Origin of the sequence: Streptomyces sp. NPDC046900, assembly GCF_040644975.1 — a bacterium.
In the GTDB taxonomy this organism is placed as follows: domain Bacteria; phylum Actinomycetota; class Actinomycetes; order Streptomycetales; family Streptomycetaceae; genus Streptomyces.
Genome location: NZ_JBEYXD010000017.1, coordinates 111,837 through 164,056 on the forward strand (window position 1 = coordinate 111,837; position 52,220 = coordinate 164,056).

41 protein-coding genes and 3 pseudogenes (1 of these 44 only partly in view) are annotated in these 52,220 nt (G+C 68.7%); 27 read left to right on the forward strand and 17 right to left on the reverse strand.

Going from position 1 to position 52,220, the window contains the following annotated elements; translation table 11 throughout:
* Nucleotides 1-256, forward strand: partial view of an oxidoreductase gene (locus ABZ904_RS19525; RefSeq protein WP_359392998.1) — the 3' portion only. 602 nt of this gene lie to the left of the window's left edge; only the last 256 of its 858 coding nucleotides appear in the window; its start codon lies beyond the left edge, outside the window; the stop codon is at nt 254-256.
* Nucleotides 257-586: 330 nt separating this feature from the next.
* Nucleotides 587-1,060, forward strand: a complete 474-nt coding sequence (locus tag ABZ904_RS19530; protein WP_361824649.1) for a nuclear transport factor 2 family protein — start codon at nt 587-589, stop codon at nt 1,058-1,060.
* 222 nt (nt 1,061-1,282) lie between these two features.
* On the opposite strand, the gene ABZ904_RS19535 is transcribed toward ABZ904_RS19530, so the two are convergent.
* Nucleotides 1,283-2,725, reverse strand: coding sequence for an aldehyde dehydrogenase (locus ABZ904_RS19535; protein ID WP_361824652.1), 1,443 nt, complete (start codon nt 2,723-2,725; stop codon nt 1,283-1,285).
* Nucleotides 2,726-2,924: 199 nt separating this feature from the next.
* Here ABZ904_RS19535 and ABZ904_RS19540 point away from each other — a divergent pair, with 199 nt between their 5' ends.
* The 4 genes from ABZ904_RS19540 (at nt 2,925) to ABZ904_RS19555 (ending at nt 6,449) form a co-directional block, all read left to right on the forward strand.
* Nucleotides 2,925-3,482 carry a TetR/AcrR family transcriptional regulator gene (locus ABZ904_RS19540; protein ID WP_361824706.1) on the forward strand — a complete coding sequence of 186 codons (558 nt, stop codon included), beginning with the start codon at nt 2,925-2,927 and terminating at the stop codon, nt 3,480-3,482.
* Between the two features lie 472 nt (nt 3,483-3,954).
* Entirely contained in the window at nt 3,955-5,019 is a 1,065-nt protein-coding gene (locus ABZ904_RS19545) for an alpha/beta hydrolase (RefSeq protein ID WP_361824655.1), read from the forward strand.
* Nucleotides 5,020-5,079: 60 nt separating this feature from the next.
* Nucleotides 5,080-5,469: an alpha/beta fold hydrolase gene (locus ABZ904_RS19550; RefSeq protein WP_361824657.1), complete on the forward strand. Its 390-nt coding sequence runs from the start codon at nt 5,080-5,082 to the stop codon at nt 5,467-5,469.
* 104 nt (nt 5,470-5,573) lie between these two features.
* Nucleotides 5,574-6,449, forward strand: a complete 876-nt coding sequence (locus ABZ904_RS19555) for a helix-turn-helix transcriptional regulator (protein WP_361824660.1) — start codon at nt 5,574-5,576, stop codon at nt 6,447-6,449.
* A gap of 462 nt (nt 6,450-6,911) precedes the next feature.
* Here ABZ904_RS19555 and ABZ904_RS19560 read toward each other — a convergent pair whose 3' ends face one another.
* The gene (locus tag ABZ904_RS19560) at nt 6,912-8,447 is read right to left on the reverse strand and encodes an MDR family MFS transporter (RefSeq protein ID WP_361824663.1); all 1,536 of its coding nucleotides are present in this window, start codon (nt 8,445-8,447) and stop codon (nt 6,912-6,914) included.
* Nucleotides 8,448-8,688: 241 nt separating this feature from the next.
* Between ABZ904_RS19560 and ABZ904_RS19565 the strand changes: the two genes are divergently transcribed.
* Both ABZ904_RS19565 and ABZ904_RS19570 read left to right on the forward strand, forming a co-directional pair.
* Nucleotides 8,689-9,177, forward strand: coding sequence for a TetR/AcrR family transcriptional regulator (locus tag ABZ904_RS19565; protein ID WP_361824709.1), 489 nt, complete (start codon nt 8,689-8,691; stop codon nt 9,175-9,177).
* A gap of 1,444 nt (nt 9,178-10,621) precedes the next feature.
* Entirely contained in the window at nt 10,622-13,363 is a 2,742-nt protein-coding gene (locus ABZ904_RS19570) for an AAA family ATPase (protein ID WP_361824711.1), read from the forward strand.
* A 69-nt stretch (nt 13,364-13,432) separates the two neighbouring features.
* On the opposite strand, the gene ABZ904_RS19575 is transcribed toward ABZ904_RS19570, so the two are convergent.
* Entirely contained in the window at nt 13,433-14,236 is an 804-nt protein-coding gene (locus ABZ904_RS19575; protein WP_359393008.1) for an alpha/beta fold hydrolase, read from the reverse strand.
* Between the two features lie 566 nt (nt 14,237-14,802).
* Between ABZ904_RS19575 and ABZ904_RS19580 the strand changes: the two genes are divergently transcribed.
* The 3 genes from ABZ904_RS19580 (at nt 14,803) to ABZ904_RS19590 (ending at nt 22,169) form a co-directional block, all read left to right on the forward strand.
* Nucleotides 14,803-15,282: an SsgA family sporulation/cell division regulator gene (locus ABZ904_RS19580; RefSeq protein WP_361824667.1), complete on the forward strand. Its 480-nt coding sequence runs from the start codon at nt 14,803-14,805 to the stop codon at nt 15,280-15,282.
* A gap of 1,060 nt (nt 15,283-16,342) precedes the next feature.
* Nucleotides 16,343-21,877: a GH92 family glycosyl hydrolase gene (locus ABZ904_RS19585; protein ID WP_361824670.1), complete on the forward strand. Its 5,535-nt coding sequence runs from the start codon at nt 16,343-16,345 to the stop codon at nt 21,875-21,877.
* A 130-nt stretch (nt 21,878-22,007) separates the two neighbouring features.
* Nucleotides 22,008-22,169 (forward strand): hypothetical protein, encoded by a 162-nt coding sequence (locus tag ABZ904_RS19590; protein ID WP_360998598.1) that lies wholly within the window; start codon nt 22,008-22,010, stop codon nt 22,167-22,169.
* Nucleotides 22,170-22,196: 27 nt separating this feature from the next.
* Here ABZ904_RS19590 and ABZ904_RS19595 read toward each other — a convergent pair whose 3' ends face one another.
* Both ABZ904_RS19595 and ABZ904_RS19600 read right to left on the reverse strand, forming a co-directional pair.
* Nucleotides 22,197-23,363 carry a hypothetical protein gene (locus ABZ904_RS19595; protein ID WP_360998668.1) on the reverse strand — a complete coding sequence of 389 codons (1,167 nt, stop codon included), beginning with the start codon at nt 23,361-23,363 and terminating at the stop codon, nt 22,197-22,199.
* Nucleotides 23,364-23,808: 445 nt separating this feature from the next.
* Nucleotides 23,809-24,135 (reverse strand): putative quinol monooxygenase, encoded by a 327-nt coding sequence (locus tag ABZ904_RS19600; protein WP_359393016.1) that lies wholly within the window; start codon nt 24,133-24,135, stop codon nt 23,809-23,811.
* Nucleotides 24,136-24,818: 683 nt separating this feature from the next.
* Here ABZ904_RS19600 and ABZ904_RS19605 point away from each other — a divergent pair.
* From ABZ904_RS19605 to ABZ904_RS19635, 7 genes and pseudogenes are all read left to right on the forward strand, one after another.
* A complete protein-coding gene (locus ABZ904_RS19605; RefSeq protein ID WP_360998600.1) occupies nt 24,819-26,201 on the forward strand; it encodes a S53 family peptidase in 1,383 nt (460 codons plus the stop codon).
* A gap of 106 nt (nt 26,202-26,307) precedes the next feature.
* The gene (locus ABZ904_RS19610) at nt 26,308-26,826 is read left to right on the forward strand and encodes a TetR/AcrR family transcriptional regulator (protein ID WP_360998602.1); all 519 of its coding nucleotides are present in this window, start codon (nt 26,308-26,310) and stop codon (nt 26,824-26,826) included.
* A gap of 299 nt (nt 26,827-27,125) precedes the next feature.
* A pseudogene (locus tag ABZ904_RS19615) lies at nt 27,126-27,468 on the forward strand (cupin domain-containing protein); the annotation flags it as partial.
* 131 nt (nt 27,469-27,599) lie between these two features.
* Nucleotides 27,600-27,926, forward strand: coding sequence for a hypothetical protein (locus ABZ904_RS19620; protein WP_361824674.1), 327 nt, complete (start codon nt 27,600-27,602; stop codon nt 27,924-27,926).
* 1 nt (nt 27,927) lies between these two features.
* Nucleotides 27,928-29,127, forward strand: a complete 1,200-nt coding sequence (locus ABZ904_RS19625) for an acyl-CoA dehydrogenase family protein (RefSeq protein WP_361824677.1) — start codon at nt 27,928-27,930, stop codon at nt 29,125-29,127.
* 553 nt (nt 29,128-29,680) lie between these two features.
* Entirely contained in the window at nt 29,681-30,703 is a 1,023-nt protein-coding gene (locus tag ABZ904_RS19630; protein WP_360998604.1) for an LLM class flavin-dependent oxidoreductase, read from the forward strand.
* Between the two features lie 241 nt (nt 30,704-30,944).
* On the forward strand, nt 30,945-32,270 hold the full coding sequence (locus ABZ904_RS19635; protein WP_361824714.1) for a long-chain fatty acid--CoA ligase: 1,326 nt from the start codon (nt 30,945-30,947) through the stop codon (nt 32,268-32,270).
* A 92-nt stretch (nt 32,271-32,362) separates the two neighbouring features.
* On the opposite strand, the gene ABZ904_RS19640 is transcribed toward ABZ904_RS19635, so the two are convergent.
* A complete protein-coding gene (locus tag ABZ904_RS19640) occupies nt 32,363-33,079 on the reverse strand; it encodes a hypothetical protein (protein WP_360998630.1) in 717 nt (238 codons plus the stop codon).
* Between the two features lie 429 nt (nt 33,080-33,508).
* Here ABZ904_RS19640 and ABZ904_RS19645 point away from each other — a divergent pair, with 429 nt between their 5' ends.
* Nucleotides 33,509-34,198, forward strand: a complete 690-nt coding sequence (locus tag ABZ904_RS19645) for a CPBP family intramembrane glutamic endopeptidase (protein ID WP_361824681.1) — start codon at nt 33,509-33,511, stop codon at nt 34,196-34,198.
* Nucleotides 34,199-34,471: 273 nt separating this feature from the next.
* Here the strand turns inward: ABZ904_RS19645 and ABZ904_RS19650 are convergent, their stop codons facing one another.
* The gene (locus tag ABZ904_RS19650; protein WP_359393034.1) at nt 34,472-35,710 is read right to left on the reverse strand and encodes a ThuA domain-containing protein; all 1,239 of its coding nucleotides are present in this window, start codon (nt 35,708-35,710) and stop codon (nt 34,472-34,474) included.
* 434 nt (nt 35,711-36,144) lie between these two features.
* Between ABZ904_RS19650 and ABZ904_RS19655 the strand changes: the two genes are divergently transcribed.
* Nucleotides 36,145-37,851, forward strand: coding sequence for an MFS transporter (locus tag ABZ904_RS19655; protein ID WP_361824684.1), 1,707 nt, complete (start codon nt 36,145-36,147; stop codon nt 37,849-37,851).
* 472 nt (nt 37,852-38,323) lie between these two features.
* Here the strand turns inward: ABZ904_RS19655 and ABZ904_RS19660 are convergent, their stop codons facing one another.
* Nucleotides 38,324-38,596, reverse strand: coding sequence for a hypothetical protein (locus tag ABZ904_RS19660; protein WP_360998637.1), 273 nt, complete (start codon nt 38,594-38,596; stop codon nt 38,324-38,326).
* Between the two features lie 154 nt (nt 38,597-38,750).
* Between ABZ904_RS19660 and ABZ904_RS19665 the strand changes: the two genes are divergently transcribed.
* On the forward strand, nt 38,751-39,020 hold the full coding sequence (locus tag ABZ904_RS19665) for a GntR family transcriptional regulator (RefSeq protein WP_360998639.1): 270 nt from the start codon (nt 38,751-38,753) through the stop codon (nt 39,018-39,020).
* Between the two features lie 242 nt (nt 39,021-39,262).
* Here ABZ904_RS19665 and ABZ904_RS19670 read toward each other — a convergent pair whose 3' ends face one another.
* Entirely contained in the window at nt 39,263-39,982 is a 720-nt protein-coding gene (locus ABZ904_RS19670) for a CBS domain-containing protein (RefSeq protein WP_359393042.1), read from the reverse strand.
* 355 nt (nt 39,983-40,337) lie between these two features.
* A complete protein-coding gene (locus ABZ904_RS19675; RefSeq protein WP_360998641.1) occupies nt 40,338-40,685 on the reverse strand; it encodes a hypothetical protein in 348 nt (115 codons plus the stop codon).
* Nucleotides 40,686-41,003: 318 nt separating this feature from the next.
* Here ABZ904_RS19675 and ABZ904_RS19680 point away from each other — a divergent pair, with 318 nt between their 5' ends.
* The 3 genes and pseudogenes from ABZ904_RS19680 to ABZ904_RS19690 all read left to right on the forward strand — a co-directional run.
* Complete coding sequence (locus ABZ904_RS19680; protein WP_359393046.1) at nt 41,004-41,153, forward strand: Hsp20/alpha crystallin family protein; 150 nt, start codon at nt 41,004-41,006, stop codon at nt 41,151-41,153.
* A 336-nt stretch (nt 41,154-41,489) separates the two neighbouring features.
* A complete protein-coding gene (locus ABZ904_RS19685; protein WP_359393048.1) occupies nt 41,490-42,626 on the forward strand; it encodes a hypothetical protein in 1,137 nt (378 codons plus the stop codon).
* Nucleotides 42,627-42,830: 204 nt separating this feature from the next.
* A pseudogene (locus ABZ904_RS19690) lies at nt 42,831-43,082 on the forward strand (transposase); the annotation flags it as partial.
* Nucleotides 43,083-43,386: 304 nt separating this feature from the next.
* On the opposite strand, the gene ABZ904_RS19695 reads toward ABZ904_RS19690, so the two are convergent.
* From ABZ904_RS19695 to ABZ904_RS19710, 4 genes are all read right to left on the reverse strand, one after another.
* Nucleotides 43,387-43,743 (reverse strand): ArsC/Spx/MgsR family protein, encoded by a 357-nt coding sequence (locus ABZ904_RS19695; protein WP_361824690.1) that lies wholly within the window; start codon nt 43,741-43,743, stop codon nt 43,387-43,389.
* A gap of 48 nt (nt 43,744-43,791) precedes the next feature.
* Nucleotides 43,792-44,415: a GTP cyclohydrolase I FolE gene (folE, locus tag ABZ904_RS19700; RefSeq protein WP_359393135.1), complete on the reverse strand. Its 624-nt coding sequence runs from the start codon at nt 44,413-44,415 to the stop codon at nt 43,792-43,794.
* Between the two features lie 34 nt (nt 44,416-44,449).
* Nucleotides 44,450-44,899, reverse strand: coding sequence for a hypothetical protein (locus ABZ904_RS19705; protein WP_361824693.1), 450 nt, complete (start codon nt 44,897-44,899; stop codon nt 44,450-44,452).
* 75 nt (nt 44,900-44,974) lie between these two features.
* Nucleotides 44,975-45,520 carry a DUF2231 domain-containing protein gene (locus ABZ904_RS19710; RefSeq protein ID WP_359393054.1) on the reverse strand — a complete coding sequence of 182 codons (546 nt, stop codon included), beginning with the start codon at nt 45,518-45,520 and terminating at the stop codon, nt 44,975-44,977.
* Between the two features lie 120 nt (nt 45,521-45,640).
* Between ABZ904_RS19710 and ABZ904_RS19715 the strand changes: the two genes are divergently transcribed.
* Nucleotides 45,641-46,393 carry a transcriptional regulator gene (locus tag ABZ904_RS19715; protein WP_359393056.1) on the forward strand — a complete coding sequence of 251 codons (753 nt, stop codon included), beginning with the start codon at nt 45,641-45,643 and terminating at the stop codon, nt 46,391-46,393.
* 380 nt (nt 46,394-46,773) lie between these two features.
* Here the strand turns inward: ABZ904_RS19715 and ABZ904_RS19720 are convergent.
* The 3 genes and pseudogenes from ABZ904_RS19720 to ABZ904_RS19730 all read right to left on the reverse strand — a co-directional run.
* A pseudogene (locus tag ABZ904_RS19720) lies at nt 46,774-46,932 on the reverse strand (DNA-directed RNA polymerase subunit alpha); the annotation flags it as partial.
* Between the two features lie 75 nt (nt 46,933-47,007).
* Nucleotides 47,008-48,363 (reverse strand): MFS transporter, encoded by a 1,356-nt coding sequence (locus tag ABZ904_RS19725; protein ID WP_359393057.1) that lies wholly within the window; start codon nt 48,361-48,363, stop codon nt 47,008-47,010.
* A 663-nt stretch (nt 48,364-49,026) separates the two neighbouring features.
* Nucleotides 49,027-49,734, reverse strand: coding sequence for a FadR/GntR family transcriptional regulator (locus ABZ904_RS19730; RefSeq protein WP_359393059.1), 708 nt, complete (start codon nt 49,732-49,734; stop codon nt 49,027-49,029).
* A gap of 166 nt (nt 49,735-49,900) precedes the next feature.
* On the opposite strand from ABZ904_RS19730, the gene ABZ904_RS19735 reads away from it, so the two are divergent.
* Nucleotides 49,901-51,166: a CaiB/BaiF CoA-transferase family protein gene (locus ABZ904_RS19735; protein WP_361824698.1), complete on the forward strand. Its 1,266-nt coding sequence runs from the start codon at nt 49,901-49,903 to the stop codon at nt 51,164-51,166.
* Complete coding sequence (locus ABZ904_RS19740; protein WP_361824700.1) at nt 51,163-51,918, forward strand: enoyl-CoA hydratase/isomerase family protein; 756 nt, start codon at nt 51,163-51,165, stop codon at nt 51,916-51,918. The genes ABZ904_RS19735 and ABZ904_RS19740 overlap by 4 nt, the downstream gene beginning before the upstream one ends.
* Nucleotides 51,919-52,220 lie beyond the last annotated feature (302 nt).

Below are 52,220 nucleotides of genomic sequence, written 5' to 3' on the forward strand. Positions count from 1 at the left end.
CGCCACGGCCGGCGCATTCCGCGCCATGATGAGCAACCTCACGCCGGAGATGTTCCCTGGCGACCCGGAGCGGGCCGCCGAGGCGATCTACCAGGCCGTCAGCGGCTCGGAGTTGCCCCATTGGGTCGTCCTGGGCAGCGACGCCCAGCGGCGCATCGGCGTCAAGTTGGACCAGCTGAGGACCGAGTTCGAAGCCGGTAAGGAGCTGGCGTTCAGCACGGACTTCCCGGGGGCCGCCGACAACGCGGTGCTCTGAGCCTCACAGGTCGGCACGGCCTCCCGTCCGTGAGGTGCGCGAGTCCGTGTCACCCGGCCCACCGGGCCCGGGGCACGGAATCAGCCGTACAACCGGGCCCGGGCGCAAGGAATCGGCGCAAGGCGCACACCGAAGTGATCTTCTCGACCTTGGTGTGCGCCTTGGCCTTGAGCCTCTTTCTGCATCGCGGCTTCCGCAGCGGTCGCCGGCCCTAAGCACCATGCAGACGACACCGATCATGGCAATCTACGTGTCACAACCGGCCCATTGCAGCCTTGTTGTCGTCGGCGGCAGCGCGCTGAAGATCGCCCCTCTCGCTTGGAGGACACCATGTCCACATCCACTCCCATGCCCGCCGATCCCGCGTCGAGCTACCGGGCTGTCGAGAACCTGATTGCACGTTATGCCGAGCTCGTGGACGACGGCGACTTCGCAGGACTCGGCATCCTTCTCGCTGACGCCACCTTCACAGGCAGTGGCGAGCCGGTGAGCGGCCGGGACGCGATCGAGAAGATGTTCCAGGACACTCTGATCGTCTACGCCGACGGCACGCCGCGGACCCAGCATGTCACCACCAATGTGGCCATCGAGGTCGACGAACAAGCGAGCACGGCGGTATCGCGTGCGTACGTCACCGTGTTGCAGGCGCTGCCCGACCTGCCGCTGCAACCCATCGCCGGCGGTCGCTACCACGACCGCTTCGAGCGCCGTGATGGGCAGTGGCGCTTCGTGGAGCGCCGGGTCCGCATCAACCTGGTCGGCGATGTGAGTCGCCATCTGCGCCAGGCAGCCGCACAGCGGTAGCCCTTCCCCCGGGACGGACGCTTCGAAGCTCCCCAGCCAGTGAGCCTTGCCAGACGCCCGGTTGGAAAAGGCTCCCTGTCTCGATGGCCGGCGTGAAACGGACCGCTCGGAACCGTCAGTCGACAGCCGGAAACGCCGCGCCGGTGGCAGGGGGTCGGGCCACCTGCCACCGTCGGCGGTAATGCAATGTCGTGCGATCGGCCGGGGTTCGTCCCGCCGGGGTCAGACGGTGATGGTCTTGTACTCGGTGTAGGTGCCGAGGCCGACCGCGCCGTATTCGCGGCCGATACCGCTCGCCTTGAAGCCGCCGAACGGCCCGTCGAAGGCGACGGAGGCGCCGTTGATCGTGATGGTGCCGGTACGGACGCGGCGGGCGACCGCCAGGGCGTGCTCCTCGTCGGAGGACCAGACACCGCCGGAGAGGCCGTACTCGGAGTCGTTGGCAATACGGACCGCGTCGTCCTCGTCGTCGTAGGCGATGACCACCAGGACCGGGCCGAAGATCTCCTCCTGCGCGATCCGCATGGAGTTGTCGACGTCGGCGAAGACGGTGGGAGTGACGTAGTTGCCCTTCTCCAGACCCTCCGGGATCTGCGGACCGCCGGTGACCAGACGGGCGCCCTCCTCGATGCCGAGCTGAATGTAGCTCCGCACCCGATCCTGCTGGTCGGGGCGGATCACCGGGCCGATGAAGGTGTCGGGGTCGCTGGGGTCGCCGACCTTCAGCGACTCCACCAATTCCTTCAGCGCGGCCACGACCTCCTCGTACCGGCTGCGCGGAGCCAGGATCCTGGTCTGGGCGATGCACGACTCGCCGTTGTTGAGCAGGGAGCCGAACTTCACGCCCGCTACGGCCTTCTCGATGTCCGCGTCGGGGAGGATGAGGGCGGCGGACTTGCCGCCCAGCTCCAGGCTGACCCGCTTGAGCTGCTCGCCGGCGATCGAGGCGATGCGGCGGCCGGCCCCCGTCGAGCCGGTGAAGGCGATCTTGTCGATCTCCTTGTGCGACACCAGGTACTCACTGGTCTCCCGGTCCGCGGGCAGGACGCTGATCACGCCCTCGGGCAGGCCCACCTGCTCCAGCAGTTCGGCCAGGAAGCCCATGCTCAGCGAGTTCTCCGGAGACACCTTGAGGACCACGGAGTTACCGGCGACCAGGGCGGGGATGATCTTCGAGGTGGCCGAGGAGAAGGGCGAGTTCCACGGGATCACCGCGGCAACGACGCCGACCGCCTCGCGGCGCACCACGCTGCGCACAGGGGACGCGGGGTCAGAAGGGACGAGCGTCTCCTCCCAGCCGAACTCCTCCGCCGCCTTCAGGTAGGCGTTCGCCTGCCGGGTCAGGCCGGGCTGTCCGGCACGGGTGAACCAGCCGGCTGAACCGTTCTCCAGCGAGATCAAGCGTGCGATCTTCTCCGCGTTCTCCTCACGCAGCGCGTTGAACCGCCGCAGGACCGCGATCCGGTCCGCCGGCGGGGTCAGACGCCAAACGCCCGCCTCGAACGAGGCACGTGCCGCGGCAATCGCTCGGTCGATGTCCGCCGGCCGTGCCTGCGCGGCGCGGCCGACCACCGACTGGTCGTGCGGCGAGGCGATGTCGAGCAGCTCCCGGTTGCTCGGCTCGGCCCAGGAACCTCCGATGAAAAGCCGGTCGTAGGTGATCATGTGCTTTCTCTCTTCCGGTGCTTTCGTTTCAGTTCGTTCGGACGCATCAGTCAACTGCCACTGAACTGTAGCACTTATTTGCGCTAGATACACATAAGCGTGTCTGCAAGGCGCTGTTCTTGCACGTCATAGGTACTCTTAAGGGGTGAGAGCCGACGCAGCACGCAACCTGGAAGCCGTTCTGACCACCGGAGCACGCATGCTCGCCACCGATCCCGGCGCGAGCATCGCGAGCATCGCCGCCGAGGCAGGAGTCGACCGGCGCACCGTCTACCGCCGCTTCGCCTCCCGCGAGGAACTCCTCGCCGCCATCTACGAATCCCGCCTCACAGCCATCGAGCACGCCATCGACGACGCACGACTGCGCGAAGCACCCGTCGCCGTCGCCCTGCACCGCTACGTCGAAAACATCATCACCGTCAACCGCACCTGGCCCGTCGACCTCACCCGCATGCTCGCCGACGCCACCATCCAAGCCCGCCGCGACACATCCGTCCGCGAAGTCGACACCTTCCTCCAACGCGCCACCGACGAAGGCCTCCTACGCCCCCACCTCCCCCAGGGATGGGCCAGCGCACTACTCCCCCAACTGGTGCACCTGGCGTCGCACCAGCAGGCACACCTGAGCCCAGGGCAGGCGGCCGACGTGGTGGTCGACACGTATCTGCACGGCATCAGCACCCCGCAACCCGCACCCCGGCCCCAGGGTCCGGCGAAGGCCGGACGGCGGCCAGATGTGCGGGACCAGTTTGCTTGAGGGCCGCAGAGCCCGCTCCGCGCCGATTGCCATGCATCGAGCCCTTCTTGGGGCGTCGAGGAGCGTTCCCTCAGTCGAATGACTTGGGGCGTCACACCCCGGACCGAGAGACGCAAGGCCCCCTTCGCCACTCCGAGTGTGTCGCCCAGCGTCCTCACCTGTGCTTCCGGGTGGCACAGGGAGTGTGCGGCACGCCTGACGTCGCTGCCCGCGTCTCACCGTCACATGACTGATGTGTCCGGTCGCCTTGCGGACGAGAGTGTGTGTCGCCGGTCCGGATTCCCGGACAAGAACAACTTTGGACCTGCCGCCCGTCCTCATCGAAGCCGTCATACGTCACCTGTTTGACAGGTGACGAGCGCTGTGCGAGGGTCATCGCGCCAAGAGCCGCAGTGATCTCGTACCGCCGATGTCAGCGGGAGGTCTCCCGGGCTCGGGCCGGTCACCGGAAACGCACGACGGAGGGTTTGACATGATCAACAGGCGTACCTTCAGCAAGGCCGTCGGCCTGGGCACCGGCGCGGCCGCGGTCACGCTGTCCGGCCTGCAGACCAGCGCATCCGCCGCGACCGCCTCGCACGAGCCCGGCGGCGCTCCCGTTCCCACCGTGCCCCTCACTCCGGGCACCCACACCGAGTTCCGCACGATCAAGCAGGTCAAGGCGGGCCTCCTGGACATCGGTTACGCCGAGGCCGGCCCCGCCCACGGCCCGGTCGTCATCTGCCTGCACGGCTGGCCCTACGACATCCACAGCTTCGTCGACGTCGCCCCGCTCCTCGCCGACCTGGGCTACCGCGTCATCGTTCCTTACCTGCGCGGCCACGGCAGCACCCGCTTCCTGTCCCGTCACACCCCCCGCAGCGCCGAGCAGTCCGCCATCGCGCTGGACATCATCGCCTTGATGGACGCGCTCAAGATCGACAAGGCCGTCCTCGCCGGCTTCGACTGGGGCTCGCGCACCGCCGACATCATCTCCGCCCTGTGGCCGGAGCGCGTCAAGGCCCTTGTCTCCACCAGCGGTTACCTCATCACCAACATCAAGACGCAGCTTGAGCCCGCCCTCCCGGCCGTCGAGCACAACTGGTGGTACCAGTGGTACTTCGCCACCGAGCGCGGCAAGAAGGCCATGGAGAACGTCGACGAACGCATCGCGCTGTGCCGCTACGTGTGGACCCTCGTCTCCCCCAACTGGAACTTCGACGACGCCACCTTCGAGCGCACCGCCCAAGCCTTCAAGAATCCCGACTACGCGGCCATCGTTCTCTACAACTATCGCTGGCGCATCGGCCTGATCGACGGTGAGCGCCGCTACGACCGCTACGAGAAGCAGCTGGCGGCCCAGCCCTCCATCCACGTTCCCACGATCACCCTCGACGCGGCCCTCGACCCCTTCACCCCGGCCGGCGACGGCTCCGTCTACCGCACCCACTTCACCGGCCCGTACCAGCACCGCACCATCGCGAACGTCGGCCACAACCTGCCTCAGGAAGCGCCCACCACCTTCGCCCAGGCCGTGGTCGACGTCGACCACTTCTGAGATCCGCATCCGCCGCCGAGCCCGCACCCCGGACACCGCGTCGGTCACGCCCAGGAGCACATGGCCGTGCCCCTCGGCCGGATCACCGGACCGGGTCCGGGGTCGCTGGCGACGCCCGGCCGACGGCCTGGAGACAGGCGAACGGATGCCCTCCGGCTGCGCGTAGACGCCGGCGGACATCCACCCTGCGGGGCCCCGTGGACAAACCAGGACGACGGTCCCGGGGCCGCCCTGGAGGAGAAGGCCGCCACCGCCGCCTGGAAGACCAAGCCCAGCTGGGACATCGTCACCACCCGCGACCTCAACATTCCCGCCGCCGTCCAGCGCTTCATGGCCAAGCGCGCCCACGCGCACACCACCGAGGTCGCCGCCTCCCACTCGGTCGCCGTCTCCCACCCCCACCTGGTGGCCGACGTGATCGAACAGGCCGCCCACGCCACCGTCCACTGACAGCCCTCGATGGCGGCGGGCGCAAGGTCCCGCCGCCCTCGAGCCACGCCACGGACATCACAGGCACACCTCACACGTGAGCCGTTCACGGGAGACTGGACGCCTTGACCTCACACCCCGACCCCCGTGCGCTCGGTGCCTTCCTCAGGGCCCGTCGGGCGCAGTTGGATCCGCGGGAGTGCGGCTTGCCCGAGACGGACTCCGCCCGCAGGGTCGCGGGACTGCGCCGCGAGGAGGTCGCCCGGCTCGCAGCGATCAGCGTGGACTACTACACCCGGCTCGAACAGGGCCGCGTCCGGGCTTCCGCGCCCGTGCTCGCCTCCCTGGCCCGCGCCCTGCGCCTCGACGACGACCTACGGAAACACCTCTACGAACTCGCGGGCCGGAACGACCCCCGCCCACACCGCCGACCCGCCCAGCGTGTACGGCCCGCCATGCGACGCATGCTGGACCAACTCACCCACGCCCCCGCGCTCGTCCTCGGCAAACGCCTGGATGTCCTGGCCTGGAACCCGGCCGCCGCGGCCCTCTACGCAGACTTCTCGTCGCTCCCGCCGGGCCGCCGCAACTACGTGCACCTGCTGTTCACGGACCCGGTGGTCCACGAGCTGCACCAGGACTGGCAGCACGACGCCCGCGAAGCGGTCGCCGCACTGCGTATGGAGGCCGCACTCGACCCCGACGACCCCGACCTCGCCCGCCTCGTCGGTGAACTGACGACCCAGGACGCGGACTTCCGCACCTTGTGGGCTGAACACCACGTCAACGGCGCGACCTCAGGCACCAAGCACTATCGCCATCACCTGGTCGGCGACCTCACCATGAACTGCGACGCCTGGGCCGGCTTCGACAGTTCCGGACAACGTCTGATGGTGCTGACCGCCGAACCCGGCAGCCCCTCCCACGACGCGCTGCTCATCCTCACCTCCTGGACCGCCGGGCGGGGGGAACCCGGCCCGGCGAAGGACAGGACACCGTGACCACCTGAGCGCCGCAGGAACCACCGCGCTCGACCGTCGCGGGCGCCGGCGCACATCAGGCGACCGAGCCCAGTGGTCCGGCCGCGTCCCGGGCCGATGAAGCCGCACGGCGTCCCTCTCGTGCTCCTGGGCGACGGCAACATCGTTGCGTTCTCGGATGACTTCGAGGAGTACGCCTAACTCATCCGCTGGTCGTTCCCTCACCCGCCGGGCGGCCGCCCCGTCACCGGGCCGCCGGTCCTGTCACCGGCTCGGCGACTGAGCACCCCGTTTCCTGGGCCCGGGAGGGCGCCGGCCGCGGAAACCGCCTGGGCGGCTCCGTACGCCATCAATGTCATGGTCTTCCCCCGCGGCCACCGCACCAGCCAGGACAGCTGGCGCGGACACGAGCTGGACCTCCGGAAACGCCGCCGGCCGGCACCCGTGAGGGCGTCGGCCGGTCGAAGAGCGTTGTCCGGTGGGTCAGGCGGCTGGGACGGTCTCCTTGGCGGTGGCAGCCGCGGAGGCACCAACCTTCTCCTCGGCCTTGCGGGCCGGCTTCAGGAAGAAGGCGAGGAGGGTGCCGACGGCGAGGGTCGGGGCGATCCACAGGTACCCCATGGCCGTGGCGTGGGCGAAGGCGTCCAGCGCGGTGTCGCGCAGGGCGGCAGGCAGCCGGCCGATGGTGTCGGGGCGGGCGGTGTCGAAGCCACCGGCGGTCGGCAGGCCGTGGGTGCGGTGGGCGAAGCCGGAGTTGAGGAGGGTGCCGAAGACGGCGACACCGAAGGCCGCGCCGATGGAGCGGGCGAAGGTGACCACCGCGCTGGCGGCGCCGAGATCGGCGGCGGGCACGCTGTTCTGGACGGTGGTCAGCACGACCATGGGCACCATGCCGATGCCGATACCGGTGATCAGGAAGTAGACGCTCAGCACGAGGGTGTTGGTGGCCGCCCCGATCGTGCCCAGCAGGAGCAGCCCGGCGAGGTTGGTGATCAGGCCCACCAGAAGGATCGCTCGCAGCCGGTTGACGTGTGCGGCCCAGCGTCCGGCCAGGGACTGGCTGACCACCAGACCGGCGACCAGGGGCAGCATGTGGACGCCGGAGAGAGTGGCCGAGACCCCGTGGACGATCTGGAGGTAGGTCGGCAGGTAGACCAGTACGGCAAACATCGCGGCGTTCGCGAAGAACCCGATCAGCGAGGAGAAGACCACGGTCCGGGAGGCGAACATGGCGGGCGGCAGGACCGGGGCGGCGGCGCGGCGCTCGACCGGCACCAGCAGCACGGCCAGCGCGACGGTGGCGACGATCAGGCCGACGATGGCCGGCGAGCCCCAGCCCCAGCGCTCACCGAAGGACGTGATCAGGACCAGGCCGGTGGCGATGGCGGCCAGCATGGTGGAGCCGAGGTAGTCGATGCTGGCCTTGGCGCCCCGGGTGGCCGCGGGCAGCGCCCGCGCGGCGATGGCCAGGGCGACGATGCCGACGGGCAGGTTGATCAGGAAGGCCCACCGCCAGGACAGCTGGTCGGTGAAGACGCCGCCCAGCAGGGGGCCGACGATGCTGGCGACGCCGTAGACCGAACCGAACATGCCCTGGTAGCGGCCGCGTTCGCTCGGGGTGACGATGTCACCGACGAGAGCGAAGGTCAGCACGATCATGCCGCCGCCGCCCGCACCCTGCAGTACACGGGCCCCGATCAGCTCGGGCAGGTTCTGCGCCAGACCGCAGGCCACCGAGGCGACCAGGAAGATGGAGGTCGAGGCCAGGTACAGCCGCTTGCGGCCGAACATGTCGCCGAGCTTGCCCCACAGCGGTGTCACTGCCGTCGACGCGAGCAGATACGCGGCGCTGACCCACGCGATGTCGTCGAACCCGTTCAGGTCCTCCGCTATCCGGGGCAACGCGGTCGAGACGATCGTCTGGTCCAGGGCCGCGAGAAGGACCGCCAGGATCAGCGCACTCATTGCGGCGGCGACGCCACCCGCCTTGGGTGAGGGGGACTTGTATGCCTTCGACATCGGAACTTGCCCTTTCTGGAAGTGGTGCGCATGGACGATGTGCCGACCCGCGCTGGACGAATCGACCCATCAATCTGGCACTACCAGGTCTATATGCCACTTCACTGTAGCACTTAGCGGGCATGACTCCACCGTTGAGAGGCGCTAGGTGTCTCAGACTTCACATTCCGCCACTAGACTCGGTGCGGTGAGAGCCGACGCAGCACGCAACCTGGAAGCCGTTCTGACCACCGGAGCACGCATGCTCGCCACCGATCCCGGCGCGAGCATCGCGAGCATCGCCGCCGAGGCAGGAGTCGACCGGCGCACCGTCTACCGCCGCTTCGCCTCCCGCGAGGAACTCCTCGCAGCCATCTACGAATCCCGCCTCACAGCCATCGAGCACGCCATCGACGACGCACGACTGCGCGAAGCACCCGTCGCCGTCGCCCTGCACCGCTACGTCGAGAACATCATCACCGTCAACCGCATCTGGCCCGTCGACCTCACCCGCATGCTCGCCGACGCCACCATCCAGGCCCGCCGCGACACATCCGTCCGCGAAGTCGACACCTTCCTCCAACGCGCCACCGACGAAGGCCTCCTACGCCCCCACCTCCCCCCGGGATGGGCCAGCGCACTACTCCCCCAGCTCATGCACCTCGTGTCCCGTCAGCTGCCCGAACTGAGCCCCGCACAAGCGGCGGACGTCGTCGTCGACACCCTGCTGAACGGCCTCGGAACGTCCTGATACACAGATGGCCCTCGGGAGCACATGGGCACATATGTCACCGAGGGCAAGCCGGCCCGTCGGGCAGCGGTCCGGCGGCGTCCCGCCGCCGGTCGACTCAGGGGGCGCGTCCCGCCGCCGTTCAACTCATTCCACGACCTGTCGAGCGGTGTCCGTGCCGGAGGCCTCCTGTTCCTCGTCCTCGTCCTGCGGGCGCCGGGAAACCGCCGGAGGGGGCAGCGGAACGGTTCCGGGCAGGCGGACACGGCGGAGTCGGGACGGCTCGTTCCTGGAGGCGGGGCGCTTCAAGGCTTCTCCCATCGATGCGTTCGACGTGCCGTGTCCCCGGCGCATGACGCCGAGGGTCGGACAGGGCGGGTGCTCCAAGAAACCGACGATGCCGCCGACGCATTCCAGGGCGAACCGATTCCACCGCGAGCGCGACCCAGCCGGCTGCCGGCGGGCGTGGCGCCGAGCAGCGGCATCATGTGGTCGTAGCCGGAACTGAGCAGCTGAAGCACCCCAAGGTTGCGCATCCGCGGCCGTACGGGGCGCAGGACGCGTTCGGCACCGGGCCCCGGTGGGCCCACGAGGAAACGGACGTCGCCTGGATCGCCGGGCTGTGGGCCCGATTCGCCCCAGTATGAGCAGATGAGCCCGTCCGGCAGACCAGCGATCCGGCTTCGGCGATAAGGGAGCCAGACGGTCATGCCGTCTTTCATCGTGCATCAGCTTCTTCCCGCTCTGGTACCGCGTGGATCGGCGTCGACGCACCCGGCCCAGGTCGAGAGACCCAACGCGTCCCTAGCGGCGGACAATGTGCCGGACCGCCTCCGCAGACATGTGGTTGTTCACTCACCCGTGTCGACGTGTGTCGCAGGCCGAGGTTCACGTGAGACACGCCACTCGCATGTGTGAGCCAGCGTCTCGGTCGTCGCGTGTACGGAACATGAGCCGATCACGTGTGTGTGACAACTCATCGTGGTGTTTCCTCCCGAAGAATCGGGACGTCGAGCAGACGAAACATGTCGCACGGTCGAAGGTACACACCCGACGCGAGGGGCCGAGCACACGTCCGGCGGGTGCTCGGTGGGAAGCCGCACACAAGAACTTTTTCGGCCACACCAGGTGACGAACGCCCCCGGCGGCATCTACTCTTCTGCGTGAGGTGTGGGTGGCAGGGGCGGCGGACACGTCACGGGCACACTGTCGAGGGATGTGACGAGCGGGCCACCGACCCGTGGTGTCACGCGCAGCCAACCCCCTGCGGCTTCCGGAAACGGGCGACCCCCGAGGTCCAGGAGGCGAGCGGCGGTGACACTCGCCGCCAAGGCGATGAGGAACGACGACGTACCCTCGCTTGCGCCTGGCGCGATCCGTTCACACGAACATGAAAGCGCGTTCGGTCCGGGCTGGTTCAGCGGTGAAGGGAGTGGGGGGAACAGCGGAGTCACTCGTCGGGAACATGGTCGGCCGGGAACGCGAGCGGGAGCTGTTGTCCGAGTTCGTGGCGGCTTCCGGGGGCCGGGCTCTCGTTCTGCGCGGAGACGCGGGTGTGGGCAAGAGCGCCCTGCTGGACCACGTCGTCGAGCTCGCGGCGGTCGAGGAGCACAGGGTGATCAGAGCGGCCGGGGTGGAAGCTGAGTCGGAACTCCCGTTCGCCGGTCTGCACCAGTTCCTGTATCCGCTGCTCTCCTACATCGACCGGCTGGACGACACCCACCGGGGAGTCTTTGACATCGTTTTCGGCAGAGGCAAGGGCGCGCCTCCCTCGGTGATGACCCTCGGCATCGCCGTCCTGGATCTGCTCTCCCTCGCGGCCTCGCAGAAACCCCTCCTCCTGGTGCTCGACGACGGCCAGTGGTTCGACACTTCCAGTACCGAGGTGTGCGGATTCGTGGGGCGCCGGCTGACCGGCGGCTCGGTAAAGCTCATCGTCGGCCTGCGCTCCAACGTGCCCTCGGGCTTCGACACCGCCGCGCTGCCCCAACTGCCGGTGACCACACTGTCCGAGAAAGACGCGGAACAACTCCTGGACATGCACCACCCCGGGCTGCAACCCCAGATCCGCCGCCTGGTCCTGGACGAGGCGCAAGGAAACCCACTGGCCCTGCTGGAACTGCCACCCTACGTGCGCGGCGGCCGGGCGGGACGCAACCCCGAGGAACTGTTCGGGTACACCGGCGTTCCGCTCCCCCTGCGCCTGCAGCACGTGTACGGCACCCGCATCAAGTCCCTCGGTGAGGCCGTGCGCGCGGAGCTGCTGCGCGGCGCCCTCGACGGTGTCGGAGCGGGCACGGCGGCCGACCGCACCCGAGGCACGCGCTACCGCATGATGGACGCCGACGAGGCCGCGGCGTGCGGCCTGCTGGACATCGACCCGCTCAGCGGCGACTTCGTCTTCCGGCACCCCCTGGTGCGCTCGACCGTCGTCCAGATGGCGACCCCCAACCAGCGGCGTGCGGCCCACGCCGTGCTCGCGGACGTGCACCGTGACGATCTGGAACGGCGTGCCACGCACCTCGCGGCCTCGACGATCGACCCCGACGAGCAGGTCGCGGCCACCCTCGAGGCAGCGGCCGACTCCGCCACCCGGCGCGGTGGTTCGCAGGCAGCCATAGCCTGGCTGACCCGGGCCGCGGAACTCAGCGAGAGCCACGAGGAACGCTCCCGCAGACTGGGCAGCGCGGCGTACATCGCCGGGCACTCCGGCCAGTTGGACCAGGCCCGGCAGTTGGTCCGCTCGGGCACCGGGTCCGGCAACGACTCCCCGAACTCGGCGGTCACGTCGGGCTATGTCGCGCTCTTCGAGGACGGGGACGTACGGTCCTCGCAGCGCCAGGTCTTCGCGGCGATCGAGAGCATGCGCGACAGCGGTGTGCGGGAGCCCGACGAGGTGCTCACGCGACTGGTCGACCTGCTGCTGGCCATCAACCAGTACGCCGGTGACGAGGCCGCGTGGGAGCGGACTCATGAACTCCTGAGCCCCCTGGGAGACCTGGTGCCCTCGCATTCACGCGTCTACCAGGACGCCTGGGGCGACGTGGTGCGTCGCGGCGCGGGCGTCCACGAGCGGGTGGAACGCGCCTTCGCGGGCCTCCACGACCTGGAGCCGTGGGATGTCACCCGGCTGGCCGTCGCCGCCTACCACGTGGACACCCTCAGCCACTACCGGCCGCATCTGCAGCGCACCGTGGACCGCGAGGTGAAGACCGGGGCCTTGGCCGACGCCATGACCATGCTGCACCTGATCATGCTCGACCAGATCGCGGTCGGTGAGTGGGACGAGGCCGAGCGCACCGGACAGCGTTGCCTGGAGCTGACGACGACGCACCGGCACGGGCTGTTCGGCTATCACACCCATGCGTACCTGGGTCTGCTGGCCGCGATGCGCGGCCAGACGGACCGCGCCCGCGAGCTCCAGGCCGTCGTCGACGCCTGGGCCCGCCCCCGCGGCGTCGGCTTCCTCACTCAGATCGCCGACGCCATCGGCACCACCGCCGCCCTCAGCGAAGGCGACTACGAAGCCGCCTACCTCCACGCCATCGGCCTCACTCCCCCGGGCACCTTCGCCCCCTACGCCCACCAGGCCTCCCGCACCCTCCTCGACCTCGTCGAAGCGGCCCTCCACACCGGCCGCGCCGAACAAGCCCGCCGACACGCCCTCGCGGCACGCGACGCACACCTGCCCGACCTCTCGCCCCGCCTCGCCCTCATCACCCACGGCGCCCTCGCCATGACCGCCACCGACCCCGCCGAAGCCGACGAGATGTACCACCGCGCCGAAACCCACCCGGCCGCCGCCACCTTCCCCTTCGAACTCGCCCGCATCCGCCTCGCCCACGGCATCCGCCTCCGGCACACCCAGGGACGGAAGGCGGCACGGCCGTCGCTGACCCTGGCCGCGGAGACGTTCGAACGGCTCGGCGCACCCACATGGGCCGAGCGGGCCCGGGCCGAGCTCCGTGCCACCGGTGCGTCCACCGCCTCCTCCTCGGCGCATCTCGCGGCGCTGACCTGGCAGGAACGCCGCATCGCGGATCTCGCCGCCGGCGGCCTGACCAACAAGGAGATCGGCGAACGCATGCACCTCTCGCCGCGCACCGTCAGCTCCCACCTGTACCGCGTCTTCCCCAAGCTCGGCATCACCTCCCGCGCCGCCCTCCGCGACGCGCTGGGCAAGATCCCCGACGACCAGAACGTCTGACCGGTCCGGCCGGCGGCCCAGGGACGACACGTGCCGCCCGCCGGCGCCGGCGGCACGTTCGGACCGTCCCTACGCGGGGCGGGCACGGAGGCCGCGTTCGTCCAGCCAGCCGATCACGTGGTCGGCGACGAAACTCCATCCGCTGTCGATGACCAGGGAGTGGGCGCGGTCCGCGAACTGCTTCAAGTCGGTCACTGCTGTGGAGTCGCCGTACTGCTTGTACACCGCGCGCGTCACGGCGTCGGGCACCAGTCGGTCCTCCTGCCCGGAGATCAGCAGGAGCGGGCCGCGGTCCACGTTGCCGACGTCCACCACGGCGCGCGGGCTGCGCACCGAGCCCCCGTACCCCAGGTCGGCGAGCAGACGGCGGGGCGTCGGGACCACATAACGCTCGAAGAGCCGGTCGGACTCCTCCGCTCCGACGGTGTTCGCGAAGCCGTGGTGGAACTGCTCCTGAGACAGGGACACCAACTGTTCGGCGTCGTCGGCCTGGCCAGGGGTCCACAACCGGGCCGGGGAGGCGTGCGGCAGCGGGATGCCGTTGATCGGGGCGGGCGCGATCGCCACCGCGGCCCGGCCGATGTTGGCGCCGATGAGGTGCTGCGCGATGAGCCCGCCGACCGAGTGGCCGACGATCACCGGCGCGACATCGAACGAACACGCGATTTCGGCGTAGTGGTCCGTCAGCACGTCCAGGCCGATGCCTGCGAGCACCTCGGAGGACTTGCGCATGTCCCGGGCGGCGGCCGCCTCCCCCGGCCATCCGGGCGTGAAGGCGAGGAACCCCCGACTGGCGAAGCGTTCCGCCCACGACTCCCAGGAAAGCGCGTGCAGCCACGCGCCATGGATGAAGACGACGGGAGTGTGGTTCACGGTTGACCCCTCCGAGCATGACAATCACCCGACACTGGCACGCGGGCGACCGTCTCAGGATCGTTCAGGCACAGGTCTGGGGCGACAGTCGAATGACTGAATGTCGGCGGCCCGCAGCGCTCCCAGGGCGGAGCACCCCGGCGGACCGCCCCGGACAGGGCCACGAGGCGGACAGCGTCCGCACGGCGGGGCAACCGTCACCACGGTCACCGTCGAAGGTCGGTGAAGTCGGACGGTCAAGATACCTATGTACGTCGCTCCCGCGGGGACGAGAGTAGGCCGGGCCGGCTTCCGCCACGGAGCCACAGAGAAGGACCCACCACCATGAACGGCAATCAGCTGCTCCACAGGTCAGGACGGCTCCAGGTTGCGTACTGAGCCGGCTCTCACCGCCCGGAGCCCGTTGGCGGAATGTGCAGCCTGAGACGCCTCACAGGAGTGGAACCCCCAACAACTGCTACAGTAGAGTGACAGATCGGTTTGGTACTGCCAGGCTCATGGGTCTCATCGTCAGCGATGGACGGCACACCCGTCCATGCGCACCACTTGCAGGAAGGCACGTTCCGATGTCGAAGGCACGCAAGTCCCAACCGGGTGGACAGGCCCGCCGAACGGCGCCGCACGGCCTTCCTGAGCTGATCTTGGACATCGAGCGCGTCTTGGACGTCTCCACCCGGCAGGCCATCAGGGCAAAGTTCCGGTTCGACCCGGACGCTCCCCTGGTCGTGTGCGTGGAGTTGGTCGTCGAGGGCGGCCCGCGTGCCCTGTGGCGGATCGGCCGCGACCTCCTCCAGCAGGGGCTGTACTCGGTGAGCGGCCTCGGTGACGTCCAGATATGGCCGTCACACTCGGAGGACCGGGCCACCGCGCGACTTCAGCTGACCTCCAGGGACATGGCGGCCCTGTTCGAGCTGCCCGTGCCTCCGCTGGCCGACTGGCTGGAGTACACCTACGAACTCGTTCCCGCCGGTCACGAGTTCGCGGAAATCGACTGGGACGTCGCCACCGCGGACCTGCTCCAGGGCCCCAGGGCGCACTCCGACTGATCACCGGCGACGCGTCACCACCCGTTCGACAGGCGACACTCCCTGAAGAATGCCCGGCGACCACGCTGGCGCGCATCGAACGACCACCGCTCTACCAGCCAACCCGCGGCGGTCAACTCGTCGTGGACGTACGTCGCCGCATGCACCATCACCCGCGCCCGCAGTCAGCCGCGCGGCTCGGCGGCAAGGAACACCGCGTGCCGCGCGGCCGGACGGCGTCCGGGAGCGGCTCTCAAGGAAGAACTCCCGCCGTCAGAGTGTTCGTTGGCTACCCCTGGCCGCAGGGCGGGACGGTCGTCCACACGCTCTCCCCCGACATGAGGCCGACCGCTCCACACAACACAGCCGACCGGAAGTGACCCGCCGTACACCGCAGTTGCCGAGGAAGAAACGGACCGGAACGCGAGCCGGTGGTTGAAGGTGCGGGTGCCCGAGGAACGTCTGCGGTGACGCTGCGCCGATTGACCACCGGGATCAACTCGGCGGTGAGAGACTCCGGTTCACTCTGAGCGATGGCCCGTTCCTGGCGGCATAGCTGCACCGCCTCCCTCACGGGCGCTGCCCGGGATACGGCTGCGGTGCGTCCGGACACGGTGCTGCTTGAAGGAGGTTGCGTAATCAGTCTTGACAACGTTGTCCGAGAGGATCAGGCTGACCGCGATCTTTGGCTGGGTGTGCCCTTCCACGAGTTCGCCATCCCTTCATGGAGCTTCCGCATGGTTCACGTTCTACGTACCAACTCACAGCAGTGGTCACGGTGGTTGCCGCACCCTTACGGCAACTCACCTGGCTCCGGGCCGCGCTGACCCGCCGTCGGAGCCGAACCGCTTCTTGAGTGCCGATCCAGGGTCGGCATGCGGCAAGCCCCCGAGTGCCCGTGAGGCGTACGCGCGATCCATCGCGGTCGATCGACCGCGGCCACCAGGTTCTCCGTCCCGTCCTTCGACGCTCTCGACCTCTATCGACGAAAGGCCCCGTTGTGTCTTACTCCCCCTTTGCTCGCCTTCTGTCCCTCCGAAGATGGGCCAGCGCGGCTATAGCCCTGTCGCTGCCGGTGGGCGTGCTCGTCGTCGCACCCGCGGCGAGCGCCGAGGCGCCGCCCGGCAACTTCAGCTCCTCGTTCGAGTCGGCCGACCCGCAACCCGCGACGAGCACCGTCGAGGTCGACGCGAACGGCAAGCCGATCCAGACGAACCTGAGCGGATCGAGCCCCTCCGGACTGCCCGGCAGCCTGCTCGACCAGGTGAGCGCGGTGACCGCGAGCGCCGAGAACCCGCCGGGCGAAGTCGCCACGAACCTCAAGGACGAAAATCCGTCCACCAAGTGGCTGGCGTTCGACAAGACCGGCTGGGTGGCCTACCGGCTGGCCAAGCCCGCGACGGTGGTGAAGTACTCGCTGACCTCCGCGAACGACGCGCCGGGCCGCGACCCCAAGGACTTCACCGTGCAGGGGTCCGACGACGGCAGTTCGTGGACCGACCTGGACACACGCACGGGGGTGAGCTTCAGCGGGCGGTTCGCCACCAACACCTACAGCTTCACCAACACGACCGCCTACAGCTACTACCGGCTGAACGTCACCGCGAACTCCGGTGACTCGATCGTCCAGCTCGCCGACTGGAACATCAGCGACGGATCGAACGTCGTACCGCCGGCCACCCCGATGGTCAGCGTCGTCGGCGCCGGTCCGGTCAGTGGCTACAACATGAAGTCAGGGGCCGGATTCACCGGAGTGGCTTCGCTGCGGTACTCGGGCGGCGCGCAAGCCGACGGTCGCTCGTACGCGACCAACAAGCTGTTCGACGTCAACATCCCGGTCGGACCGAAGACCCGGCTGTCGTACAAGCTCTTCCCCGAGTTCACGGGCAAGGACGCTCAGTATCCGTCCACCTACGCGGCGGTCGACCTGCACTTCACCGACGGCAGCTACCTGAGCGGGCTTTCGCCTGTCGACCAGCACGGCTACGCGCTGACGGCCGCCGGGCAGGGCGCGTCGAAGGTGCTCTACGCCGACCAGTGGAACGCGGTCCAGTCCGACGTCGGGGCGGTCGCGAACGGCAAGACGATCGACCGCGTCCTGCTCGCCTACGACGATCCCAAGGCAACCGCCTCGACGCGTTTCCAGGGCTGGCTCGACGACATCTCTGTGGCGGGCACGCCGACGTCGATCGACGGCTCCAGCCTCACCAAGTTCGTCGACACGCGGCGCGGCTCCAACGCATCGGGCTCGTTCTCGCGCGGCAACAACCTGCCGATCTCGGCGATGCCGAACGGCTTCAACTTCTTCACGCCGGTCACCAACGCCACGTCCAACTCCTGGGAGTACGACTACCAGCAGGGCAACAACGCGGCCAATCTGCCCATGCTGCAGGGACTTGCGCTCTCGCACGAGCCCAGCCCGTGGATGGGTGACCGCAACCAGATGTCGGTCATGCCGGTGTCGGCCGGCGGATCGCTCACCGGAGCGCCCAGCACCCGCGCACTCGCCTTCAGCCACAACGACGAGATCGCGCGGCCGGACCTCTACCAGGTCACTCTGCAGAACGGCCTGATCGCACAGATGTCGCCCACCGACCACGGTGGGATCATGCAGTTCACCTTCCCGTCCGGAAAGGCCACCGGAAGCCTCGTCTTCTACAACGGCACGTTCTCCATCGGTACGGACGGCACGTTCAGCGGCTGGGTCGACAACGGCAGCGGTCTGTCAGCCGGTCGCAGCCGGATGTTCGTGTACGGCACCTTCGACCGCGCGCCGACGGCGTCCTCCGCCACGTCCGCCACGTTCGACACCTCCGCGAGCTCGCAAGTGACGATGCGTATCGCGACGTCGTTCATCTCGGTCGACCAGGCTCACCGGAATCTCGACCTGGAGGTCACCGGTAAGAGCTTCGACGAGATCCACGCCGCCGCCACCGCTGCGTGGAACGACCGGCTCGGCCGGATCGAGGTGAAGGGCGCGACCGAGACGCAGAAGGTCACGCTGTACTCGAACCTCTACCGGCTGAACCTGTACCCGAACTCGCAGTCGGAGAACACCGGTACCGCCGCCGCGCCGCACTGGCAGTACGCGAGCCCGGTGTCGGCGCCGACCGGCACGTCGACCGCCACCCAGACCGGTGCGAAGGTCGTCGACGGGCAGATCTACGTCAACAACGGGTTCTGGGACACCTACCGCACCGTGTGGCCCGCGTACTCGCTGCTGTACCCGGACATCGCGGCCAAGATCGCCGACGGGTTCGTCCAGCAGTACCGCGACGGCGGCTGGATAGCCCGCTGGTCGTCGCCTGGTTACGCCGACCTGATGACCGGCACGAGCTCCAACGTCGCGCTGGCCGAGGCCTACCTCAACGGCGTCAAGGTGCCCGACCCGCTCGCCGCGTATGACGCGGCGGTCAAGGACGCGACCGTTGCGTCCGGGCGCAGCGAGGTCGGCCGCAAGGGCATCGAGAAGGGGCTGTTCCTCGGCTACACGCCGACCTCCACCGGCGAGTCGGTGTCGTGGGCGCTGGAAGGATTCATCAACGACTACGGCATCGGGAACATGGGCGCGGCCCTGGCCAAGGACCCGGCCACACCGAAGTCGGAGCGGAAGCGGCTCAAGGAGGAGTCGCAGTACTTCCTGGAGCGTGCCCGCAACTACGTCAACCTCTTCGACACGAACACGAAGTTCTTCGAAGGACGAGCGGCCAACGGCAAGTTCCTCGCCGGTGACCCCAGGGACTGGGGCGGCGTCTACACCGAGACCGACGGCTGGAACTTCGCGTTCACCGCGCAGCAGGACGGCCAGGGTCTGGCCAACCTGTACGGCGGGCAGAAGGCACTGGAGCAGAAGCTGGACCAGTTCTTCGCCACCCCGGAGAACGCCGACAGGCCCGGCGGCTACGGCGGCACGATCCACGAGATGCTCGAGGCGAGTGCGGTGCGCATGGGCCAGCTCGGCATGAGCAACCAGCCGTCGCATCACATACCGTACATGTACGACTATGCGGGCGCGCCGTCCAAGACACAGGCGATCGTGCGGGAGATCCTGCAGCGCCTCTACGTCGGCGACGAGATCGGCCAGGGCTACCCGGGTGACGAGGACAACGGCGAGATGTCGTCGTGGTACATCCTCAGCTCGCTGGGCATCTACCCGCTTCAGGCCGGCTCCTCCAACTGGGCCATCGGCTCACCGCAGTTCGCCCAGATGACTGTCCACCGCGACAGCGGCGACATCGTCGTCAACGCGCCGGACAACAGCACGAAGAACGTCTACGTGCAGAGTGTGAAGGTCAACGGCAAGACGCAGCAGGGGGTGTCCATCGACTCGTCCGTGCTCGACCATGGCGGCACGATCGACTTCCAGATGGGCCCGAAGCCGTCGTCCTGGGGCACCGGCAAGAACGACGCGCCTTCGTCGCTGACCAAGGGCAACGAGGTGCCCAAGCCGTTGCAGGACACCACGGGCCCCGGCCTCGGCACCGCGACCGCGAGCGACGGGCAGGACGCGTCGAAGCTGTTCGACGACTCGTCGACCACGCAGATGACCTTCACCGACGGCACGCCGCAGATGAACTGGGTTTTCCGCAGCGGTAAGCAGATGCCGTCGTACTACACCCTCACCTCGGGGGCGAATGCGGGCGACCCGACGGACTGGAAGCTGCAGGGCTCCGACGACGGGATCACCTGGACCACCGTCGACTCCCGCAAGGGCGAGGTCTTCTCGTCACGCGGCCAGACCCGGCCGTTCAAGATCGGCAATTTGGGGAAGTTCGCACAGTTCCGCCTGGTCGTGAACAAGACCCTCGGCGCTGCGCAGACGAACCTCGCCGAGGTCGAGTTGCTCGCCGGCGGCGATGTCCAACTCGGTGGCGGCGCCATCGCGGTCTCCGCGGCGAGCAGCGTGCACGCGACGTCCGGCGCCGCGGTGTCGATGCCGCTGGCGACTGTCACCGGAGGCACCGCGAGCGGCTACCAGGCCACGATCAACTGGGGTGACGGCTCGCCGGCCACGGCAGGCGCCCTGGACCTGAGCTCCCGGGGCGTGTACAGCGTCAGCGGCTCGCACACCTACGACAAGCCGGGTTACTACCAGGCCAGTGTCACGGTGAGCGACGGCGCCGGCCAGGGCTCGGGAACCGTGGGCGTCGACGTCGGCTACGCGCCGAGTTCCAGCCTCACCGCGGCATTCGACACCGTGTGCATCGGAGACGAGGGCGTCCTCGCGGCGAACTGCGACAGCAAGTCGTGGGCGTACTCGCGTGCCGCTCTTGAGGCGGCGGGCGTGCCCCAGGGCCAGGAGCACGAGGTACCTGGAACGGCGCTGCGCTTCACGCTGCCGACCGTTCCGGCGGGACAGCCGGACAACGCGACCGGCAACGGCAGCACGATCGCGCTCAACCTGCCGGATGACGCGAAGAGCATCTCGTTCATCGGCGCCGGAACGCAGGGCAACCAGAGCACCACCGGCACGGCCACGTTCAGTGACGGCAGCACCGCCGCCATCCCGATCCAGATGAGCGACTGGACGCTGGGCGGCAACGCCAACGGCACGCCGTCCTACGGCAACATCGTCGTCGCCAAGGCCGCGTACCGACTGCTCGGCACGAGCCGGGACGGCGCCCAGCCGTTCCTGTTCGCCACCACGCCGTACCAGATCCCGGCGGGCAAGAAGCTGGTCTCGGTGACCCTGCCGACGCAGACCGGCGAGCCGGGCTCGGCGGGCCGGATCCACGTGTTCGCCATCGCCCATGACGGCACGCCGGACGCCAAGCTGGCGACCACCGCCCCCAAGGACCAGACGGCCACGCCGGGGAAGGCCCTCTCGGCGGACCTCGGTTCGGTGACCGGTGGCGTTCCGGGCTCGACGGGCTACCAGGCCCGCGTCCAGTGGGGTGACGGCACGGTTCCGGATGACGCCACGGTCGACTCGTCCGGGGCGATAAGCGGACAACACACGTACGTGCAGGAGGGCACGTACACGGTGCACGTCACCACATGGGACACACTCTCGAGCAGTACTGAGACGTTCACCGTGACCGTGGGCAAGGCGAGCTTGCAGCCGTCGATCTCGGCGTCGGCATCCGGCACCGTCTCCGCCGGTGACTCGATCACCATCAACGGCAGCGGGTTCGCCGCCGGCGAGCAGGTGACCGTCAAGCTCGGCACCAGCCCGGCGCGCACCTTGACGGTCGCGGCCACGGCGGAGGGAGCGGTACACGCATCGATCGCCGCGTCCGATGACGCGCAGCCTGGCCGGTACGCCATCACCGCGGCCGGTAAGTCCTCGCGGACACCGGCGACGGCAACCGTCCAGGTGACCGAGGAGCCGGCAGCGCCGGCGTACCGACCGCAGGTGCTGCTGTCGACCACCTCGGGACCGCGCGGTACGGCGATCACCGTCAATGGTTCCGGGTTCGAGCCGAACGAAGCAGTGACGATCAGATTCGGTAACGGCCTCGCCTCCATCACCGTGCACGCGAATGGTGACGGCGTCATCTCTGCCCCGACCATCAGTGTTCCGGGGACAGCGAAGCCGGGTCCGACCAGCATCACGCTGGCCGGCGCTGATTCGGCGACTCATGTCCGACTGCCCTTCACGGTCAGCCGGCACTGAGCCGAGGTAGTTCAAAGCACGCCGGTGGGCGGGGCCGTAACAACGGCCCCGCCCACCGGCGTCTTTTCGCCCGCTTCAGCCTCCATCCCGCATACAGGAGGCTGTTACGTGCCCTGACAGACTGAGCGCCATGGACACCGAAGTGTTCTGGCGCGTGCTCGACACGGCGAATGACGGGGACAACCCACTCGCCGTCGCCGTCGCCGACCATCTGTCGGCCCTGCCGCTCCACGGGTCCGAACACCCCCGCGTCGGCGGGGCGGACGCGATCTCGGACTCGGTGACGTCGTAGTCCGACGGAACACCGCTCGTCCGCGGCTCAGGTACGGGAGACCGTCCCGCAAGCCTTGCTGCGGTCCTGGTCGAGGTCCTTGCTGCGGTCGTAGGGGTCGGTCGTAGGACCGGTGGGCGGCGCGCCCGTGGGCTGCTGCGAGTCGAACTGCGGGTGCAAATAGCCGTCGTAGATCTGGCAGGCGGAGTTGCCCGCGTCCTCGTCGTAGCGGAGGAGGCTGAGCTTGCCGGGGGTGATCTGGAAGTGCGCGGGGTTGGGCAGTTCCAGATCGACGACGCGCCGCACGATGGTGCGAGTGACCTCGTCGGTCCTCGGCCGCACCAGCGGGTACACGAAGGTGTAGTCGGCGTGCACGACCAGGGATCCGCGATTGGCCGTCCCGAAGGTCATACGACCGCGGGTCTTGACCACGTCGCCGACGAGCCGGACCTCGGCCGGGTCGAAACGGCTGAACAGCGCCAGCGGATCGTGTTTCTTGTCCGGTGCGCGCAACGAGGCGTCGAGGTGGTCGAGCAGGTCCGGCTGCCGCGGGTCGAGCACGCCGAGCGCTGCCTCGGGCCGCTGACCGCGCAGGGTGCCGGGGCTGATATTGGCGTCGATCAGCAGTGTCTTGCTCTGCTGCAGCGCGCGCTCCACCTGCGACGCGGAGAACACACCGGACGGCGTCGCCTTCGGCAGGACGATACCTGCGGCCCCGTCGGCCCACCGCTGGGCCGGGGATCCGGCGAACGGCCGCTCAGGGGTGGGCGTGTCGGACGCGACAGGGGAGGGCGGGGCGGTAGGAGCCGCGGTCTCCGGGGGCAGCTGCGGCGCCGTGTCCGCGGCCGCCTCACCGGTGCCGAAGGGGTCGCCGGGAATCAGGGACGGCTTGATCGCCACGACGGCGAGGGCAACGGCGACGGGAACGCCGACGATGCCCCACCACCGCCGGCGCCGGGCCGCGCGGCCTTCCATCTCCTGCCAGGCGGGGCCGGTACGCCAGCCTTCGGGCTGCCAGGATTGGTCGGCGGCGGCCTTGTCGCCGCTCCTGCTCCACCGGCGCTTCTTGGAGTCCTGGCGGGCGGCCTCCTCGTCCCTCTGCCGCAGCCGCTCGGTCACCAACCGCGCCCGCGCGGACGGCTCCTTCGGCGCGGAGGAGGCACGTATGTCCCGCTCGCTGTCCCGGACGAACTTCTCCCACACGTCGTCCGGTATGGACGAGGACGCCCCGGTACCGGAACCGGACCCGAGCTCAGACGTGGACTCGGACTCGGGTTCCGGTCTGGCTTCTTCGGATGGCTTGTCAGCCACGATGCTGTGTGCTTTCTCTCGTTCGGCTGTCGGCGGTTGATCGTACGGCAGCGCTGCCGAGCCCCCGAAGGGGATATCGACGTCCGGACGAGCCGGGGTGTCATGAGTTGGCAGCGTGCGTGCGAGGGCAACTACAAGCGCCCCAAAGCGTCCTGATGATCGGAGACCCGGAGACCCCCTGATAAGCCTTCTGCACCTCTCTCACCGCCCCGGCCGCCCGCAGACAAAGCATGGCAAGGCCTCATGACGCGGCAACGAGGGTGTCTTGGCCAGAGCTAGGCCAAGACACCCTCGTTCCGGTCCAGGGAGAACGCGGCAGGCGTGTTTCCCCTGCTCCTCCGCGACTCCGTCAGCCCTGGACGGCCATCTCACCGAGCAGGGACCAGTCATCCTGCTCCAGCACCGCGTTGACGATTCGTGGCGTCTCGACCAGATAGGGCGGCAGGGTCTGCTGTGCCGACTTGAAGTGGTCGGACTGGACATGCGCGGCACCGGCGTCGCCGTCCCGGAACGCCTCGACGAGCACATACTCGGTCGGATCGTCGAGGCTGCGCGACCAGTCGAACCAGAGACATCCGGGCTCACTGCGCGTGGCCTCCGTGAACTCCCGCGAGATCTCAGGCCACCTCTCCGCGTGCTCCGGCTTGATCCGGAACTTGGCCGTGATAAAGATCATTTCACGCTCCTTGATCGCATTTGATCTTCGTCCATCGTAGGACGGCGACCACCTGGGGCCGGCGCGATGCGCCTGAGATTCGAGGTTTGAATATCTTGGTGGGTTTCGGTGGTCACGGCGAGGACGACGACCTCGGCGGTGCCGACGGCGACATGGCCTGGAGTCGGTGACGCGCATCGTCAAGTAGCCGGGGCTGCACATCGTCAAGCCGAACGGCGACCCGCTCGCCACCACCTCCAAGCTCAACTACCTGTCGGCGGCCGGGACTCTGCTGCTCATGGCTGGACTGATCAGCATGGTGTTGATCCAGATCAGGCCGCGCCGCGCCCTGCGCGTCTACGGTCGCACCCACCACGCCGCAGCACCGCGCAAGGGGGGGACGCGCCGGCACCGCCGCACAACGGTCCGGCCGAATTTTTTTGATCGTTGTTGACAGGACGACCCTTTCCGTCCGACAACCATGAGGGATAGCCTCGCCCCCGTCCGCAACCCCTGTGCCACCACCCCCCACCTGAGGGGCGGACACGCAAGTCCCCTTTCGATCTCAAGAGAGGACTCTGATGGCACGCAGCATCAGACGATGGCTGCTCGCGGGGGTGGGCACCCTCAGCCTCGCAGCGGCAGGCGCCGTACCCGTCACTAGCGCTGCCCACCAGGCAACCTATCCGCAAGTACGGCCAACCGTGGCTGACTACACGCAGTTGACGACCAGCCAGACTCCACCGACTCAGTCCCAGTGCGCGTCGGTGGGACGTCGCTGCTTCACCCCCCAGGGCGTCCAGGCGGCCTACAACGTAGGCCCGCTGCACGCGGCCGGAAACGATGGCCGCGGTCAGACGATCGCCATCGTCGACGCCTACGGCAGCGACACCATGGCCCACGACCTGCACGTCTTCGACCAGGCATTCGGCATCGCATCGATGTGCGGCGAAGAGGGCGTCACCTGTGCGCCCGGCATGCCGTCCTTCAGCGAGCTTCACCTGCAGGGCTCGCCCGCCACCAAGGCACCCCCGTCCACGAGCAAGGCCCCCAAGCAGGAGGACAAGAGCGCGTGGGCGCTGGAGGTGGCTCTCGACGTCGAGACCGCCCACGCCATGGCACCCGGCGCCAACATCCTGCTGGTCACCACGCCCACCGCCGAGACCCTCGGGGTGCAGGGCTTCCCGCAGATGATGGCTGCCGAGCAGTACGTCGTCGAGCACCACCTCGCGACCGTCATCTCCCAGTCGTTCGCCTCCGCGGAGGGCGCCTTCCACAACGCCCGGTCGCTGGAGAACCTGCGCGATGCCTACAAGGCAGCGGCACAGAACGGTGTCACCGTTCTCGGCTCGTCAGGTGACGACGGAAGCGTGGGCTCGCTCAAGGCGCCTGTGGGCAAGGGCGGATCGACGCTCACCGATCCCGCCGTCGAGTGGCCCGCGTCGGACCCGCTGGTCACCGGAGTCGGCGGCACGGACCTGTGCACCGACCCGGGTGCCACCAGCGGCAGGGTCGTCGACAGCGTCTCCCCGCCGGGAGCCTGCCAGAAGGCGCCCGGCCAGTCGGAGATCTCCTGGGTCGGCTCCGGTGGCGGCTACAGCAGCGTCTTCGCCAAGCCGGACTACCAGTCGGGCGCGCTGCCGGCCGGCAGCACCTCCATCGGCGCGATGCGCGGCGTTCCGGATGTCGCCCTGCAGGCGAGCCCGTCGACGGGAGCCCTGGTGTACTTGTCCCTCCCGCCCGACGGCCTGAGCGGGCTGAAGTGCGGCAGCGCACCGTGCAGCACGGGCTGGTACGACATCGGCGGCACGTCGCTGGCGTGCCCCGAGTGGGCGGGCCTGGTCTCCATCGCCGCCCAGATCAACCACGGTGGACTCGGACTGATCAACCCGGCTCTGTACAAGCTCGCCTCGGACCCGGCCACCTACGCGGCGGACTTCAACGACGTCACCGTGGGCAACAACATCACCGACACCTCGGTCCCCGGCTACTCGGCCACCGCAGGATGGGACCCCGTCACCGGGCTGGGCACGCCGAACGCGGCGAAGCTCCTGCCTGACCTCGTCAGCGCCGTCCACGGCAGCTGACCCTTCGATACACCAACCGGGCGTCCCGCCGCCGGCCTGGCGGCGGGACGCCCGCGGTTGTTGCCGCGCCTGCAGGAGTGCAGGTCCTTCGGAGCGCAAGCAGGTTGTGCAGTACCTCGAGCACCACGGCCTCGCGCAGATGTCGCTGAGCCCGCTCGCCAAGGCCACCGGCACGACCAAACGCATGCTTCTGTACTACTTCGGCAGCCGCGAGAACCTGCTGGCCCAGGCGCTGGCCGCCAGCCGTCCCGACGCCCACGCGATGTTCGACGACGTCCACGACACCGCCGGCCTGCGCGAGGCCGCCCATGCCCTGTGGCAAGCGATGACCCTCGGGGAGCAGGCCGGGCCGGTCCGCATGCTGCTGCAACTGCTCAGCCTGGCCGCCACCGATCCGGAGCAGTACGGCGACCTCGCAGCGGACACCGTCGAGGTCATGCTCGGCCCCATCGCCGCCGCCTACGCCCGGCTGGGCCACCCGCCGCAGCAGGCTCGGGCGGGGGCCACGCTGCTCCTGTCCGGCCTGCGCGGACTGTGCCAGGACCGCTTGGTGACCCACGACGTGACCCGCACCGACGCGGCCGCTCACCACCTCATCGAGCGCGCAGTCGCCGCGTCGGGCTGAGATCGCCGCGCCTGCCTGCGTAGCGCTGCGAAAGCGCAGGGCGAGTCACAGATACAGGTCGTGCCTTGTCTTGATTGCGGAACAAGTTGTGTGAACCCGGAATCGACGAACGCGGTCACCCGAACGAGGGGTCGGTACACCCGCCCAGGAGGCGGTGGCCGACGCGAGATCATTCGTTCCGGGCGGTCCAACGGAGGTGCAGCACAGTGCCGGAGAGCAACTCAGAGGACGGGACTGCCGAGCAGGAGTGGCCCGCGGCGTTCGGACCCCTGATGCCGGCGGACGTCAAGCCACGCTTCATTCCCGAGGGCGCTTCGGGGATGACCGTCCTCGTCGAGTGGCCTCCCGGTGACCCCGGGACTCCTCCCCACCGCCACTCCGGGCCGTGTTTCGGCTACGTGATCGAGGGCGCGGTCCGGTTCGAGCTCGAGGGTGAGCCGGAGCGCGTGATCAAGGCCGGTGAGACGCGGTATGACCGGGCGGTGACGTGATCCACCACCAGAACGGCAACGTCCTATGGGACGTGCCGGGTTCGTCGTGACCATGCTGTGCGCGCCGGGCCGACCGAGGCTCACCCTGGTCGACGAGGAGGGACTGGAGAAGCGGGCCCACCTGCGCGCCCCGCGTCCCTCCGCAGACTGACCCGCGCGTTCGATGGTCCTAAAGGCCGCGCGGCACGTGCTGCTTCTGAGCTCGTCGCCGGCGATTCCGGCGACTTCACGGCCAAGCCGCAGGACGCGAGGCGGATCCTGATCGGCCACGCGTCCCCCCATGTGATCCCGCTGGTCGAGGTTGCGCCGGGCGAACGCACCGGTGAGGACGCCGTCCAGGCGGCGGTGGACTTCTGGTCCTCCGTCGGCCGCACCCACGTCGACGAACGCAAGGAGATCCCCGGGTTCTTGGGCACGGCACCCGGCAGGACCGACCCTCGGCCGACCGTCGATGAGCCCCGGGCAGCGGCGACAGCTCGCGAAGCCCGTGGCGAAGGCTCAGGCCCTTGCATGTGCGCAGTCCTCGCTGAAGAACGCGACCGCAAGCAGCTCGCCGTGCTGTTCGCACTGAACAGCACGGCCAAGCACGCCCGCACGAAGGAGAATTGAAATGAGCACTATCGTCCCGCTGGAAGACCACCTGGCCGCGGACTTCTACAACTACGAGTCGCTGCTCCCGGAAGAGGAACGCAAGATCCTCCTGAAGGCCCGCGCCCTGATGCAGGACGAGATCAAGCCGCTGGTGAACGACAACTGGGCCAAGGGCGAGTTCCCCGAGGAACTGATCGAGAAGTTCCGAGGAAGCGGCCTGGCCGCGCTGGCCTACGAAGGTTACGGCGAGCGCCAGCCGGCGGTCAGCCACCTGCTCAGCGGCATGCTGGCGATGGAGCTGGCCCGCACGGATGCCTCGGTTGCCACCTTCTTCGGCGTCCACGACGGACTCGCGTTCTACTCCGTCTACTCGGGCGGGGACCAGGAACAGCGCGACCGGTGGCTTCCCCGGATGGCCACCATGGACAAGATCGGCGCGTTCGCGCTCACCGAGCCGCTGGGTGGCTCCGACGTCTCCGGCGGCATGCGCACCACTGCCCGGCGTGAGGGCGACATCTGGGTCCTCAACGGGGCCAAGAGGTGGATCGGCAACGCCACCTTCGCCGACTACGTCGTGGTGTGGGCGCGGGACGTCGACGACAACCAGGTCAAGGGATTCGTCGTCGAGAAGGGCACGCCGGGGTTCAGCCCGGAGAAGATCGAGGGCAAGATCGCACTGCGGATCGTGGAGAACGCCGAGATCACTCTGACCGATGTCCGGGTGCCGGAGGCGAACCGGCTGCAGAACGTCCATTCTTTCCGGGACGTCGCAGAGATCCTGCGCGCCACCCGCAGCGGGGTCGCCTGGGAGTCGCTGGGCCTCATGACCGGCGCGTATGAACTGGCCCTGGACTACGCCAAGAAGCGCATGGCGTTCGGCCGTCCGATAGCGAAGTTCCAGATGGTGCAGGACCTGCTCGTCAAGAGCCTGGGCAACATCACAGCGTCCTGGGGCATGTTGGTGCAACTCGCACGGCTGCAGGAGGCCGGCATCTTCCGTGACGAGCACTCCTCGCTGGCCAAGAGCTTCGTCACCTCGCGGATGCGGGAAGTCGTCGCCTGGTGTCGCGAGATCTTCGGCGGCAACGGCATCCTGCTGGACTACGGCATCGCACGGTTCTTCGCCGACGCCGAGGCTCTCTACTCCTACGAAGGCACGCGCGAGATGAACACCCTGATCGTCGGCAAGTCGATCACCGGGCAGAGCGCCTTCGTGTGAGGGGCCGCCGCCGTCCCGGTCCACCGCGGCAGGCCGGGACGGCGGCGGAAGGCGCAGCGCTCGTCTTCGTAGCCCTGTATCCGAGGCCGGGCGGAGCCCTGCCGGCGGGCAGGCAGCGACCCGGATACGCCGCGGGCTTTGCCTGCGAGGTGCCACCACGGCCATGGATCGATCACGAGACGTTCCATCAGATCGTCGCGGAGGGCGAGCTGATCGCGCAGGTCGACCGTGCCGCCGGAGAAGGTGCAAGCGTGGTCGGCGGACGAGCTGCCGGGGCCGGGCGTCTCCAGAAGACCGTCCGGTTCCAAGTGAGCCTGCCGCGCTGTCAGCAGGCGGATCACCGGACCGGCCGGCACCGCGACGCGTCAGCGCGGCGGCGCGGAGGCCCGGCCGATGCGCAACCCGCCGATGCGATCGCCTCGGCGGCATCCTCCACGAGCACGCGCATGCCGCATGACCAGGCCGGATGATGTATCCGTACCCGCACGGTCGGTCTGGTCACAGCGTGCCGACGCCGGGAATCAAAAGTGGTCGCCGGACGCTTTGAGCGTGCGTGAAGAAGATAGGTTTCCTCTCGTTCGGCCACTGGTCGCCGAGTGCGCACTCCAAGACCCGGTCCGCCGCCGACTTCCTGCACCAGTCCATCGACCTGGCAGTCGCAGCCGAGGAGCTCGGCGTGGACGGTGCGTACTTCCGCGTACACCACTTCGCGCAGCAGGCGGCAAGCCCGTTCCCGCTGCTCTCGGCCATCGGTGCACGGACCTCGAAGATCGAGATCGGCACCGGCGTGATCGACATGCGCTATGAGAACCCGCTGTACATGGCCGAGGACGCCGGTGCTGCCGACCTCATCTCCGGTGGCCGGCTGCAACTCGGCATCAGCCGTGGATCACCGGAACAGGTCATCGACGGCTGGCGATACTTCGGTTACACCCCCGCCGAGGGCGAGACCGGCAGTGACATGGCCCGCCGGAACACCGAGGCCTTTCTCAAGGTGCTCGAGGGCAAGGGCTTCGCGCAGCCGAACCCGCGGCCGATGTTCCCCAACCCGCCGGGGCTGCTGCGCATCGAGCCGCACTCCGAGGGACTGCGCGAGCGGATCTGGTGGGGCTCCGGCTCGAACGCGACCGCCGTCTGGGCCGCAAAGCTGGGGACGAACCTGCAGAGTTCCACACTGAAGGACGACGAGACGGGCGAACCGTTGCACGTCCAGCAGCGCAAGCAGATCGAGGCGTACCGCGAGGCGTACAAGGAGGCAGGCCACGCGCGAGAGCCGCGCGTGTCGGTCAGCCGCAGCATCTTTGCCCTGACCGACGACCTGGACCGGGCCTACTTCGGCCGCGACCGCAACTCGCGCGACCAGATCGGCATGATCGACGACACGACCAGGGCGATCTTTGGACGCTCGTATGCCGCCGAGCCGGACGTGCTGGTGAAGCAGCTCCAGGAAGACGAGGCCATCCAGGCCGCGGACACCCTGCTGCTGACCATCCCGAACCAGCTCGGGGTCGACTACAACGCCCATGTGCTGGAGAGCATCCTCACCCACGTGGCACCGGAGCTCGGCTGGCGCTGAGTGTGCTGCCGGCCTGCGCGCGGCGCGGGCCGGCGCGTCACTACCCACTGCGCCGACAGAGACCCGGCCCGGCGGCGCGAGGGGCACACGAGGCCCGGACGGGCCCGATGGGCTCGGCCGGTGGTGATGCGGCTGCCCGAGCGGGAGCACCGGCCCCGTGGGCCCCCACTCGCGTTCACGACTCGGGCAGCCGGGAGCGGCGGCAACGGTTCAGGAAGGCAGTGTCCACTGCTGGTTGACGGTGCCGGCGCAGCTCCAGATCTGCAGCCGGGTCCCGTTGGCCTACTACGGCATCCTGCGGGCCGGTGGAGTCGTCGTGCCGATGAACCCGCTGCTCAAGGCGCGCGAGATCGAGCACTGCCTGGTCGACTCGGGCGCGTGCCGCCTGTTCGTGCACGAGGGCGCCGCCGGGGAAGCGGCGGTGGCGGCCGGTGTCACGGGAACCGTTGTGATCCCCGTCGACACGATCCTGTCGCAGGCAGAGGAGCACGAGCCGGTCGGCGCGGAGACACAGCGCGGTGACGACGACCTCGCCGTGATCCTCTACACCTCCGGCACCACCGGCAGGCCGAAGGGCGCCGCGCTGACCCACCACAACCTCGGTCTGAACACCGAGGTCGTGGCCGAGCGGGTGATCCACGTGGGGCCGCAGGACGTGGTGATGGGCTGCCTTCCGCTCTTCCACGCCTTCGGCCAGACCTGCGGCATGAACGCTGCGGTCCGCCAGGGCGCCTGCCTGGTTCTTGTGCCCCGCTTCGACCCGGCCGAGGTGCTGGCGCTGCTCGACGCCTTGCGGGTGACCGTCTTCCAGGGCGTGCCGACGATCTACAACGCGCTGCTGCACCAGCCCCCGTCCGCCACCGACCCCGAGGCCGGTGCCCTGCGGGTGTGCGTCTCCGGCGGGGCTGCGCTGCCGACGGAGGTGCTGCACGCCTTCGAGAAGCGCTTCGGCTGTGCGGTGGCCGAGGGCTACGGGCTGTCGGAGACCTCACCGGTGGTCACGTTCAACCACCTCGACCGCACCCGCAAGCCCGGCTCGATCGGCACCCCGATCGACGGTGCCGAGGTGCGCCTGGTGGACGTCGCCGGCCAGGACGTCCCGGTCGGTGCAGTCGGTGAGATCGCCATTCGGGGCCACAACGTGATGGCGGGCTACTGGAACCGGCCCGACGCGACGGCCGAGGCGATCCCGGACGGATGGTTCCGTACCGGAGACCTGGCCCGCCAGGACGCCGACGGCTACTTCTTCGTCGTCGACCGCAAGAAGGACCTGATCATCCGAGGCGGGTCCAACGTCTACCCGCGGGAGATCGAGGAGGTGCTCTACGAGCACCCGAACGTCGTCGAGGCAGCCGTCGTCGGCGTCCCGCACGCATCCCTCGGCGAGGAGGTCTCCGCAGCCGTCGTCCTCACCCCGGATGCTCAGGTCACGGCCGAAGACGTGCGGTCCTTCGTGAAGGAACGCGTCGCCCCCTACAAGTACCCCCGCAATGTCTGGCTCCTCCCCGCCCTGCCCAAAGGCCCCACCGGAAAAATCCTCAAGCGGGAGATCCGGCTTCCGCGGTGACATTCCGGGAGTGCCCGCGCCAGGTCGCTGACGTGCGGCGTTGCCGTACGCGCTCTTGGTGGAGCTCGTGCACGGGTCGACGGTCTCGCGTGTCAGACGAACTGGACACCTTCGACGTCGATGGTGACGAGTTCCACGTCCCGGGCCACCGTTCCGTCCTCTGTACGCCGGTAGACGCGGCGCCGGGTCGGGATCATGATGCCGTCGAACTCCCGGTACTCGGAGGGGTAGTGCGCGGCAGGCCCGGCGTTGATGACCTCGGGGGTGTAGTCGTGCCGGCGCAGCAGCCCGTTCGAGTCGAAGTAGAAGATCTGCTCACGGCAGTGCGTGGCGATGTGGTCCGGGAAGGTGACCTTCAGGGGCCTCCACGTCTGTCCCTCTTCGGTGACCGGAGGCAGTTCCGCGGTCTCGAATCCGGGAGAGGTGAAGGTGAAGGGGGATGTGAGGTAGGTCCACATGGCGTACCCGGCGAAGTAGGCGACGTGAAGATCGTCCCAAGGGGCGCGCACGTCGTCCGGGAACGACGCACGGGGATCGAGTCGCTCGGCCTTCACCTCGCCGGTGACCGTCTCCACGGCCACCCTCTGCGGGGTGAGGGAGGTCCGCAGGTCGGGCGCGGTGAAGGGTGAGTGACTCGCGTGCTGCCGGTGCAGGTCGATCCGTACCGCCGCATGATCCAAGATCCCCTCCCGTCCCTTCAGTCGCCACAGGGAACCCCCGACGCGGACATGCGCGGTCGCCGAGCTGAACCGGTGGTAGCGGTCCAGACCGCCGTGCGCCTCGAGGGCCGTCGTGACGAGATCGGTCATGGCAGATGACTCCTTGATCCGTGGGGGTGCGGGCGGGGCCGGTAGACCCACGCGCCCGGCTGCAAGGCTGACGCGCGATCGGACCATCGCCAATTAGGAGCATATGATCCTATACGACCCGCGGCAAGAGACAGCCAGGCCGAGGCCCCGCTCGCCTGCGACCTGTGCGAGACCCTGACCGGAGCGAGCTGTACCTCTTCGCCGTCATCAAGCATTCGACGAGGCGCAGCCGAATCCTGGGCACCACCACACACCCCACCGCGGGCCGGACATTCGCGACGGCACTCATTCGTCTGGTGGCATCGTCGCGCTCGTCACCACCAGCCCGGCCCGCACTGGTCCATCGCGGGCCAACCGTACTGGTGCGCTCGTCTGCTCGGCGCGTCGTGACCTGCCGGATCTCCGCGCGTCAGGGATGCTGAAGAGACCATGCATTCGCTGCTCCTCGCGGTCAGCGTGCTCGCGGCTGCGAGCACGCTGACCACTGTGCTGGCCGACGACTGGTACGTCCCGGTGTGCGTCACCGCGGCCGCGCTGCTCGTGACGATCGCACACCGGTCCGGTGTGAGCTGGGAGGAGCTGGGGCTCGGTCCAGTCTCGGTGCAGCGTGGGCTGGACTGGGGCCTCGTCCTGGCCGGGGCCGTCCTCGCCGTCTACCTCCTCGCGTGGCACATGCCGTTCACCCACGAGGCCTTCAAGGACAAGCGCGCCGCCGGTCTTTCTGCCGCGAAGCAGTTGTTCCGGGTTCTGGTGCGCGTGCCGTTCGGCACGGTACTGCTGGAGGAGGTGGGCTTCCGCGGCGTCCTGTGGGCCCTGATCATCCGGCTTCGTGGCCCCGTGTGGGCCACGGCGGTCTCGTCCGCTCTGTTCGGTTTCTGGCATGTGCCCCCGTCGCGGGGACTCACCAAGGCCAACGCCGCGGCCGAAGGCGTATTCGGTGCCGGGACAGCCGGCGTCATCCGGTCCGTCGCCGCCGCCGTCGTCGGCACGGGCATCGCCGGCGTGCTCTTGTGCGAACTGCGCCGCCGGTCCGGCAGCCTGATCGCACCCATGGTCGTACACTGCGCCCTCAACAGCTTCGGCTACGCCTCGGCTTGGGCGGCCGCCCGCAGGCAGTAACGGACGCCTGCCAGGGGCCACGCCGCGCCTGAACCAGCGGGCCACCGTCCTTTTCCGACTCCTCGTCAGCGACTGCTGCCGGCAGATGGCTCCCTGTGCCGTGGCTTCTTGAATGGCCGTCGAAGTGACACGGCGTGGGGAGTCCAGGGAACGCCGACAACGGGCTGACGCAGGTGAGCCGACGGCCGTTGCCTCTCGTAGGCGCCCCGTCGTTCAAACTGCGCCGGCCCGCTGCGTGTCCACGACGGAGCAGGCAGTGTGCCCCTCAGACGGTCAGGAAGGCAGTGTCCAGGTCTGATTGGCCGCGCCGGTGCACGACCAGATCTGCAGCCGTGTGCCGTTGGCGGAGCTGGGGCCCGTGGCGTCCAGACACTTCCCGGACTGCGGATTCACCAGCGCGCCGGCCGTGCCCGGTTGCCACTTCTGCGCGCCGGTGCCGTTGCAGTCGTACAGCTGCACCTTGGTGCCGTTCGCGGTGCCTCCCGAGGTGACGTCCATGCACTTGCCGAGTGCCTGCAGGCTGCCATCGCCGGCTACCGTCCAGTTCTGCGCAGACGTGCCGTTGCAGTCGTACAGCTGCACCGCCGTGCCGTTGGCGCTGTTGGCACCCGCGATGTCCACACACTTGCCGCCGTATCCGTGGATCGGACCGGTGGGGCGCGGCGGAGTGATCGGTCCTGACTGTCCACCCAGCCAACGCAGGCCCTGTATGAGCAGCTGGTTCTGCTGCGCGCTGGCGAAGGTGGAGGACAGGGTGGTGTTGGTGGAGTAGTCCATGGCGTTGTGGCCGAAGTTGGCGTAGATCATCTTGTAGTTGCGGTTGGACCAGACGATCGGGTAGTAGCCGCCGTACCACGACTGGTTGGGGTCCGTGCCGACCGGAAACGTGGAGGGGTCCATCGACGCGAGGATGTCGATGGCCGGGTTCTGCCGCAGGTCGTACTGCCAGCTGTACCACTCGCTGACCGAGGAGCTGATGGTGGCCGGCAGGCCCGCCGTCGCCGGGTGAGTGGAGTCGTCGATCCTCAGCGTCTCGGAGGTCGGCCCCCAGGTGTTGGTCTGGAAGGTGCCCGTGCCAAGGAAGGTGTTGTGGTACCAGGGCCAGTCGCTGCTGTCGGTGTTGAAGGCCGAGACGTGGAAACCCAGGAAGCCGCCGCCGTTGTTCATGTACGTCTGAAACGCGGACTGCTGCGCGGCGGTGTGGGGGTAGTTGTCGAGGAACATCACCACTTGGTAGTTGGCCAGGTTGGCGGTGTTCAGCTGGTTCCAGTCGTTGGTCGAGGTGTACGAAAAGCCGTACTGCGCGGCAGCCTGCGGGAACCAGGAGTTGGCCTCGTGGACGAAGCTGATGTGCGCCGCGTCATAGGTCCCGTCGTAGAAGGCGATCACCTTGAAGGCAGGCGCCGCCTGGGCGGCGTGTGCCGAGCCGGCCTGCAAGCCGAGCAGCACAGCGAACAGTGCGAACAGCCGTGTAAGGGTCCGGGGCCATTCGCGGGTGCAAGGTCCGAACATGTGGAGCCCTTCCTCGTACGCGAAGGAATGGGAACTTGCGCCATCCACTGCCTTCCATACGTCCAGCTCATGCACATGTCAATGGTCCAGACCAAGAGCCAGGTGGTTTAGACCCATCCGCCCGGCTAAAAGCCGCGCCGCACATCCTCGGGCCGGGAGGACGACGACATCGTCGCCTTCAGGGGCGAGGTGCCGGGGTTCCGTTGCGACTCCTACGGAAGCGGGGCATACGCGGCGTCAAGGATGCGCCCTGGCTCACGAAGGGGATCAAGGGGCGGGGAGGCCGGATTTCGGGGCGGGGAACGCGCGCCGCGCACCCCCTAGGCATGCCGACCGGTCGGTACTACCCTCGGCCCAACTCGGACCCCGCCGTACGAGTTCTGGTTGTTCCGAGGCGACCCCACCGGTATTCCTGCAACGTTTGGAGGAGCCGTATGTCCGCCACTCCGACGTCACTCGACGACGGCAGACCGGGGCCCTCAGCCCCGGCCGCCGGTGCCCGTAGCACACTCGCCCGACTGCTGCGCCGGGACCTGACCGCGTATCCGGCCACCGGGCGCCGGCTGGCGTATCTGACGATCGTTGTCGTCACCACCGTGGTGCTCTACTACATGCTCTACATTCAGTACGCGGTCGCGACGTCGATCATCACCCACTTCGGCATGACCTACCGCTACTTCGTGTGGGTGTCGGTGATCGGCAACGCCGTCGGCGCCTTCGCCTCGCTCGCCGCCGGGCTCGCCGACCGGTGGGGCCGCGCCAACATGGTCGTCTACGGACTGCTCGCCGCCTCGCTGCTGGTGTACTTCGGGCTGCCCAACGTGGACGGCAAGGCGACGTACCTGGTGCTGTTCGCACTGGTCAGCTTTGTCGAGGGCGTGGTGCTGGTGGCCACGCCCGCGCTGATCAGGGACTTCTCACCGCAGTTGGGCCGGGCCACGGCGATGGGCGCCTGGACGATGGGCCCGGTCGTCGGCAGCCTGGTCGTCACCGTTGTCACCAGCAGCACCCTGGACACCTCCAGTTGGCAGGACGAACTGCGCTACTCCGCGCTCTCCGGCTTCGTGGTGTTCGTGTTCGCGCTCTTCGCGCTGCGCGAGCTGTCACCCGCCCTGCGCGACCAGATCATGGTCACCCTGCGGGACCGGGCGCTGGTCGAGGCGCGCGCCAAGGGCATCGACCCGGCGCTGGCCCGCCGAGGGGAATGGCGGCAGATGCTGCGGCTGGACGTCACCGGCTCAGCCGTGGCCATCTCCATCTACCTACTGCTGTACTTCGCCGCGGTCGGCAACTTCGTGGTCTTCTTCGCCACCACCTACGGCTACAGCGAGCAGCGGGCGAACGCCGTCGCCAACTGGTACTGGGCCCCCAACGCTATCGCGCTGGTCGTGGTGGGCCTGCTCTCCGACCGGATCAGGGTCCGCAAGCCGTTCATGATCATCGGCGCGCTCGGCTCGATCATCGCCACGGCCGTGTTCGCGACCCGCGCCACCCACCCGGCCACCGACTACTACACCTTCGCCTGGCTGTTCGTGGCCATCGGCGTGTTCAGCGGCATCGCCTACGCGCCGTGGATGGCGAGCTTCACCGAGACCGTCGAGAAGCACAACCCGGCCGCCACCGCGACCGGCCTCGCGGTGTGGGGGTGGACGATCCGCGTGGTCGTCGCGGTCTCCGCGGCGTTCATCCCGGTGCTGGTCACCTCGGTCACGCCGCTCGTCGACCACGGCACCGAGGTCGCCGTGGCTCAGAAGCAGGCCGCCCCCGCGCTCGCGATCGTCAGCGCCCATCCGCAGACCTTCGCCGAACTCGGCTCGTACGCCCCGGGCAAGGTGCCTCCGGACATCGCCGCGCGGGCGCAGCAGGAGGTCGGCGCCGCGGACCTGGCCACCGTGCAGAAAGCGCAGCCACAGCTCGACCTGCTGAAGAAGTACGGGACCACGGTGCAGAAGGCCGCGCACGACGGGCCGGGCCAGTGGCGGACCTGGTGGTGGATCTGCGTCGGCGGCCAAGTGCTGTTTCTGCCGTTCGTCTTCCTGATGACCGGGCGCTGGAGCCCCAAGCGGGCCCGTGAGGACGCCGAACTGCACCAGCAGGCGGTGGACCGCGAGTTGGCCACGCTCGCGGCGGAACGCGCCTGATCCTGCCGCCGGCACGCGGCCTGCCGGCGGGTAGCACGACTGGGAGCACGGCCTGAGGAGCGTGCCGATCCCGAGCGCGGTCCGCAGGCCCGCGCTCGGCTCGCCCGGCCGCGGGCGAGGGGCCGGTGACCTGCCCGGTTCCTCGATCGTAGCGGCTCTTCAGCAGCGACACGGACAGGTGCTCGGAGCGTCTGACGAAGTCGGTGCAGGCCCAGCCGCTGGCCACGGGACTCCGCCACGTCTAGCGCGTCGCGGAGGCACTCCGCCGTACGCCGCAGCATGTACACGGCCTCACCAGCGGTCAAAGCCGCATCCAGCATGGGACACACCAACGCCAACACCGCCGCTCCTACCTCTAGTTGTTCTGCCTCGATGGCGTCTGCGAACAGCGAGAGCGGATCGCCTGGGTTGCTGGAAGGGATGTACGCGGGCTTGCCTTCAGGCCCGTTGAACGGGAGGCGCCGAAGGCGGGTCACTTGGTCACCGCCGGGACATAGTCCTGCCTCACAACTGCCAGTACTGCCGCGCGCCGCCTCTCCCGCCGGCGCCGCCTTTCTTGCGCCTGTTCGTGCGCCACCAGGTACGGCTTCACCAGCAGCAGGGAATCCGCTTCGATGACGTCCGACGCACGCCGGCAGCGTGGAGCGGAGCGGGTCCGTACCGGCACCGTCGGCACGGCTTGCGCCCGGCACTTTCCGAGGACGGTCCGTCGGAAGCCGAGAATCAGCGCCGGCAGGCTTCGCATTGCCGTTCGCTCCTTTTCAGCGATCGGCCACGCCCCGGGGGTGTTCGCCGCACCCGCGGGGCCTTTCTGTCTCCGCACAGTATCGCCTTGTATCGCTACGTCTCTAGACGTATCCCAAAGTGCCGCTACGAAGGTGTACGCCTAGCTTCCAGCTATGGCCATTGATCCAGATGCGGAGATTGATCACGGCGCCCCGCTCACGCCGTATCGGCAACTCGCCGAGATTCTGCGTGCGCGTATCCGACGAGGAGATTGGACACCAGGACGCGCGATCGCTTCTGAGACTCAGCTCGTGCAGCAATACGGGCTTGCACGCAGCACGGTACGGCGGGCTATCGCTGTCCTGGTGGAGTCCGGGGAGGTTTTCACGGTGCCCCAGCGCGGCACCTACGTGGCGGAAAAGCCCAGTTTAGAGGCCACATAGTGCAGTACTGCACGGGCGCGAGGTCTACTGACGCACGGCCATAGCGGAACTCGGCGTCGCAGTCGTCTTCACGACCGCCTCGCACGCGCGGGCTCACTCGGCCAGGGCGAACCTCAGCTCTGGACCGAGCGCGACGCCGGTCGACCCCGCGCCTCTGACCGGCACGCGGAACCCGGCGCGCCGGCTGTCCTCCAGAACGCGGACGCATCGCACACGCGGCATCCAGGGGCCCGCGGGAGGCACTACACGTCGCCGCGACGGGGGTCGATACGCTCGGCGCCTGGCTGTGGTTGGTCCTCTGCGGCCCTGTCGTCGATGGCGTAGTCGATCATCGGCCTGACGGTGACCACACCGTCCACGCCCTTGGCAAGCCGTTCGGCGATCTGGGCGGTGCTGCGGTTCTCGACCTCGCCACGCAGCGTGACGACGCCATCGTAAACCTGGACCTGCACCTCCTGTCCGGTCAGCCGCAATATCGCTGTGAGGACTTCGTCGCGGATCTCCTCGCGGATCTCCTCGTCGGGGCGCAGGAAGACGCGCAGCAGATCCGGGCGGCTGACGATGCCGACGATGTGGTCTGTCTCGTCCACGACCACCAGTCGCTTGACGTGCTGGCGGTCCATCGCACGGGCCGCCTCGGCGATCGTCCAATCGGTGTGGGCGGTGGCCACGGGAGTGGTCATCAGCCCGGCGGCGTTCTCCGCGCGTGCCTTGGCCTTCTCATGCGGCCACCCAGGCGGTGCTGCCTGCCCACCGTACTCGTCGGGCTGTTCGGCCTGCTTGCGGAGTAGATCGGCTTCGGACACCAGTCCCAACGGCGCACCATGCTCGTCGGCCACGGGCACCGCGCTGATCCCGTGGCTGGACAGGACGGACGTGATCTCCTTGAACGAGGTGTCCGGGCGGACGGTGACAACATCGCGGGTCATCACTTCGCTGACAGTGCTGTGCTGGGTGGTCATGGTCGCGTCTCCTTCCAACCTGCGCGTCGCGCGGTGGACGCTGTCTCGCCCCCACCTCCACTGTGCTCCTCTTGCATCCGGTCGTTGCAGGGGCCGCCTCGCCCAATCGGCACGGTGGTGAGCGATCGTGGGCTCGCTTGCCCCATGGGCGCCGCACTCGGCCGGGTCAGCCATTGCGGTACTCCACCAGGTGCACTGTCCCGTGGCCTGCTGCAGCCGACGGCCACGGTGTCGGCGACGGTCCGATGCTTCGTTTTCCTGCCGTCGTCCCTGTCCAGCCTGATCGCCGCAGCGGCCGTCCGGGAGGGGGCGATAGCCCCATTTACACCCGGCCGCCACGAACGGGTTGCGCGGGCTACTGCCACTGCCGTGTGCGACACCACGATGCCGGTCGCACCCTCGGAGCCGTCAACTCCCCGCGCAGCACCATCGCGCCCGACCGGTTGTCCAGCTCCCCGTCCTCAGGCGCGGCGTGGCCCGACACGGTACGGCGGGGGCTCACCAGGAGGGTGAGAGCCTCTTCCTGACAGGCGACGACGTCGTTGCCTTCGCTCTGGGGGAAGTCGAATTTGTAGAACTGTCCGATCGCGAAGAAGTTCCACGGGGAGTGTAGGCATATCGGCTCGTCGGCGTCCTCGCCGAGCCGCTCGGTCCAGTCATGGGGTGCCATAGGGACGGCGAGCACGATCCGTGCGGCCCCCACGGGCGCGGACGATCTGGCGGGCCGCGCGTGCCGTCGCCCCCGTGGCCGCCCCTCGCTGGCGCATGAGCGGGCGGCAACAAAGGGCAGCGTCAACGGGACGGCTGGTGAAGGAGTCGCCCGGTTGCGCGGGGACGTGCACCATGGAAAGTGACCTGAATACCACTGTTCCCGGAGATGAACCGCGATGACCGTTCCATGCCCTTGGACTCGGTGAACCGGTCACCGCCGAGTTCGACGAACTCGGCGAGCGGATGAACCGGCTCCTGCAAACCGGCGCGGCCGCGCCGACGGCACTGGGCTGGGCGACCCGCGGAGGACATGAGAAAGATCGATGACGCGTACGTGATCGAGGCAGAACTGTCCGGCGTCAAGCGAGACGGCATCGAGATCCCCGAGTCCTGGTGGTCCCGGTCCGGCGTCTCACGCGGCCCTCGTCCGCAGCGGAAACCGGACGCTTCCGCCCCTTAGCCGTCGATCGAGGCCATTCCGCCAGCGCGGTTCGCCGCCACGTTGCGCGCATACCGGCACGCACGGGTCGCCGCAGAGTCGTCCCGCGACGTCCTCTGCCGAGAGGCATCAAGCCCGGCCCGGCACACGCAGACCACCACCCACCGATCTCGCTGCGGGACGTGCGGCAGCCCCGGTGTCCGGATGCAAGCCGAGACCATTCCCATTCCGAACGAGACCCCCAACGAGAGTGAGATCGTGTCGGCTGCTGGCGGTCCGCCGGCCGCGACGCCCCTACGCATCATGGCGCTTCGGTCGTTCCGTCCTGAAGGGGTCGACAGCGTCCTGGGAGTGGCCATGAGACTTTCCTTTCTCGAACCCCTGTACAAGCAGTCCGGCCCCTTCGCGTCGGTGTATCTGGACACGTCTCGCGACAGCGCCATCGAGGATCCCGACGCCGCCATAGCACTGCGTTGGCGGCATCTGCGAGACGCCCTGATGTCCGAGGGAGCGGACCAGGGCTCCATCACCGCGGTGACGCGCATGGTGGGCTGCGACACCGATGTCCCCGGCACTCACGGGCAGGCCATGTTCACGGCGCATGGCCGACTGGCACTGCTGGACGAGCTGCCCACTCCGCCCGCGCGGAACACAGCGCACTTCGGCACGCTGCCGGACACCATGCCGCTGATCATCCAGCACGCACCTGGACTCCCGTACCTGGCGATCCACGTCCACTACAGCGGCCGTCACTCAACGGACGCTACCGGCACCGTGCGTGTCGACGCGGAGGTCGGCACATGGCCCCTGACCAAGGTCACGCCGGCGCACCGCCTGCACGAGGACGTCCCCGTTGCCGACTGGCTGCACGCCTCTGAAGTGATCGGCCGGGAGCTGGAGGGCCACGCACGGCGCATCGGCGCCGAAGAAGTGGTCGTCGCGGGAGACATCTGGGCCCGCGGCATCCTCATCCGCCGGCTTCCCGCCTCCCTGCGCGGGCAGGTCACCGCGGTGGTAGGCGTGGGCGAGTCGACGCCGGGGCGGGCGCTCATGGAACACCGGCTCGAAAGCCTCTTCGGCGGTCGCATGACGGCGCATGACCGGACCCTGCTGGATGCTTTCCTCGCACAGCAGGCACGCGACGGGGCCTCGGCCGAAGGCCTCTCCGCCGCCATATCGGCCCTGCAGCGCGGCCAGGTCAGAGCACTGTTCCTCAACGACCATCCCGAGTCGAGGCTGCGCTTGTGGGTCGGTCCGGACCCCCGTCAACTCGCCTTCACCGAACAGGAACTGCGCTCCTACGGCGTACGGGACGTCCGCGAGGAACGGGCCGACGCGGCCCTGACCCGCGCCCTCGTGAGCACGAGGGCCGAACTGGTCCTGGTGCCCGAAGAGCAGCTGCGCCTGCGCGAGCGTGTGGGCGTACTGCTGCGCTATGCCGACCCGTCATCCTGTGCCGCTCGAAAAGTCCCTCGCCGCAGGCCGCGGCGGTGACGGCGGTTGCGTCCAGTGAAGTGGTGTACGGTTCGACCTGATCCGGGGGTTTGCTCCGGCTTCTGGCTGATGCCCGCATAGATGAACGGCCACCGGCTGATCTTCGAGATGTCGAGTCACGAAGGAGATCAGCACCATGACCGCACCAGACAGTGTGCCCCTACATGTCCCGCGGAAGACAACCTTGTCGCGGCGAGTCCCGACCTGCTGCGCGCGATGGTCAAAACATTCGCCGACGCGCTCATGTCTCCGGAGGCCGACGCCCTCTGCAACGCCGAATACGGGCAGGTCGGCGAGGAGGGAGTCAACCACCACAACGGCTAGCGCCCGCGCGAGTGGGACACGAGGGCGGGAACGGTCGAGCCGGCCATCCCCAAGCTGCGGAGCGGGAGTTACTTCCCGCACTGGCTGCTGGAGCGCCGCCGCAGGGCCGAGCAGGCACTCATCAGTGTGGTGGCCACGCTGCTGCGGACGGTCTACCGATACAACGAACACCGCCCACACCAGGCCCGCACCCAGCTACCACCCGCCACCCAGGAGCAGCCTGCCGCACCAGACGGCGGCGCCCTGCCGCGGTTGACGGGCACCTGCGGCGGCCGATCGTGTGCGCTGTGACTGTTCGCTGTAGACGGCGGATGTCTGCGATCGCTGGGCAGAGCACCGCGGTGATCACGCGACCTGCGGCTTCGGCAGCACTGACACCGGTTCCAGGCTCAGGTCAGCGAAGGTTGGTTGGATCGTGTGTCCGTATCGTGCCGGGTCAGCGCAGGACTGACCGTACGGCGTCAGGTGATCGGCCCACGACCGCCGTCCCGTCGTCCGCGGTGATGATCGGGCGTTGGATGAGGAGGGGCTGGGTGGCCAGGGCTGTGATCCAGCGGTCGCGGTGCGCCGCGTCCCGCGGCCAGGTGTCCATGCCCAGGTCGGCCGCGGCTGGTTCTCCCATCCGGGTGATGTCCCAGGGCTCCAGGTGCAGCCGGTCCAGTACCTGCTCGAGCTCCTCTGTGGTCGGTGGCTGTTCCAGGTAGCGCCGCACTGTGTATTGGGCGCCCTCTGCGTCCAGCAGGGACAGTGCGGAACTGCACTTGGAGCAGGCTGGGTTGATCCAGATTTCCATGCGCTGTGGTCTTCCGAGGTCAGGCCGGGCTGTGCGCGGCGTTGCCGGTCAGGAGGTGGCGCCGGTCAGGGCGAGGAATTCGCTGCGGGAGCGGGAGTCGGACCGCAGCAGGCCGAGCAGGGTGGAGGTCATGGTGCTGGAGCCGGTGGCCTGGACGCCGCGCAGGGTCATGCAGGAGTGCTCGGCCTCGATCACCACGCCGACACCCTTGGGCTCCAGGTGGGTCTGCAGCCAGTCGGCGACCTGCTTGGTCAGGCGTTCCTGGACCTGGGGTCGGCAGGCGAAGTGCTCGACGACGCGAGCCAGCTTGGACAGGCCCAGAATGCGGGCGCCGGGCAGATAGCCGACGTGGGCGGTACCGACGAACGGCAGCAGATGGTGCTCACACACCGACCGGACGGGTATGCGGCGGGCAAGGACGAGTTCGTCGTAGCCCTCGTCGTTGGGAAAGGTGGTCAGGTCGAAGGCACGCGGGCTGAACAGTTCGGCATACGCGCGGGCCATCCGGCCCGGTGTGCCGCGCAGGCTTTGGGAGTCGGTGGAGATGCCGAGCGCGGTGAGGAACTGGCCGGCCGCTTCTTCCGCGGCGGCCAGGTCGATACCGGCGGGCTGATGGACGACCCGCAGGGCGGCCCGTGCGGGTGCCGTCGGTTCCTCGTTGTGCAGGTCCATTCGGGCGGCGGTGCGGTGCGGGCGCTCGGTCATGTCAGCTGCCGCCGATTCCCAGGGCAGTGAGCAGGACCAAGACCAGGGTGACCACCGCGAGCAGGCCATGTGCGACCACCACCGCGAGCGGGAAGTGCCGTTCGGCAGGGACGGTCCTTTCGGTCCCCTGAGCCGCGGTGTCGGCCGGCGCCGCGGTGCGGTTGCGGTAGACGGGGATCCAGCGGGCCAGCATCACGAATCCCAGCAGGGCGACCGGCAGAAGCAGACCGAACGCGGTCCAGGCCAGGGCGCTCTTGTCGGCCACCACATAGATGATCCAGACCACCAGTCCGATCGCGGCGAGGGCGAAGTGCCCGAAGACGGCCGGTGCGGGCAGGCGGCTGGTGCCGGTTTGCTGCTGCCGGATGCCGCCACGTTGGATCCAGGTGCCGAGCATGTGGAAGCCGCCGAGGGCGGTGACCACCCAGGTGATCAGTGCGGCGATGTCCATGGGGAACTCCGAAGTGATGACGATGTCGAAGGCAGCCGGACGGCACCGGCCGCCGTGGAGGGTGGGCGGGCCGGATCACATGGCAGAGCGGGCGTTGCGCTTTCGGTCAGGTGTGTAGCCCTCGGCCTGGGTGCTCTCGTCGGCGACCCGTACGCCGTAGCGGTATGCGAGCTTGCCGCCCAGAAATCCCGAGACGCCCAGAGCCGCCATGCTGAGTGCGGACATGACGAGCCGTCCGAGGCCGACACTCCCGCCGCTGGTGTAGGTGCTGTAGCGCCAGAGGAAGTTGACGGCGTAGGCGGCGGTCACCAGCACGTTCAGCGTCATGTGGACCAGGGCGGTGCGAAAGGCCGGGGTGCCGGGCGGAATCGCGAACAGGTCGAGGAATCCGACCATGGCCGCCAGCAGGGCCCCGATCACGCCTACGGCGATCAGCCACTCCGAGCCCTGGGTCAGGAAGCCCGGACGGTTGACGACGTGAGAAGCGATGTCGAACACCAGGCTGGTCACCCAGGCGCCGATCGGCACGGTCACCAGGATCGGGTGGAACGGGTGGCCGTACGGGCCGGCGAGCGAGGCGCTGACAGGGCGCTTCGCCTGAAGCTGTGACTCATCGACCATCGCAACCTCCCATAGTTTCGCCAACGCATCTTGGTCTTATTAGGGAGGTGCGTCAAGGTGTGCTGTCCAGGCAGCCAAAAGAACTTTTGGGTCTACGTGAGTGGGAGTTATCGTGGTCTGGTGGCTTCTGACTCGACTCCGCCGGCCGACTCGGCCAGCACCGCCATCGATGCCGTCAGCGTCCTGAGCGAGGACTCGCGGCGGCGCATGTTCGTCTTCGTCCGGCGTGCCCGCCGGGCCGTGACCCGCGACGAGGCCGCCGCAAGCGTCGGCATTTCCCGCAAGCTGGCCGCCTTCCACCTCGACAAGCTCGTCGACGCCGGCCTGCTGCGCGCCCGCTACGAGACGCCCGGGGGGATTCGGAAGGTCGGCAGGCGGCCGAAGGTGTACGAGCCCTCCGACACCCAGATCACCGTGAACATCCCCGACCGGCGCCACGCACTCCTGGCGGAGTTCCTCCTGGACGCCGTCCTGACCGAGGGCGCCGACGAAAACGCCGCGCAGGCGGCCGTACGGACCGCCGAGCAGCGCGGCCGGCAGATGGGCGAGGCCGCACGGGATGAAACCCGCCCGGGCCGCTTGGGCCCCGAGCGCGGACTGACCGCCTGTGAGCACCTGCTGGAGGAGTACGGCTACGAACCCGTACGGGAAACCCCGACCCGGCTCCGGCTGCGCAACTGCCCCTTCCACCCACTGGCCGCGAAGGCCCCCGACCTCGTGTGCGGCATGAACCAGGCGTTCCTGTCCGGCTACCTGAAGGGCCTTGAGGTCAACGGGGTTCAGGCCACCCTGGCCCCCGAGCCCGGAGAATGCTGTGTGCGGCTGGGCCCGAGCGGCCCCGATCGTGATGACCAGATGCCCCAGGACCACTGACGCGACGCCGGCCGCCTGCCCCACGGGCCACCGCCCGGATGCACAGCACCGCCCCGGCGGAAGAGTCGTGCGAGGGGCACCCTCTGTGAGGCCGCACGGGGCTCACCCATCACTGGTTGCTCCCACCCGTCCCAGCTGGCGGAAACGCCGCCCGTTCTGGCGTTCCAACCGGAGTATTGCCATGTTGACCAAGCGCATCCTGAACCGCCCGAGGGAACCGGTAGCGCATCCGATCACCCGTACCGCTCCAGAATGGCTGCACAGGTCCTGACCTGGGACGACGCTCCCCCACACCGATACGACACCATCGGTCCTTGTGCTCGTGCGACTACTCTGCTCGGCCTGGACGAGGACGGCCTGGATCCCGCACACTCTCGGCCGAGCCTGCCCTCGCCGTTGAGCGTGGCGAGGACGAGCTCGGGGTTGTGCACGTCGACACCGGCCGGGGGCACGATGCCGGCGGCGCTGACCAGACCCGGGCCCTGCTTGCGCAGGTACATCACAACCGGCTCGTCGCGCTCCGAGGAGACGACCAGCTGCGGTAGAGCCGCCTGAACTGTGCGGATGAGGTTTTCGGCAAGCGCAGGGTCAAAACCCGTGCCGCCTTGGTCAGGTCAGTGCTCCCCCGGCGACGGCGCGGCGGTGGTACGCGACGGAACCGTCTCGTGCGAGGCCGTGACCAACGGCACCTGGCGTGGCATGAGCAGCAGCGCGATCATGGCGACGGCGCAGCAGCCGACGATGTACCAGCTGATTCCCGTGCTGGAGCCGGTGTGCTCGAGGATCGCCGCCGCGATGAGCGGCGCCGGTCCGCCCGCTATCACCGAGGCGAGCTGATACCCGATCCCGGCGCCGCTGTAGCGGACGTTCGTCCCGAATCCCTCGGCGATCAGTGCGGCCTGGGGCCCGTACTGAATGTCGTGGAAGACCAGGGAAAGCACGATCGCGAGGAGGACGAGACCGGAGCTGCCCGTGTTGAGCAAGCCGAAGTACGGGAACGCATACAGCCCGGTACACAAGATGCCGATGCCGTAGACCAGGCGCCGCCCGAAACGGTCGGAGAGGTGGCCGAAGAGCGGGACGCTGATCAGCCCGACGGCTGCCGCAATGAGCGTGTCGTTCAGCAGGTCGCCTTTGGAAAGACTGAGCTTCTGGGTGCCGTAGGTGAGCACGAAGGTGATGAAGAGGTAGAAGGGTGCCTGCTCCGACATCCGGACGAAGGCGGAGGTCAGGACCGTGCGCGGCTGGTGCCGCAACACGCTCCAGACCGGCTGGCGCACCACCACGCGCTCCCGCTTGAGGTCGGTGAAGGCCGGACTCTCCAGCACGCGCAGCCGCACGTAGAGTCCGATGCCGATCAGCACGACGCTGGCGAGGAAGGGTATCCGCCAGCCCCAGCTGTCGAAGCCGCCGCCGGACACGGCGTTCGTCATCTTGACCATGCCGGTCGAGGCGAGAAGACCGAGCGGCACGCCGAGTTGCGGCCAACTCGCCATCAGCCCGCGGCGGCGCTCGTCACCCCATTCCATCGACATCAGGACCGAGCCACCCCACTCACCGCCAACGCCGATGCCCTGGGCGATCCGCAACACGACCAGCAGTACGGGTGCGGCAAGGCCAATGGAGGCGTAGCCCGGCAGCACGCCGATGAGGAAGGTGCTGACCCCCATCAGGACGAGGGTGGTCACGAGTGTGGACTTGCGACCGATCCGGTCTCCGACGTGCCCGAAGATCGCGGCCCCCAGCGGACGGGCCGCGAAACCGACGAACTGCGTGCCGAACGAGGCGATGACCCCGGTGTACGCGTCCGCCCCGGGGAAGAACACATGGGGGAAGACCAGAGCGGCGGCCGTTCCGTAGAGGAAGAAGTCGTACCACTCGATCGCGGTGCCCACCGTGCTGGCGACCACGGCGCGGCGGCGGTGTCTGTACGTCGCTTCACGGCTGGCGGAGGACTCAGGTGCGGGCATGACGACTCCCGGAGCAATTGGTTGAACCACTGAACCAATGAACGAATCGCGGTGAGCGTGCTACCCGACTGCGAGCATGTCAAGAGGGTGCGCGGCCTTGGGCGGCGGTACTTCACCAACCGGCCAGCCGCGGCTGCATGAGGAACTTGCCGAACGCCCCGCGACTACATCGACGGGCAGCCCGCAAGCTGGGTGACTTTGGGTGCCTGCCTTGGCCAGGCGGAAGGATCCATCCTGAGCACGCGCCGGGCACTTCGATGCCACCGTCGCGGTGTGGAGTGAACCAGGGGAACCAGGTTTCCTGCGTCGGCTTACTGCGCCGAGCGCCTCTCCCAGCGCCCGATCCACGCCCTCGCCCTGACCAGGCAGCTGGTCACACCTCCCTCGACACCGAGCGGCCCACCGCGCTGGCCGCTCGGCCACCACCTGGGAGATCGGCATCAAAATGGCGGACGCATCGAGGGAGTGGCCGGCGGCATGGAACGCCGCACACAACCACACCAACTGCTGAGCGGGAGGCTCTGCCGAGGGTGGTCCTTCCGGGTGGCGCGTACCTGGCGCCACAGACCCGTCGGCAGGTCAAGCACGCTTCGACTGGTGAATCGCGCTAGCGCTGCTCATCACGACCGCCGCGTCATCTCTTGGGGCTTGGGCCTCCTCTGCTCAATCCGTGGCCTCTGCCTGCCAGTCCAGCAATTTGACGTGGCCGACGGTCACCACATGGTGGTGCATCGCGTGCGCGGCAGCCTCCTGGTCGCCCGCGCGTACCGCCTCGGCAATGCCGCGGTGCTGGTCCAGCGACAGCGCCGGGCGGCCGGGCTGACGCAGTGACTCGGCGCGGCTCTCGGCGATGGGCAACGCGATCTCCGCCATGAAGGCGCCGAGCAGCGGACTGTGGGCGGCCGCGGTGACAGCGGCATGGAAGCGCTTGTCCTCGGAGATGCCGAGTTCGCCGCGGTCGATGGCCTCGGCCATGGCCATCAGGGCCGCATCGATCTCCTGAAGATCCTCGTCAGTGCGGCGTACAGCCGCGAGCGCGGCAAGTTTTGTCTCCAGAGCGTCCCGGGCGTCCAGGACGTCCGGCAGCCGGCGCCGCCGGTCGATCATCGCCTCCAGGGGTTCGGCGTCAAGCCGGTCACGCAGCAGGTACGTGCCACCACCGTGCCGCACCGCGACCAGGCCCTGCACCTCAAGGGCGACGATGGCCTGCCGGACCGAAGTGCGGCTGACGCCCAGCCGGTCCGCCAGCTCACGCTCCGGGGGCAGATTGTCCCCCGCGTGCAGGTGTTCGCGCTCCACGTACTCCCGCAGTCTGGCGACCACCTGCTCGTAGAGGCGGGGCCGTGCCAGCGGGCGCAGCGACTCAGTCACAGGCGCAGGTCCCTTCCCGGATGGGGCCCCCGAACCTCAGAGCTGCCCCTTGACAGCTGTTCAGCCCCGACTGAACACTCTAGCTCACCGGTCCAGTGGTCCAGTGGTCCATCCAATTTAGAAACTGCCGAGACCACGCCCTCCCCAGAAAGGCACCCAGTCCGGCATGACATCGACCGAAACACCCGGGTCCCCGCCGCAGAAGCCCCCCAGCACACCAGGTTCCGCCACGACGCCCACCGGTCCCGGCCCCCTGACCGGAATCCGCGTCCTGGATCTCTCACGGATCCTGTCCGGCCCCTTCGCCACCATGGTCCTCGCCGACCTCGGCGCCGACGTCGTCAAGGTCGAGGACACGAAGGACGGCGACGACACCCGCCTGTGGGGCCCGCCGTTCCAGGGCACCGAGGCCGCCTACTTCCTGGCCGCCAACCGCAACAAGCGCGGTGTGTGCGTCGACCTCAAGACGGATCAGGGCCGCGAGTTCGTGCTGCGCCTCGCAGACCGCGCCGACGTACTCGTGGAGAACTTCCGCCCCGGCACCGCCGACCGCCTCGGGCTCGGCTACCGGGAACTGTCCGCACGCAATCCGCGCCTGGTCTACGCCTCCATATCCGGCTACGGCCAGACCGGCCCCTGGGCCTCACGGCCCGGATACGACGCCATCGCCCAGGCGCAGAGCGGCATGATGAGCATCACCGGCGAGCCCTGCGGGCCGCCGCTGCGCCCCGGCATCGCCTCCGCCGACATCGGCGCCGGCATGTGGGCCACCATCGGCATTCTCGCCGCCCTGCTCGCACGCGGAACCGAGGGCCGCGGCCAGCACGTCGACGTCTCACTGCTCGACGGGCAACTGGCCTGGCTCACCTATGTGGCCGGCGGCTACTTCGCCACTGGCCACACCCCCCGTCCCCATGGCTCGGCCCACCCCACGATCGTCCCCTACCAGGCACTGGCCGCCGCCGACGGCCACCTGATGGTCGCCGCCGGAAACGACAAACTGTGGCAGCGCTTCGCCGAAGTGTTGGGCGCCCCAGACCTCGCCGGTGATCCACGCTTCGCCACCAATCCCGACCGGGTCCGCCACCGCGAACAGCTCATTCCTCTGTTGGAGACGGCCCTCGCCCGCCGCAGCACCGCTGAGTGGACCGAAGCACTGGAGGCCGCCGGAGTGCCCTGCGCACCGATCAGCACCGTCGAACAGGCCCTCACGAGCCCGCAGTCAGTGGCACGCGAGATGGTCTCCGTTCTGCAGCACCCGACGGCAGGCCGGCTGTCCGTGGTCGGCTCCCCGCTGAAGCTCAGCGCCACACCGGCCCGCATCCGCACGGCGCCCCCACTGCACGGCCAGCACACCGACGACGTGCTCGCCGAGACCGGCTACAGTCCCGACGAGATCGCCCAGCTGCACGCCGCGGGAGCCGTGCGATGAGCGGCTCGGGCGCGGTCCGCCTCCGGCGCGACCGCGACATCGCCACCGTACGGGTCGGCACCGGCCGCCGGGGCAACGCGCTGGCCACCCGCGACTGGGATGCGCTGGCCGCGCTGTTCGAGGACCTGGCCGACGACCGCACCCTGCGCGCCGTGATCCTGTCCGGCGCCGGTTCCACCTTCTTCAGTGCCGGCTCCGACATGCGCGAATGGCTCTCGGCCGACCCCGCCGACATCGACGCCAGTTTCGCCTCAATGGAGAACGCGCTGACCGCCGTCGAATGCCTACCGGTCCCCGTCATCGCCAGTATCCATGGCACCGCCGCCGGCGCGGGCTGCCAGCTCGCCTGCGCCTGCGATCTGCGGATCGTCGCCGACAACGCGCAGCTCGGCATGCCCATCGCCCGCTGGGGCATCCTCGTACCGCCCGCCTTCGCCGCCCGCATCGCCCTCCTCACGGGCCCCGCTACGGCCCGCGACCTGCTGTTCACCGGACGTCTCGTCGACGGCCCCGAAGCACTACGACTCGGGCTGGCCACCGCTTGTGTGCCCGAAGTCGAACTGGACGACACGATCACCACCCTCGTCGCCTCGATCACTGCCCACCCCCTGGCGGCGAAACGCTCCATCGACACCCTCCTGGAGCCCGTCAGGGACCGGCTGCGCAAGGCATCAGCAGGGCCGGCCGCCGACTACGCCAGCATGCAAGCCGGGCTCAGCTCGTTCCTCTCCCACGTCACCCACGCCGGCTGACCTGCGACGGACCGCAGATCACCGACCCCCGTCCCCACACCCTCACCATCCGAGCCGAAACGAGGTCCCTGTGACGGTCAACGAGCAATCAGCCACGAGACCCCCAGCAGTCACACGCCCTCCGGACACCACTGCCGAACGCCTCACCAAGGCCCAGCGCCATGCCTTCTGGGGCTCCTTCAGCGGCTGGGCCATGGACGGCTTCAGCTAGAAGACTGCTGAAAATCTCGGGTTCTGGCCCCGGCTCGGTGGAGTCGGGGCCAGTCTTGTAGGCATGCAGGGGGAATGGGCCGGGGAGTTGG

What these genes read in the sequence shown, in the direction of transcription:
- ABZ904_RS19530 (WP_361824649.1), top strand. Translation starts at nt 587, where the DNA reads ATGTCCACATCCACTCCCATGCCCGCCGATCCCGCGTCGAGCTACCGG.
- ABZ904_RS19535 (WP_361824652.1), bottom strand. Translation starts at nt 2,725, where the DNA reads ATGATCACCTACGACCGGCTTTTCATCGGAGGTTCCTGGGCCGAGCCG.
- ABZ904_RS19540 (WP_361824706.1), top strand. Translation starts at nt 2,925, where the DNA reads ATGCTCGCCACCGATCCCGGCGCGAGCATCGCGAGCATCGCCGCCGAG.
- ABZ904_RS19545 (WP_361824655.1), top strand. Translation starts at nt 3,955, where the DNA reads ATGATCAACAGGCGTACCTTCAGCAAGGCCGTCGGCCTGGGCACCGGC.
- ABZ904_RS19550 (WP_361824657.1), top strand. Translation starts at nt 5,080, where the DNA reads ATGGCCGTGCCCCTCGGCCGGATCACCGGACCGGGTCCGGGGTCGCTG.
- ABZ904_RS19560 (WP_361824663.1), bottom strand. Translation starts at nt 8,447, where the DNA reads ATGTCGAAGGCATACAAGTCCCCCTCACCCAAGGCGGGTGGCGTCGCC.
- ABZ904_RS19565 (WP_361824709.1), top strand. Translation starts at nt 8,689, where the DNA reads ATGCTCGCCACCGATCCCGGCGCGAGCATCGCGAGCATCGCCGCCGAG.
- ABZ904_RS19570 (WP_361824711.1), top strand. Translation starts at nt 10,622, where the DNA reads ATGGTCGGCCGGGAACGCGAGCGGGAGCTGTTGTCCGAGTTCGTGGCG.
- ABZ904_RS19580 (WP_361824667.1), top strand. Translation starts at nt 14,803, where the DNA reads ATGTCGAAGGCACGCAAGTCCCAACCGGGTGGACAGGCCCGCCGAACG.
- ABZ904_RS19590 (WP_360998598.1), top strand. Translation starts at nt 22,008, where the DNA reads ATGGACACCGAAGTGTTCTGGCGCGTGCTCGACACGGCGAATGACGGG.
- ABZ904_RS19600 (WP_359393016.1), bottom strand. Translation starts at nt 24,135, where the DNA reads ATGATCTTTATCACGGCCAAGTTCCGGATCAAGCCGGAGCACGCGGAG.
- ABZ904_RS19625 (WP_361824677.1), top strand. Translation starts at nt 27,928, where the DNA reads ATGAGCACTATCGTCCCGCTGGAAGACCACCTGGCCGCGGACTTCTAC.
- ABZ904_RS19640 (WP_360998630.1), bottom strand. Translation starts at nt 33,079, where the DNA reads ATGACCGATCTCGTCACGACGGCCCTCGAGGCGCACGGCGGTCTGGAC.
- ABZ904_RS19645 (WP_361824681.1), top strand. Translation starts at nt 33,509, where the DNA reads ATGCATTCGCTGCTCCTCGCGGTCAGCGTGCTCGCGGCTGCGAGCACG.
- ABZ904_RS19650 (WP_359393034.1), bottom strand. Translation starts at nt 35,710, where the DNA reads ATGTTCGGACCTTGCACCCGCGAATGGCCCCGGACCCTTACACGGCTG.
- ABZ904_RS19655 (WP_361824684.1), top strand. Translation starts at nt 36,145, where the DNA reads ATGTCCGCCACTCCGACGTCACTCGACGACGGCAGACCGGGGCCCTCA.
- ABZ904_RS19660 (WP_360998637.1), bottom strand. Translation starts at nt 38,596, where the DNA reads ATGCGAAGCCTGCCGGCGCTGATTCTCGGCTTCCGACGGACCGTCCTC.
- ABZ904_RS19665 (WP_360998639.1), top strand. Translation starts at nt 38,751, where the DNA reads ATGGCCATTGATCCAGATGCGGAGATTGATCACGGCGCCCCGCTCACG.
- ABZ904_RS19670 (WP_359393042.1), bottom strand. Translation starts at nt 39,982, where the DNA reads ATGACCACCCAGCACAGCACTGTCAGCGAAGTGATGACCCGCGATGTT.
- ABZ904_RS19680 (WP_359393046.1), top strand. Translation starts at nt 41,004, where the DNA reads ATGAGAAAGATCGATGACGCGTACGTGATCGAGGCAGAACTGTCCGGC.
- ABZ904_RS19685 (WP_359393048.1), top strand. Translation starts at nt 41,490, where the DNA reads ATGAGACTTTCCTTTCTCGAACCCCTGTACAAGCAGTCCGGCCCCTTC.
- ABZ904_RS19695 (WP_361824690.1), bottom strand. Translation starts at nt 43,743, where the DNA reads ATGGAAATCTGGATCAACCCAGCCTGCTCCAAGTGCAGTTCCGCACTG.
- folE (WP_359393135.1), bottom strand. Translation starts at nt 44,415, where the DNA reads ATGGACCTGCACAACGAGGAACCGACGGCACCCGCACGGGCCGCCCTG.
- ABZ904_RS19705 (WP_361824693.1), bottom strand. Translation starts at nt 44,899, where the DNA reads ATGGACATCGCCGCACTGATCACCTGGGTGGTCACCGCCCTCGGCGGC.
- ABZ904_RS19710 (WP_359393054.1), bottom strand. Translation starts at nt 45,520, where the DNA reads ATGGTCGATGAGTCACAGCTTCAGGCGAAGCGCCCTGTCAGCGCCTCG.
- ABZ904_RS19725 (WP_359393057.1), bottom strand. Translation starts at nt 48,363, where the DNA reads ATGCCCGCACCTGAGTCCTCCGCCAGCCGTGAAGCGACGTACAGACAC.
- ABZ904_RS19735 (WP_361824698.1), top strand. Translation starts at nt 49,901, where the DNA reads ATGACATCGACCGAAACACCCGGGTCCCCGCCGCAGAAGCCCCCCAGC.
- ABZ904_RS19740 (WP_361824700.1), top strand. Translation starts at nt 51,163, where the DNA reads ATGAGCGGCTCGGGCGCGGTCCGCCTCCGGCGCGACCGCGACATCGCC.